Consider the following 56,365-nt stretch of genomic DNA (forward strand, 5'->3'; position numbering starts at 1 on the left):
CAGCGCGGGCATCCCACCCGGGAGGCCGCCGCCGGGGAAGCCGGCGCCCGGGGGCAGGCCCGGGGCGCCCGTCGGGCGACGGGCGGGGGCCTTGCCCTTGCCGCCCTTCTTCCCCTTCTTGCCCTTCGCGGACTGGGCCTGCATCTGGCGGCCGCGGGCCTTCTTCGACATGGGGCCCATGCCCGGCAGGCCCATGCTGCCGGCCATCTGGCCCATCATCTTCTGGGCCTGCCCGAAGCGCTCCAGCAGTTGGTTGACCTCGGTGACGGTCACACCCGAGCCGTTGGCGATGCGCACCCGGCGCGACGCGTTGATGATCTTGGAGTTGACCCGCTCCTCGGGCGTCATCGAGCGGATGATCGCCGCGGTGCGGTCGAGGTCGCGGTCGTCGACCTGCTTGAGCTGCTCCTTCATCGCGCCCGCGCCCGGCAGCATGCCCAGCAGGTTGGCGATCGGGCCCATCTTGCGGATGGCCATCATCTGCTCGAGGAAGTCCTCGAGCGTGAAGCCCTCGCGGCTGACGAGCTTGCCGGCCATCTTCTCGGCCTGGTCGGCGTCGAAGGCCTGCTCGGCCTGCTCGATGAGGGTGAGCACGTCGCCCATGCCGAGGATGCGCGAGGCCATCCGCTCGGGGTGGAAGACGTCGAAGTCGGTGAGCTTCTCGCCGGTGGAGGCGAACATGATCGGCTGCCCGGTCACGTACCGGACCGAGAGCGCGGCGCCACCGCGGGCGTCGCCGTCGAGCTTGGTGAGGACGACGCCGGAGAAGCCGACACCGTCGCGGAAGGCCTCGGCGGTGGTGACGGCGTCCTGGCCGATCATCGCGTCGACGACGAAGAGCGTCTCGTCGGGCTGCACGACGTCGCGGATGCCGGCGGCCTGCGCCATCAGCTCGGCGTCGATGCCCAGCCGGCCGGCGGTGTCGACGACGACGACGTCGTGCATCGTGCGGCGGGCGTGCTCGATGGAGTCGGCCGCCACCCGGATGGGGTCGCCGACGCCGTTGCCCGGCTCGGGCGCGTAGACGTCGACGCCGGCCTGCTGGGCGACGATCGAGAGCTGGTTGACCGCGTTGGGTCGCTGCAGGTCGCAGGCCACCAGCAGCGGCGCGTGGCCCTGGCTCTTCAGCCAGCGGCCGAGCTTGCCGGCCAGCGTCGTCTTACCGGCGCCCTGGAGGCCGGCGAGCATGATCACCGTGGGCGACTGCTTGGCGTAGCGGATCCGGCGGGTCTCGCCGCCGAGGATCTCGACGAGCTCCTCGTTGACGATCTTGATGACCTGCTGGGCCGGGTTCAGCGCCTGCGACACCGTGGCGCCGCGGGCCCGCTCCTTGAGCGCGTTGATGAAGGCGCGCACCACCGGCAGCGCGACGTCGGCCTCGAGCAGCGCGATGCGGATCTCGCGGGCGGTGGCGTCGATGTCGGCGTCGGTCAGCCGGCCCTTGCCCCGCAGGCCGGTGAAGACCTTGTCGAGGCGGTCGGAGAGTGTCTCGAACACGAGCAGTCCTCAGCAGTCACGGGCGCGGACGGGCCGCGCCACCTGACCCCAGGGTATCCAGCCGGGCTGCCGCGCCCGGCCGTGCGCGCCGCCTAGGCCGCGCGCCGCACCACCGCCGGGACGACGACGTCGAACCCGCCGAGCAGGAACGCGCCGCCGCAGTCGGTGCACACCCACTCCGGGCACTCCCCGTCGTCCTCGGTGTGCCCGTCGGCGCAGGGCGGCTGCTCGAACAGCCGGTCCTCGCCGCAGGTCGGACAGGGCCAGGTCTGCACGGGCCAGGTCTGCACGGGCCACGTCTGCACGGGCCACGTCTGCACGAGCCACGTCTGCACGGTCACGGGTGCTCCCCCTCGGCGTCGTCGGTCGCGGGACGGTCCGTCCCGCGTCAGCCCGACGTTCGCACGGGGCACCGACGGTTCCCGGACACGTCAGTCGGGCGTGTCGGACCGCCCGCTGTGCGCCGGGTCCGGTACCGCCCCGCGCGTGGCGGCGCCGAGGGCCGCCTCGACCCGGGCCCGCTGCTCGGCGTCGATCGGGCAGCCGGCGGGATTGCACACGTAGAAGTAGTCGGCGGCGTCGGCCCCGAGGGTCTCGATGCGGGCGGAGGTGACGTCGAGCCCCTCGGCGGCGAGCGCGGCGGTGAGCCGGTACAGCAGCCCCGCCCGGTCCCCCGCGCGCACCTCCACGATGCTGGTCGCCTCCCCGCTGACCTCCGAGTCGTGCCAGGAGATCCGCGGCGGCGCCGAGCGGGCGGCGTCCTGCCGGTAGTCGGCCTCGCGCTGCCGCAGCCGCTCGGCCAGCGGCAGCGTCCCCTCCAAGGCCGCGCGGACGGCGTCGGCCAGGATCGTCGGCTGCGGCGCGCGGCCGAAGCGGGGACGGACGGCGAACACCGCGGTCGCCCGGTGCCCGGCCACGTTCACCTTCGCGGCACGGACGTCGAGCTGGTTGAGCGCCAGGACCCCGGCCAGCCGGCTGAACAGGCCGGGCGCGTCGGGGGCGCCGATGGTCACCTGCTGGCCGTCGGCGACGTCCTCCACCCCGACGGTCACCGTCCCGTCCTCGGCCGCCTGGGTCACCGACGGCTCCGTCGGGTGCAGGACGGGGTCGGGCTCGGCCACCGGCGTCCCGCCGAGGTGCGCCTGCACGCGCGCCACCAGGTGCGCGACCAGGTGGGCCTTCCACGGCGACCACGCCGAGACGCTCGTGGCCGCGCCGTCGGCCTGCGCCAGCGCGTGCAGCAGCTGCAGCACCTGCACGTCGCGGCCGATGGTGTCGGCGACCCGCTCGATGGTCGCGGGGTCGTCGATGTCGCGGCGCGTGGCGGTGTCGGGCAGCAGCAGGTGGTGGCGCACCAGGGCGCCGAGGACGGCGACGTCGGGCGGCGCGAAGCCCATGCGCTCGGCCATGCCGGCCGCGATGGGCGCTCCGACCACGCTGTGGTCGCCCGGCCAGCCCTTGCCGACGTCGTGCAGCAGCGCGGCGACCAGCAGCAGGTCGGGGCGGTCGACGTCGCGGGTGAGCTCGGCGGCGGCCGCGGCTGCCTCGGCCAGGTGCCGGTCGACGGTGAACCGGTGCCACGGGTGGCGCTGCGGCAGCGACCGCACGCGGTCCCACTCGGGCAGCAGCCGCGACAGCAGCCCCTCCTGGTCGAGCTGCTCGAGGACCGGCACCGCCGAGCGCCCGCCGGCCAGCAGCCGCAGGAACGACCAGCGGACCTCGGCCGGCCAGGGCTCGGGCACCGGCGGGGAGTGCACGGCGAGCACCTTGAGCGTGTAGGGCGAGAGCAGCAGGTCGGCACGGGCGGCCGCCGCGGCGCCGCGCAGCACCAGGCCGGGGTCGGCGGCCGGGCGCGCGTCGCGGGCGAGCACGACCTCGTCGCCCTGGCGCACCACGCCCTCGGCCAGCGGCTCGCGCCGCATGCGGCGGTAGCGGGCGCGCGGGCGGCGGACCAGCGCGGCCTCCACCCGCCGCCAGGTGTCGTCGGCGACGAAGGCCAGCCGCCGCCCGGCGAGGCTCACCTCGCGCAGCAGCAGGTCCTCGTCGGCGGCGCCGTCCGTCACGAGGCCCAGGGCCGCGGCGACGGGGCGCTGCTCCTGCCGGACGAGGACGTCGGTGGGCCGGCCCGAGCGGCGCCGGAGCTCGTCGCGGACGTCGAGCAGGAACGCGTAGGCCGCCTCGACCTCGGCGGAGGGCTCGTCGACCAGCTGGGCGGCGGCGACCGCGCGCAGCACCTGCCCCTCGCGCAGGCCGCCGTAGGCCTCCTTGAGGTCGGGCTCGAGGAGGAACGCCAGCTCACCGACCTGCCGGGCCCGGCCGCGGCGCAGGTCGCGCAGCTCGGGCAGCAGCCTCGACGCCGACTGCCGCCAGCTGGTGAGGGTGGCGGTGCGCAGCGAGGCCGCCAGGCCCGCGTCGCCGGCGACCAGCCGGGCGTCGAGCAGGCCGAGGCCCGCCTTGACGTCGGTCGAGGCCACCGACACCGCCTCGGACACCGAGCGCACCGAGTGGTCCAGCCGCACCCCGGCGTCCCAGATCGGGTACCAGACGGCGTCGGCGAGGGCGGCCACCTCCGGCCGGCCGTCGTGGACCAGCACGAGGTCGAGGTCGCCGTGCGGCGGGGGCTCGCGCCGTCCCAGGCTGCCCACGGCGACCAGCGCGACGCCGTCGGTGCCCGTCCGCGGCGCCGTCCCGCCGCGGGACCGCCGCGGCGGCGGCGTCCCGGTCACGGCGTCGGCCAGCAGGCTGCCCAGCCAGGCGTCGAGCAGCCGCACCCGCTCGGCGCGGGGCAGGTCGGGCAGCGACCCGAGGTCCGGCACGGTGGTCCCCCTGCTGGTTCCGTCGTGGTGTCGTCGGGAACGGTGTCGTCGGGACGGTGTCGTCGGGAACGGCGTCGTCGGGAACGGCGTCGGCCGGGGCGGTGGGGCCTCCCACCACCCCGGCCGACGGTGCTGTCCGGTCAGGACCGGCCTAGAGCGCGTCCTCGCCGCGCTCGCCGGTCCGGACCCGCACGATCTCGTCGATCGTGGTGACCCAGACCTTCCCGTCGCCGATCTGCCCCGTGGAGGCCGACTCGATGACGGCGTCCACCACGCGGGCGGCGTCGATCTCGCCGACGACGACCTCGATGCGGACCTTGGGCACGAAGTCCACCTGGTACTCCGCGCCGCGGTAGACCTCGGTGTGACCGCGCTGGCGGCCGAAGCCCTGGACCTCGCTGACGGTCAGTCCGGTGATCCCGATCAGCTCGAGGGCGTTCTTCACGTCGTCGAGCTTGAACGGCTTGATGATGGCGGTGACGAGCTTCACACCCGGCTCCTGTCGGTGAGGTTGGTGCCCCGGGCCTCGGCGCGGGTCTGACCGGAGGCGGTGAGGGTCGAGCCGCCGCCACCACCACCCAGGGAGGCGAGGTCGTACCCGGTCTCGGCGTGGACGACGCCGTCGATCCCGGCGACCTCGTCCTCCTCGGTGATGCGGAAGCGCATCACCTTGGCGATGACGCCGCCGATGACCAGGGTCAGGACGAAGGAGTAGACCAGGACGGCCACGGCGCCCAGCGCCTGCCGCCACAGCTGGTCGACGCCGCCGCCGTAGAACAGCCCGTCGACGCCGGCGGTGGTGGCCGCGGAGGCGAACAGGCCGACCGCCACGGTGCCCCAGAGCCCGCCGACGAGGTGGACGCCGACGACGTCGAGCGAGTCGTCGTAACCCAGCTTGTACTTGAGGCCGACGGCCAGGGCGCAGAGCACACCGGCGACCAGGCCGACGGCGATCGCGCCGAGCGGCGTCACCGAGGAGCAGGCCGGGGTGATGGCCACGAGGCCGGCGACGACACCGGACGCGGCGCCCAGCGAGGTGGCGTGCCCGTCGCGCAGCTTCTCGATGAGCAGCCAGCCGAGGGTGGCCGCGCCGGTGGCCGCGAGGGTGGTCACGAAGACCTCCGCCGCCTGGCCGTTCGCGGACAGCGCCGAGCCGGAGTTGAAGCCGATCCAGCCGAACCACAGGATGCCCGCGCCGATCATCACCAGCGGCAGGTTGTGCGGCCGCATCGGGTCGCGGCCGAAGCCGCGGCGCTTGCCGAGCACCAGCGCGAGGGCCAGGCCCGCGGCACCGGCGTTGATGTGCACCGCGGTGCCGCCGGCGAAGTCGATGGCCAGCAGGTCGTTGGCGATCCAGCCGCCGGTCTCGGACTCCGCCCCGTCGAAGGCGAACACCCAGTGGGCGACCGGGAAGTAGACCAGCGTCGCCCAGACGCCGGCGAAGACCATCCACGGGCCGAAGCGGGCGCGGTCGGCGATGGCGCCCGAGATCAGCGCCACGGTGAGGATCGCGAAGACGCCCTGGAAGGCGACGAAGGCCAGCGAGGGGATGGTGAAGACCAGGTTCTCCGGCGCGAACGCCCCCTCCAGACCGGCGGTGCCGATCAGGGAGGACAGGCCGAAGAACTCGAACGGGTTGCCCAGCAGGCCGCCGCCGACGTCGTCGCCGAAGGCCATGGAGTAGCCGTAGAGCACCCAGAGCACGCTGATCAGCGCGAGTGCCCCGAAGCTCATCATCATCATGTTGAGGACGCTCTTGGCGCGGACCATGCCGCCGTAGAAGAGCGCCAGACCAGGGGTCATGAACAGCACCAGCGCGGCGCTGACCAAGACCCAGGCGGTGTCGCCGGTGTCCACGGCAACCTCCTGGCGGTGTGGTGTGGCGGGGCCACGGGGCGGACCCGGACGCGTGGGCGAGCCCGGGGTGTGTCTCGGTGGGGCTGGCGCTCCCCGCGGGGAGCGACGCGGCGTTCACGGTGCCGGGCGGGTGTTTCCGGGGACGGCATCGACCTGTTTCCGCACGGTGAACTCCGCGCCGCGTGTCCGGGGGGCGTGTGACGGCCGTGTTGCCGACGGCCGGAGCGGTGTCCGCCGTCACGTCCTGCGCCCCGTGCCGGTGCGAGGCCCGTGCAGTTGCAAACTGTGTGCAATAAGGTCGCCGCGGGCGGCACCCGGTCGCCCGCGCCCCCGTGGAGGCCCCGCGTGCACGTGCCCGACGGATTCCTGGACGCCCCGACGTCCGTGGCCACCGGCGTGGTCGCCGCCGGGACGGTGGCCCTCGCCCTGCAGAGGGCCCGCCGCGAGCTCGACGAGCGCACCGCTCCCCTGGCCGGCCTCACCGCCGCCTTCGTCTTCGCGGTGCAGATGGTCAACTTCCCGGTCGGCGCCGGGACCAGCGGTCACCTCGTCGGCGGCGCACTGACCGCGGTCCTGGTGGGGCCGTGGACGGCGGTGCTGTGCATGACCGTCGTCCTCGTCGTCCAGGCGGTGCTCTTCGCCGACGGCGGGCTCACCGCGCTCGGCACGAACGTGACGCTGCTGGGCCTGGTGGCCGTCGGCGTCGGCTACGGGGTGTTCCGGCTGCTGCTCGCCCTGCTGCCGCGCACCCGCGGAGGACTGCTGGCCGCGGCCGGGGCCGGGGCGTTCGTCTCGGTGCCGGTGGCCGCCCTGGTGTTCGTCGGGCTGTTCGCCGTCGGCGGGGTCGCCGACGTGCCCCTGAGCGCGGTGGCCGCGGCGATGGGCGGCATCCACGTGCTGATCGGGATCGGGGAGGCGGTCATCACCGTCGCCGTGCTGGCCGCGGTGGTGTCGGTGCGGCCCGATTTGGTCCACGGCGCCGCGCACCTGCGTCGCCCGTCCGACCTCGCCACCCGCCCGGGGCTGCGCGCCGAGGAGTCCCTGCGATGAGCCGCCGTCGCGCTCCGTGGCTGGCCGGCCTGCTCCTCACGCTCGTGATCGCCGGGTTTGTCAGCCACCACGCCAGCTCCGCACCCGACGGGCTGGAGTGGGCCGCGGGTGAGAGCGGCTTCGCCGACACCGCCCGCGACAGCGCCACCGCGGACTCCCCGCTCGCCGACTACGCCGTCTCCGGCGTCGACGACGGCCGGCTCTCCGGCGGGCTCGCCGGCGTCGCGGGTGTCGCGGTGACCCTCGTGCTCGCCGGCGGCCTCACCCTGGTGCTGCGCCGCCGGACCGGCCGCCCGGCCGCCGACGCCGCCGCGGCCGGGCCCGCCCGGGACTGACGTGGGCGCCGGACACGGCGGCCCGCTGGGGGCGGCCTACGTCGCGGGCGGCAGCGTGGTGCACCGCCTCGAGCCGCACCTGAAGCTGGTCGCCGTCCTGGCGTTCGCGCTCGTCGTCGTCGCCACCCCGGTGCACGCCGGATGGGCGCCGGCCGCCTACGCGGGGTACGCCGCCCTGGTCCTCGGCGCGGCCGCCGTCGCCCGGGTGCCGGCCGGGCGGCTGGCCCGCGGGCTGGTCGTCGAGGTGCCGTTCCTGGCATTCGCGCTGCTGCTCCCGGTCGTCTCGCGCGGGCCGCGGGTGGAGGTGCTGGGCCTGTCGCTGTCGGAGAGCGGGCTCGCGGCGGGGGGCGGGCTCCTGGCCAAGGCGACGCTGTCGGTGCTGGCCGCCACGGTGCTCGCGGCCACCACCGAGCCGCGGGAGCTGGTGCGCGGGCTGCAGCGGCTGCGGCTGCCGGCCCTGCTCGTGCAGATCCTGTCGTTCATGGTCCGCTACGCCGACGTGGTCGGCGGGGAGCTGCGGCGGATGAGGGTGGCGCGGGAGTCGCGCGGCTTCCGCGGCCGCGGGCCCGGGGCGCTGCGCGTCGTGGCCACCGGCGCCGGTGCCCTGTTCGTGCGCTCCTACGAGCGCGGCGAGCGGGTGCACCTGGCGATGCTGTCGCGGGGGTACACCGGCGCGCTGCCGGCCGGCCCGGCCGCCGCCGTGCCCGCGCAGGCGTGGCTGGTCACGCTGAGCCTCCCCCTGACCGCCGCCGCGGTGCTCGCGGCGGGGATGCTGCTGGGGTGAGCACCGCCCCGGCAGCCCTGCTCGTCGAGGACCTGGCCTTCGCCTACCCCGACGGGCACCAGGCGCTGTTCGGCGTGGACCTGCGGCTCGACCCCGGTGAGCGGGTGGCGCTGCTGGGGCCCAACGGCGCGGGCAAGACGACGCTCGTGCTGCACCTCAACGGCATCCTCTCCGGAGGGCGCGGTCGGGTGGACGTCGGCGGGCTGCCGGTGCGGAAGCGGAACCTCCCGGAGGTGCGCCGGCGGGTCGGGATCGTGTTCCAGGACCCCGACGACCAGCTGTTCATGCCCACCGTCGGCGAGGACGTCGCCTTCGGGCCGCGCAACCTCGGCCTGCCCGAGCCGGAGGTGGCCGCCCGGGTGGCCGCGGCGCTGGAGCAGGTCGGCATGGCCGGGTCCGCCGACCGGCCGCCGCACCACCTGTCCTTCGGCCAGCGCCGCCGGGTCGCCGTCGCCACCGTGCTGTCGATGCACCCGGAGGTGCTGGTGCTCGACGAGCCGTCGTCGAACCTCGACCCGGCCGGCCGACGTGAGCTGGCCGAGGTCCTCACGGGCCTGCCGGTGACCATGCTGATGGTCACCCACGACCTGCCCTACGCCCTGCAGCTGTGCCCCCGTTCGGTGGTGCTCGACGGCGGCGTGGTGGTCGCCGACGGGCCGACCCGCGACCTGCTCGCCGACGCCGACCTGCTCGCCGCCCACCGGCTCGAGCTCCCCTTCGGCTTCGACCCCACCCGCGTCTGAGGGAGACCCAGGCGCGCTAGTCGGCCCCGCCGACCAGTCCCTCGGCGAAGGCCTCCGGCTCGAACGGCGCGAGGTCGTCGGCGCCCTCCCCCAGGCCGATCAGCTTCACCGGGATGCCGAGCTCGCGCTGGACCGAGACGACGATCCCGCCCTTGGCCGTGCCGTCGAGCTTGGTGAGCACCACGCCGGTGACGTCGACGGCGGAGGTGAACACCCGCGCCTGCACGATGCCGTTCTGGCCGGTGGTCGCGTCGAGGACGAGCAGCACCTCGGTGACCGGGCTCTGCTTCTCCACGACCCGCTTGATCTTGCCGAGCTCGTCCATGAGGCCGGACTTGGTGTGCAGCCGGCCCGCGGTGTCGACGACGACGGTGTCGACCTCGGCCTCGACCCCGGTGCGCACCGCCTCGAAGGCCACGGACGCGGGGTCGGCGCCCTCGCGGCCGCGGACGGTGAGCACGCCCACCCGCTCGCCCCAGGTCTCGAGCTGGTCGGCGGCCGCGGCGCGGAACGTGTCGGCGGCCCCGAGGACGACGCTCCTGCCGTCTCCGACGAGGACGCGGGCGATCTTGCCGACCGTCGTCGTCTTGCCCGCGCCGTTGACGCCGACGACGAGGACGACGCCGGGCCTGCCCTCGCGCCGGTCGGTGCCCAGGCGGCGGTCGAGGTCGGGGCCGAGGACGGCGGTGAGCTCGCGGACGAGCAGCGCGCGCAGGTCGGCCGGCGAGCCGGTGGCGAGCACCATCGACTGGGTGCGCAGGCGCTCGACGATCTGGGTGGTCGCCGCGACGCCGACGTCGGCGGCCAGGAGCGTCTCCTCGACCTCCTCCCAGTCGTCCTCGGTCAGCCGCTCGCGGGCGAGCACGGTGAGCAGGCCGCGGCCCAGCGAGGACTGCGAGCGGGCCAGCCGGGAACGCAGCCGCACCAGCCGGCCGGCCGACGGCGGCGGCGTCTCGAACGCCAGCCCCGGCTCGGGCTCGGCCGGCGGCAGGTCGACGGCGGGCGGCGCCTCCGGCGAGACGGGCTCGACCGGCGCCAGGCCCAGGCCGGACGCGGTGGCGCCCGCGGGCCGGTCCTCCTCCGGCGGGGCTGCCGGGGGGCGCGGCCGGGTGAGCGTCGTGCCCGAGACCGCGTCGTCGTCCAGGCGTGTGGTGCGGCGGCCTCGGCCGACCAGCAGGCTCACCCCGAGGACCAGGGCCACGAGGAGGATCGCGATCGCGATCAGCACGAACTCCATGCGCCCATCCTCCCAGTCCGCGCACGGGGGGCTCTGGGCGGAACCCGGGTCGGTGGGCCAGGCTGGCGGCATGCCGCTGCCCCAGGGGGACACCCCGACCCTCCTGATCGGCCCGCTCCTGCGACACGTCGACCCAGTGTCGGCGACCGTGTGGGTGGAGACCGACCGCCCGTGCGCCGTCGACGTCCTCGGGCGGACCGCGCGCACCTTCCGCGCGGGCGGGCACCACTACGCCCTCGTCGTCGTCGAGGGGCTGGAACCGGGCAGCGAGACCCCTTACGAGGTGCGCCTCGACGGCGCGCGCGTGTGGCCCGAGGAGAGCTCGCCGTTCCCGCCGAGCCGGATCCGCACGCCCGGGCGGCCGGGGCCCTTCCGGCTGGCCTTCGGTTCCTGCCGCTACGCCGCGCCGAGCACCGTCGACCTCGACGAGGGCATCCCGCCCGACGCGCTGGACGCCTACGCCGAGCGGGTGGCGGCCATGCCCGAGGACCAGTGGCCCGACGCGCTGGTGATGCTCGGAGACCAGGTCTACGCCGACGAGCTGACCACGGCGACGCGCAGGTGGCTGGGCCTGCGCCGGGGCGAGCCGGTGCCCGAGGACGCGCAGACGCGTGACTTCGAGGAGTACACCCGCCTCTACGCGGAGTCCTGGAACGACCCGCAGGTCCGGTGGTTGCTGTCGACGATCCCGTCGTCGATGGTCTTCGACGACCACGAGATGATCGACGACTGGAACACCTCGGCCGCCTGGCGCCGCGAGGTGACCGCGACCGACTGGTGGCACGACCGGATCGCCGGCGGGCTGGCCAGCTACTGGGTCTACCAGCACCTGGGCAACCTCTCCCCCGCCGAGCTGGCGGAGAACACGACGTGGCAGGCGGTGCGCGCGCTGCCCGACGGCGCCGACGCCGAGCCGCTGCTCCGGGAGATGGCACTCGCCGCCGACCGCGATCCGCACACGGTGCGCTGGAGCTACGTGCGGCACTGGGGTGACGCGCGGCTGCTGATGGTCGACAGCCGGGCCGGGCGGGTGCTCGAGGAGCAGGACCGGCGGATGGTCGACGACGTCGAGTTCGCCTGGGTCGAGGACCAGATGCGCCAGGCGGTCGAGGACGGCGTCAGCCACCTGCTCGTCGGCACGTCGCTGCCCTGGCTGCTCCCCCACGCCATCGACTCGATCGAGCGGTGGGACGAGGCGCTGGCCGTCCGGCACGAGGGCCGGCTGCTCGGGCGGGCCGCGGAGAAGCTGCGCCAGGCCGCCGACCTCGAGCACTGGGCGGCCTTCGGCGCCTCCTTCGACCGGCTGGCCACCGCGCTGCTGGCCGTGGCCCGCGGGGAGCACGGCCGGGCGCCGGCGACGGCGGTGGTGCTCTCCGGCGACGTCCACCACGCCTACGCGGCCGAGGTGGTCTCCCCCGGCGGGCTGTCCGGGCGGGTGCACCAGCTCACCGTCTCGCCGCTGCACAACCAGGCGCCGCACCCGATCCGGGTCGGCTTCCGCATCGGGTGGAGCCGCTGGGCGCGGCGGTTCACCGGCGCGATCGCGCGGGCGGCGCGCGTGCGCCCGGCCTCGGTCGAGTGGGCGAAGGCGGCCGGGCCGTACTTCGGCAACCAGGTGGGCGAGCTGGTCCTCGACGGGCGGGAGGCCCGGTTCGTGCTGCACGTCAGCGACCACCGGCCCGAGGGCGGGGAGCCCCTGCAGCAGGTGCTCGACCTGCCGCTCACCGATCCGGTCCCGGCGGAGGTGGCCGGCATCCCGGGATGACAGGCTGACCGGGTGACCGATCCCCACGGCGTCAAGCCGGCCCCCGGTCCCGACCAGCCGCCGATCCCGGTGCGGCTGGTCACCTTCAACACCCACCACGGCGTGGGCGACGACCGCCGGCACGACCTCCCCCGCCTGGCGAAGGTGCTCGCCGCCGCCGAGGCCGACGTCATCTGCCTGCAGGAGGTCGACCGGCACTTCGGCGACCGCAGCGAGGACGTCGACCAGGCCCTGCTGCTCTCGCGCGCGCTGGACATGCAGCTGGCCTGGGGCCCGGCCATCGACCAACCGCGCCCCGGTGACCAGCCGCGCCGTCAGTACGGCAACGCGCTGCTGTCCCGGCTGCCGATACTCATCAGCGACGTCCACCCGCTGCCCGGCAGCGGGGAGCCGCGCAGCGCGCTGCGCACGCTGGTCGAGCTCGACGGCGGTGCGCTGTGGGTGACCACCACCCACCTCACGACCCGGTCGGCGGCCGAGCGCGCCGAGCAGGTCGCCCTCCTGCGCGGGCTGTACGACGACCCGATGGCGACCGGCGTGGTGGTCGGCGACCTGAACGCCGCCCCCGACGCACCGGAGCTCGCCGCGCTGCGCGAGGGGTTCTCCGACGCCTGGGAGATGGCGCCCGACCGTGACGACCAGGCGCGCTGGCGGTTCTGGCAGCGCCAGGAGGGCCTCACGCACCCGGCGCACGCCCCGCACGTGCGCATCGACCAGGTATGGGTGACCCGGGGCATCCGGGTGGCCGGCGCGCGCGTGCTCGACGGCGCCGGCGCCTCCGACCACCTCCCGCTCGCCGTCGACCTGCTGGTCCCCTCCGGCGTCTAGGCATGGGAAGCGATCCGCACGTCCTGGGCTCGAGGACGTGCGGATCGCTTCCTATGCCGTGTCGGCGTCTGCTGTGTCGGCGTCGCGGAGGCGCTGGCTGATGACGCCGGTGATGCCGTCGCCGCGCATGCTCACGCCGTAGAGGGCGTCGGCGATCTCCATCGTCCGCTTCTGGTGGGTGATGACGATCAGCTGCGACGTCGCCCGGAGCTGCTCCACGAGGGTGAGCAGCCGGCCGAGGTTGACGTCGTCGAGGGCGGCCTCGACCTCGTCGAGCACGTAGAACGGCGAGGGCCGCGCCCGGAAGATCGCCACCAGCAGCGCGACGGCGGTCAGCGAGCGCTCGCCGCCGGACAGCAGCGAGAGCCGCTTGACCTTCTTGCCCGGCGGGCGGGCCTCGATCTCCACGCCGGTGGTGAGCATGTCCTCGGGGTCGGTGAGCACCAGCCGCCCCTGACCGCCGGGGAACAGCGTGGCGAAGACGCCCTCGAACTCGCGCGCGACGTCGGCGAACGCGGCGGCGAAGACGTCGTGGATGCGCCCGTCGACCTCGCGGACGACGGTCAGCAGGTCCCGGCGGGTGGCCTTGAGGTCCTCGAGCTGCGTGGCGAGGAAGGCGTGCCGCTCCTCCAGCGCCGCGAACTCCTCCAGCGCCAGCGGGTTGACCTTGCCGAGCGTGGTGAGGTCGCGCTCGGCGCGGGCCGCACGGCGCTCCTGGGCGGCGCGGTCGTAGGGCAGCGGGGCGGGCTCGGGCTCCCCCGCGGCCTCGGCGGCGGCCAGCCGCGCCGGCGTCGGCGGCACCGGCGCGGCCGGCCCGTACTCCGCGACCAGCGTGGGCAGGTCGACGCCGAACTCCTCGGCCGCCCGCTCCTCCAGCGCCTCGATGCGCAGCCGCTGCTCGGCGCGGGCGACCTCGTCGCGGTGCACCTCGTCGGTGAGCCGCTCGAGCTCGGCGGTCGCGGCGCGGACCCGGGTGCGGACGTCGAGCAGCTCGGCCTCGCGGGCGGTGCGCCGGCGGGCCAGCTCGTCGCGCTCGGCGGCGGCCCGGTCCAGCGATCCCGCCAGCGCGGTCAGCGCCTCGTCGGCGCCGGCGCGCACCCGGGCGGCGACCTCCGCGCCCCGGCGGCGGGCCAGCCGGGCGGCGGCCGCACGCTCGCGGGCGGCGCGCTCCTGACGGGCCTGCCGGCGCAGCGCCTCGGCCCGCCCGGACAGCGCGCGGGCCCGCTCCTCCGCCGTCCGCACCGCCAGCCGGGCCTCGGTCTCGGCCTGCCGGGCCGCGGCCACCTCCAGCCGCAGCCGGTCGCGCTGCTCGGAGGAGGGCTCCTGCTCGACCGGCGCGGCCTCGGCCTCGGCGAGCCGGGCGTCGAGCTCGGCCAAGGCCGCCTGCGACTCCTCCAGCGCGCGCTCGGCCCGGCGCCGTGCGGCGGCCGTGCGCTCCGCCTCGGCCGCGGCCGAGCGGGCCGCGGCACCGAGCTCGGCGAGCTCGGTGGCCAGCTTCGAGCGGCTGCGGTCGGCGGCCTGGCGGGCGGCCAGCGCCGTCTCGACGTCGGCCGAGCGCCCGCGCGCGGTCTCGCGGGCGGCCGCGAGCCGGTCGGCGAGGTCGGCGGCGCGGCTGCTGGCCCCGGCGAGCTCGCGCCCGGCCTCCTCGACGCGGGCACGGACCTCCAGGCCGGAGGGGGCGTCGGTGGCGCCGCCGGTGGCCTGGTCGGCACCCACGAGGTCGCCGTCGGCGGTCACCGCGCGGACGGAGGGGTGGGCGGTGACCAGCGCGGCGGCCGCCCCCAGGGTCGGGACGACGGCCACGCGGTCCAGCGCCCGCGCCAGCGCCGGCCACAGCTCCTCCGGGGCCTCGACGAGGTCGAGGGCCCAGCGCAGGCCCTCCGGCAGCACCGGCCGGCCCTCGCGCGGCAGCGGCTCCGACCCCCCGGCGACCAGCAGCGCGGCGCGGCCACCGCCGACGTCGCGGAGGTGCGCGAGCGCGTCGACGGCGCCGGTGACCCCGGCGACGGCGACCGCCTCGGCCAGCCCGCCCAGGGCCGCCGCCAGCGCCACCTCGGCGCCCGGTGCCACGGTGATCCGCTCGGCGACCGGCCCGAGGACGCCGGCCAGCCCGCCGGACGCACCCGCGGACACCACCGCCGCGGCGCCGTCGACGGGGGCCAGGCCCTGCGCGAGGGTGTCGCGGCGGGCGGCCCACGAGGCACGGTCGCGCTCGGCGGTCCGCTCGGCGTCGGCGAGCTCGGTGACCGTGCGCGCGGCCGCGGCGTGCGCGGCGACGGCGTCGGCGTGCGCGGTGACCAGCGCGACGTCCTCGTCGTCGGCGTCGGCGACGGTGGCCCGCCGGCCGGCCAGCCGGTCCTCGGCCGCCTCGGCCCGCGCGGCGGCCTCCGCGGCGGCCTGCGCCAGCCGCTCGGCCTCGGCCTGCCCGGCGGCGGCCCGGGAGCGCCCGGCCGCGACCTTCCCCGACAGCCGGGCCAGCCCCTCGCGGCGGTCGGCCAGGGCGCGGGTGGCGGCCACCCAGGCGCGCTCCTCGGCGGCCAGCGCCTCCTCGAGCCCGGCGCGGGCGGCGACGGCGGTGGCCAGCCGGCCGCGCTCGGCCTCCAGCCCGGCGGCGAGCTCGGCCTCGGTCGCGGCGATCCGGTCGGCCTCGGCCTCGAGCTGCTCGGGGTCGCGGCCGCCGGGAGCGGCGGGCGCGACGGCGACGAGGTGGCGCTGGCGCTCGGCAGCCAGCTGGGCGATGCCGCGGAACCGCTCGGTCAGCGCCGACAGGCGGTACCAGGTGTCCTGCGCGGCACCCAGCCGTGGCGCGTCGGCGGCCAGGGCCGTCTCCAGCGCGTTCTCCCGCCGCGAGACCCCGGCCAGCTCCGCCTCGACGACGGCGCGCCGCTCGCGGGCGGCGGTCTCGTCGGCGACGTCCTTGGCCAGCGCGTCGCGCAACGCGACCAGGTCGTCGGCGAGCAGCCGGAGGCGGGCGTCGCGCAGCTCGGCCTGCACGCCCGCGGCGCGGCGGGCGACCTCCGCCTGGCGGCCCAGCGGCTTGAGCTGTCGGCGCAGCTCCGCGGTGAGGTCGGCCAGCCGGTCAAGGTTGGCCTGCATCGCGTCGAGCTTGCGGAGCGCCTTCTCCTTGCGCTTGCGGTGCTTGAGGACGCCGGCGGCCTCCTCGACGAAGGCGCGGCGGTCCTCGGGCCGGCCGGACAGGACGGCGTCGAGCTGGCCCTGGCCGACGATGACGTGCATCTCGCGGCCGATGCCGGCGTCGCTGAGCAGCTCCTGCACGTCGAGCAGGCGCACCTTGTCGCCGTTGATCTCGTACTCGCTCTCGCCGGAGCGGTACATCCGGCGGGTGACCGAGACCTCGGTGTAGTCGATCGGCAGCGCGCCGTCGGCGTTGTCGACGGTGAGCGTCACCTCGGCCCGGCCGAGAGCCGGGCGGCCGGCGGTGCCGGCGAAGATGACGTCCTCCATCTTGCCGCCGCGCAGCGACTTGGCGCCCTGCTCGCCGAGGACCCAGGCGATGGCGTCGACGACGTTGGACTTGCCCGAGCCGTTGGGGCCGACGACGGCGGTGATGCCCGGCTCCAGACGGAGCGTCGTCGGGGACGCGAAGGACTTGAAGCCCTTGAGCGTCAGGCTCGACAGGTGCACGGGAGCGGCAGCCTAGTCCGCCGGCTCAGGTGGCCGGGGACGGGTGGTGCGGGAGGGCTCTCAGGCCAGCGCGGGCTCGGCCTTGTCGCGGGTCAGGCTCAGCAGCTCGTGGGCGATGACGGCGTCGCGCTGGGCCCGCAGCTCGGTCAGCTCCTGCTCCAGGCGGCGCACCTTGGCGCGCAGGGCCGCGTTCTCGTCCATCACGCGGAGCTCCGCGGGCGATACGACGGAACCGAAGAGGGCCTTGGCCATGGCGAGAAGGGCCTTTCAGACAGCGAGAGGGGGTGCCCGCCGCCCCGGGAGTCGGTCGGCGCGGGCTCGGTGCTCCCAGGGTGACACCCCTGGACACGCTGGTCAACGGCAGGAGCAGGGCGTCGCCGTGTCAGGGGGATGTCGTCTTCGTCACGCGGTGGTGAAGCCCTGCGACCCCTGCACCGGGCGGTCCTCCTGCACCACGCCGGTCACCCGGCCGGGAGCGCCCGGGCCGTCCAGCGCCGCGACGACGGCGCGGACGTCGTCGGCCGGTCCCTCGAGCTCGACCTCGACGCGGCCGTCGGGCAGGTTGCGCGCGGACCCCGACAGCCCGGCGTCGGTGGCCAGGCCGCGGACGAACCACCGGTAGCCGACGCCCTGTACGTGCCCGGAGACCAGCACGTGCACCCGGACCCCGCTCACGACCTGCGGCTCCTCGGGCGGGGCTGGCACTGCGGGCAGCTGTAGCTCGACCGGTTCATGAACGACTCCCGGACGATCGGCGTCCCGCAGCGCGGGCAGGGCCGGTCGACCTGGCCGTAGACGGCGAGGAAGCGGGAGAAGTAGCCGCTCTGGCCGTTGACGTCGACGTAGAGCGAGTCGAACGAGGTCCCGCCCTGGGCCAGCGCCTCGCCGAGCACGCTGCGCACGCCGTCGAGCAGGTCGGCGACCTGGGCGCGGGTGAGCCGGTCGGTGGGCCGGGTGCCGTGCAGGCGGGCCCGCCACAGCGACTCGTCGGCGTAGATGTTGCCCACGCCGCCGATCAGCGTCTGGTCCAGCAGCGCCCGCTTGACCTCCGTCTTCCGCCGGCGCAGCGCCGCGCTGAAGGCCGCCTCGTCGAAGGAGGGGTCCAGCGGGTCGATGGCGATGTGCGCCAGGCGCTGCGGGATGCGCTCGCCGTCGGCGTCCTCCACGGCGAGCCCGCCGAACGTCCGCTGGTCGACGAAGCGCAGCTCGCGGCCGCCGTCGGTGAAGGTGAACCGGGCGCGCAGGTGGGTCTCGTCGGGCTGGGCGGGCTTCTCCACCAGGAGCTGCCCGCTCATGCCGAGGTGGGCGACCATCGCCCGGCCGGCGGGCGTCCCGTCGGCCTCGACCGTGGGCAGCCACAGGTACTTGCCGCGCCGGTGCGCGGCGCTGAACGTGCGGCCGGTCAGCGCGGCGACGAAGTGCTCGGCGCCCTCCAGGTGCCGGCGGACCGCGCGCGGGTGGTGCACCTCGACGGCGGCCACGGTGCGCCCGGCGACCCAGCGCTCCAGGCCCCGCCGCACCACCTCGACCTCGGGCAGCTCGGGCACGGCTCAGTCCCGGGCGGGTGGTCCGCCGACAGGCGGTCCGTCGGCACTGACGGCGCGCCACGCGGCCTCGGCGGCCTCCTGCTCGGCGGCCTTCTTCGTGCGCCCGGTGCCGCGGCCGCGCACGACGCCGGCCAGCGAGACGGCCGCGGTGAACGTCTTGGCGTGCGGCGGGCCCTCGTCGGTGACGTCGTAGACGGGAGCACCCAGGCCGTGGGCGGCGCCGAGCTCCTGGAGGCTGGTCTTCCAGTCCAGGCCGGCGCCGCGGGTGGCGGACTCCACCAGGAGCGGGTCGAACAGGCGGTGCACGATCGCGCCGGCCGCCTCCAGGCCCAGACCCAGGTGGCACGCGCCGATCAGCGCCTCGAGGGCGTCGGCGAGGATCGAGTCCTTCTCCCGGCCGCCGGTGGTCTCCTCGCCCCGGCCGAGCAGCAGGTGCGGGCCGAGCCCCCCGTCACCCAGCCGCCGGGCGACCCCGGCCAGCGAGGTCATGTTGACCACCGAGGCGCGCAGCTTGGCCAGCCGGCCCTCGGGGAGGCCGGGCTGGCTGCGGTAGAGCTCGTCGGTGACGACCAGGCCGAGCACCGCGTCGCCCAGGAACTCCAGGCGCTCGTTGGTGGGCAGCCCGCCGTTCTCGTAGGCGTAGGAGCGGTGGGTCAATGCCAACGACAGCAGGCCGCCGGGCAGCTCGACGCCGAGGGCGTCGAGCAGCCAGGCGGCTGCACGGTCGTCGTGGGCGCTGCCCACCTCGGGGAGCCGGCTCAGGGCCGGGTCAGACCGAGAGGACCTGGCGGCCGGCGTGCTGGCCACAGTTCGGGCAGGCCTGGTGCGGCGGCTTGAGCTGGCCGCAGGCGCGGTTCGGGCACGGCGAGAGCGTGGGGGCGCTCGCCTTCCACTGCGACCGGCGTGCGCGGGTGTTGGCGCGGGACATCTTCCGCTTCGGGACGGCCACGGTCAGTTCTCCTCAGGGTCGCCCGGACGGTCGGTGACCGCTCCGGTGGTGAAACGGCCGGCGAGGCCGGCCCAGCGGGGGTCGACCAGCTCGTGGGAGTGGTCGTCCGGCAGGTCGTCGAGGCGCTGGCCGCAGCCGGAGCACAGGCCGGCGCAGTCCTCGGTGCAGGTGGGCGAGAGGGGCAGGGCGAGGACGACGGTGTCGCGGACCATCGGCTCGAGGTCGATGCGCTCGCCCTCGACGAGACGGACCTCGTCCTCCTCGCTGGTGGCCTCGGTGGTGCTGCCCGGATAGGCGTAGAGCTCCTGGACGTCGAGCTCGAGGGTGTCCTCGACCGGGTCCAGGCAGCGGGCGCACTGCCCCTCGACGGGGGCCGCGATCTCGCCGGAGACGAGCACGCCCTCCATGACCGACTCCAGGCGCAGCCGCAGGTGGACCGGCGCGCCCTCGGGCACCCCGACGAGCTCGAGCCGCCACCCACCGGGCGCGGGCAGGGTGCGGTCGAGCTCCTGCATCGAGCCGGCACGGCGGCCGAGCTCGCGCAGCTCGACGGTCCAGGGGTTGGCACCGGGGCGCCGGGCGTCGGTGGACGCGGCGCCTGGGCGATCAGCAGGTGCGGCAGGCATGTCGGTACTCGCGGTCGTCAGTGGGAGGGGATCCGGCCGGGGTCGAACACCGGCGGTCGGACCAGCAACCGAGACTACCCGATCCCCCAGCAGGACCGGCCGGCCGCAGGGGACCTCCCGCGGCTCACGGCTCGCGGAGGGTCTCGCGGGCCTTCTCGACCGAGCGCAGCATCCGCTCGAGGGTGGTGCCGAAGTCGGCCAGCCGGGTGTCGACGTACTCGTCGACCTCCGCCCGCATCCGGTTGACCTCGGCGACGGTCTGCGCGCCCAGCTCGTCGGAGCGGCTGACCGCGCCGCGGTAGACCTCGGTCTCGGTGACCAGGCGCTCGTGCTCGAGCTGCGCGGCGGCGATGATCTCGGCCTGCTGCGCCTGGGCGTCGGCCAGCACCGCCGCGTGGTGGGCCTGCGCCTCGGCGAGCAGCGCCTCGGCCTCCGCCTCGGCCTGGGCCAGCACGGCCTCGGCCTCGGCCTGGGCGCGGGCGAGGAGCTCGTCGCGCTGTCGCCGGGCGGTGCCGAGGACCTCCTCGCGCTGGCGGCGGGCGGAGGCGACCAGCCGGTCGGCCTCCTCGCGGGTGCGGCCGGTGAGCTGCTCGGCCTCGGCCTGCGCCTGCTCGAGGATCTCGGTGCGCTGCTCGACGATCGCACCGGCGGCGTGCACCTCGGCGGGCAGGTTCTCCCGCAGGTCGTCGAGCAGGTCGAGCAGGTGGTCGCGCGGCACCATGCACGAGCCCGACATCGGCACGCTGCGCGCGTTCTCGATGACCCGGCTGAGCTCGTCGACGGTCTCGTAGAGCCGGTAGACGACCTCCGTCACGACTCGGCCCGCTTGGCCAGGAGCCGGTCGAGGACGCCCTTCGGCACCAGCCGGGAGACGTCGCCGCCGAAGGTCGCGATCTGCTTGACCAGGCTGGAGGACAGGTGCCCGACCTGCGGCGCGGTGGGCACGAAGAGGGTCTCGACGCCGGCCAGCTCGCGGTTCATCTGCGCCATCTGCAACTCGTACTCGAAGTCGCCGACGGCGCGCAGGCCCTTGACCACCACCGGGATGTCGTGGCTGCGGCAGTAGTCGACCAGCAGGCCGCTGAAGCTGTCGACGACGACGTTCGGCAGGTCGGCGACCGCCTCGCCCAGCAGCTCCATCCGCTCGTCGACGGCGAACAGCCCCGCCTTGCCGGGGTTGACCAGCACGGCGACCACGAGCTCGTCGTAGAGCGCGGCGGCCCGGGCGATCACGTCGACGTGGCCGTTGGTCACCGGGTCGAACGACCCGGGACACACCGCTCGCCTCACGGGACGCGACCGTACCGGAGCAGGGCCTCTCCGTAGCGGCGGTCGCGGATCCCGGTCAGGGGTGTCGGCCACTCGAAGGGCTCCTCGCGGGAGGACCGCTCGACGACGACGACCGCGTCCGGCGCGAGCCACCCGCCCGTGACCAGCGCGGCGAGCAGGCCGCGCACATCCTCGGCGGGGACGGCGTAGGGCGGGTCGGCGAGCACGAGGTCGAAGCGGGCCGGCGGCGCGCCGCCGACGACGGTGGGCACCGACCCCGGGACCACGCGCGCGCCCGGGAGGCCGACGGCGGCGACGTTGGCGCGCAGCACCGGCAGCACCCGGGGGCCGTTCTCGACGAGCACGACCTCCGCGGCGCCGCGGGACAGCGCCTCGAGGCCGAGCGCCCCGGAGCCGGCGTAGAGGTCCAGCACGCGGGCGCCGTCGAGGTCGAGCAGGCTGCCGAGGCTGTTGAACAGGCCCTCGCGGGCGCGGTCGCCGGTGGGCCGCACCCCGCTGGGCGGCACCGTCAGCCGCCGTCCCCGGGCGAGGCCGGAGATCAGGCGTGTCATGCCTTCTCGAGGTAGGTCGCGCGCTCGTCGGTGGCCAGTGCGGCGACCTCGGCGGCCAGGCCCGGGTGGTCGGCCAGCCCGCCACGCGTGGCGAGCAGCTCGGTCGCCTCGGCGCGGGCGGTGGCGATGAGCTCCTCGTCCTCGAGCAGGGACAGCAGCCGCAGCGTCGAGCGCTTGCCGGACTGAGCGGCGCCGAGGACGTCGCCCTCGCGGCGGGTCTCGAGGTCGAGGCGGGCCAGCTCGAAGCCGTCGGAGGTGCCGGCGACGGCGGCCAGCCGCTGCCCGGTCGCCGTCGTCTCGCGGGCCTCGGTGACCAGCAGGAACAGGCCCCGGTGCCTGCCGCGGGCGACCCGGCCGCGCAGCTGGTGCAGCTGGCTGACACCGAAGCGGTCGGCGTCCATGACGACCATGACGGTGGCGTTGGGCACGTCGACGCCGACCTCGACGACCGTCGTCGCGACGAGCACCTGCGTCTCGCCGGACGCGAAGGCCCGCATGCGCGCCTCCTTGTCCTCGGGCGTGAGCCGGCCGTGCAGGACGTCGATGCGCAGCCCCGCCAGCGGGCCCTCGCGCAGCGCCTCGGCGACGTCGAGGACCGCCAGCGGTGGGCGCCGCTCGTCCTCGCCCGCGCCCTTCTCCGGTGCTCCGTCGGCGTCCTCGGGGGCGTCGGTGTCGGCGGTGCCGGTGTCGTCGTCGCCGATCCGCGGGCAGACGACGTAGGCCTGCCGGCCGGCGGCGACCTCCTCCCGCAGCCGTTCCCAGGCGCGGCCGAGCCAGGCGGGCCTGTCGCTGACCGGCACCACCGAGCTGGCCACGCCGCCGCGGCCGCTGGGCAGCTGGCGCAGCACGGAGGTCTCCAGGTCGCCGTAGACGGTCATCGCGACCGTGCGCGGGATGGGCGTGGCGGTCATGACCAGCACGTGCGGCGGGCGGTTGCCCTTGGCGCGCAGGGCGTCGCGCTGCTCGACGCCGAAGCGGTGCTGCTCGTCGACGACGACCAGGCCGAGGTCGGCGAAGTCGACGCCCTCCTGCAGCAGCGCGTGGGTGCCGACGACGATGCCGGCGCTGCCGTCGGCCACCGCGGCACGCGCGGCCCGGCGGGCGGCGGCCTTGAGCGAGCCGGTGAGCAGCACGACCTTCGTGCCGGCGGGGTCGCCGTCGAGCTCCCCGGCGCGGGCGAGCGGGCCGAGCATCGCGGAGATGCTCCGGGCGTGCTGCGCGGCGAGCACCTCGGTGGGCGCGAGCAGCGCGGCCTGGCCACCCGCGTCGACGACCTGCGCCATGGCCCGCAGCGCGACGACGGTCTTGCCCGAGCCGACCTCGCCCTGCAGCAGCCGGTGCATGGGGTGGTCCCGGGAGAGCTCGGCGGCGAGCTCCTCCCCCACCGCCTGCTGGCCCTCGGTCAGCGAGAAGGGCAGCGCGGCGTCGACGGCGTCGAGCAGGCCCCCGCTGCTGCGCGGGCGGGCGGTGCCGGGCTCCAGGGCGGCGGCGCGGCGGCGGGCGGCGAGCACCAGCTGCAGGATCAGCGCCTCGTCCCACTTGAGCCGCTCCCCGGCGCGCTCGACGTCGTCGGCGGTGGTGGGCCGGTGGACGTCGAGGAGGGCCGCGGGCAGGCTGAGCAGGCCGTGGCGGGTCCGCAGGTCCTGGGGCAGCGGGTCCTCGACGAAGCCGAAGCCGCCGGAGGCGTCGAGCAGCAGGCGGATCGACTTCTGGATCACCCAGCTCGAGACGTCCTTGCTCGCCGGGTAGATCGGGATGAGCGCGCGGGCCCAGTCCTCGTCGTCGTCACCGGTGATGAGGTGGAAGTCCGGGTGGGCGAACTGCTTGCTGTTCCGGTACTGGCCGACGGTGCCGGCGAACAGCCCCCAGGCGCCCTGCTGGAGCTGGCCGTGCCTGCGGTTGAAGAAGACCAGCTGCATCTCCCCGGCACCGTCGCCGACGGTGACCTCGGTGAGCGTCCCCGGCCGGCTGCGCATCTTGCGGCTGACCACCCGGCGGACCTGCGCGAGCACGGTGACCCGGTCGCCGACCTGCAGGTCGTCGAGCCGGGTCATCTCGCCGCGCGTGGCGTAGCGGCGCGGGTAGTGGCGCAGCAGGTCGCGGACGGTGCGCAGTTCGAGGGACTCGGCCATCGCCTTGGCCGTCTTGGCGCCGAGCACGCGCGCCAGGTCGGTGTCGAGGGTCACCGCCACGCCTACTCCACCCCCACCTGCAGCGGGATCACCGCACCGGCGTCGTACCGGACCACCTCGACGGTCGGGTGGGCGGCCGCCAGGTGCACGCAGACCGCGTCGCCCAGCGCGGCATCGGGACCGACGACGAGCGTGGCCATCTCACCGCCTGCCGACAGCAGCCGGTCGAGCAGCTCGCAGGCCACCGCCGCGAGGGCCCGCCCCACCACCACGACGTCGCCCTCCGCCGCGCCCAGGGCGTCGCCCGCGCGGCACGGGCCGGCGCTGGTGAGCGCGTCCTGCCCGGCGACGGTGACCTCGGCCCAGCGGGTCGCGGCGGCGGCCTCGGCCATGGCGATGACGTCGTCGCCGAACCGGCGGGCGGGGTCGGCGACGGCGATGGCGGCCAGGCCCTGCACGGGTGAGCGGGTGGGGACCACGGCGACGTCGCGGCCGGCCTCGCGGGCACGGTCGGCGGCGCGGGCGGCCACGGGCGTCAGCGCGGGGTCGTTGGGCAGCACGACGACGTCGCCGGCGCCCGAGGCCACCATCTCGGCCAGGATCTCGTCCTCGTCGACGCCGCCGGGACCGCAGGGGACCACGCGCACGCCCTCGCCGGAGAACAGCTGCGCCAGGCCCTCGCCCGGGACGACCGCGACGACGGCGCGCCGCCCGCGCACCGGGGCGGCCGGGCGGACCGGCGCCAGCGGGGTCACCGCGATGGAGTGCGGCCGGCCGGCCTCGATGCCGGCCTCGATGGCGCCGCCGACGTCGTTGGTGTGCACGTGGACGTTCCACTGGCGGCCGGCCGGGGTGTCGACGCCGACCACCACGAGGCTGTCGCCGAGGGCTGCCAGCCGGGTGTGCAGGACCGCGACGGACGCCTCGTCCGCGTCGGCGAGCAGGTACTGCACCTCGCTGCCCGGCCCGGGCGGTGGCTGGTGCGGCACGGCCGCGGGGTCGGCCGGGCGGGTCCGGCGCGGCACGAGCGGCGGGCGGGCCGGCTCGACGCCGGTGACGGTCGCCACGAGGGCGTCGAGGACCACGCAGAAGCCGGCGCCGCCGGCATCGACCACGCCGGCGGCGCGCAGCGCGTCGAGCTGGCCGGGCGTGGCCTCCAGGGCGGTGCGGGCACCGTCGGCCGCGGCGGTGACGACGTCGGCCAGCGCGGTGCGCCCCTGGTCGACGGCGGCGACGGCGGCCTCGGCACCGGCGCGGGCGACGGTGAGCAGCGTCCCCTCCTCCGGGTCGGCGACCGCGGAGTAGGCGGTGTCGGCGGCCTTCTGCAGCGCCGCGGCCAGGCCGGGACCGTCCGCGGGCTCGTCCCCGGCCAGCTGGTCGGACAGACCGCGCAGGAGCTGGGCGAGGATCGTGCCGCTGTTGCCGCGGGCCCCGAGGACGGCGCCCCGGGTCAGGGCGGTCCAGGCCGGCTCCCCCTCCGACGCGTCGAGGGCGGCGACGGCGGCCTGCGCGGTGAGCAGCAGGTTGGTGCCGGTGTCGCCGTCGGGCACGGGGAAGACGTTGAGGTCGTCGAGGCGGCCACGGGCTCCGGACAGCGCCGTGACCGCGGCGCGGCACCACTGGCCGACCGCGGCGTCGTCCAGCGCCTGCAGCACGGCCGGAGGGTACCCGCGGGAACCGACGGGCCCGGTCGGGTGGAAGGGACGGGCCCGGTGGTGGTGGGAGGGACGGGTCCCGCCGCCGAGGCGACCTCGGCGACGGTCGCCCGGGCGAGCGGTTAGACTGGTCGACGGTCTTCCGGTGGCCGCCCGTGCGCCGCCGCCTGCAAACGATTCTTCTGGGAGTGATCCACCGTGGCTGCCGTGTGCGATGTCTGTGGCAAGGGGCCCGGTTTCGGTATGTCGGTGTCGCACTCGCACCGCCGCACGCCGCGCCGTTGGAACCCGAACATCCAGTCGGTGAAGGCGCTGGTCGCCCCCGGCAACCGCCGCCGCATCAACGCCTGCACCTCCTGCATCCGTGCGGGCAAGGTCGTCCGCGCATAGTCGGCGCGGGCGGCACCCCCGCCCCTGAGCACGCCCCGGCTCCGGCCGGGCGGACCCCGGAGGTCGACGACCTCCGGGGTCCTTCGCGTACGCGGGCAGCTGCCGCGCGGCCCGCACCTGCCCCCTCGAGCCGATCCCAGCAGGCCGGGCTCAGGCCGCGCCGATCCCCCGTGCCCGCGCCGCGGCGACGACGAGGTCCACCACCGTCTCCAGCGGCAGCGCCGTCCCGTCGACGACGAGGTGGTAGTGCCGGGCCGCGGCCGGGTCGCACCGGTAGAAGTGCCGGACGTAGGCCTGGCGGGTGGTGTCGTTGGCCTGCAGCTCGCGCCGCAGCTCGTCCTCGGGGCGGCCGTAGCGCTGCACCGCCGCGCGCAGCCGTGCCTCCGGCGGGCCGTCGAGGCGAACGTGCAGGGCGTCGGGCCGGTCGCGCAGCACCATGGCGCCGCCGCGGCCGAGCACGACCCCGCCGGCGCCGTCGGCGATCTCGCGCAGGACCCGCTCGGTGTGCTCCCGGTAGGCCCGCTCGTCGGGCTGGCCGGCCGTCGGCACGACGCCGCCGACCGGGTCGGGCATGGCGCCCAGCGAGGCGACGAGCCGCCACAGGCCGCGGACCACCCGCTCGTCGTTGGCCTCGGCGTCGTCCTGGGAGACACCGAGCCGGCCGGCCACCTGCGCGGGGATCGCGCGGTCGTGGAAGACCAGGCCCAGCCGCTCGGCGACGGCCGGCCCGACCTCCGGGCCGCCCGCGCCGTACGACGCGGAGATCGTCACGACGCCCACGGCCGCTCCTCCTCCTCGTCGATGCGCCGGCCGAGGAAGACCGCCCCCGCCTCGCCGGCGTACAGGCCGTACCCCGGGACCGGCGTGTAGCCGAGGGCCTCGTACAGCGCCAGCGCCTCGGGCTGACGGTCGCCGGAGTTGAGCACGACCGCGCGGTACCCCGACCGGCGCGCGGAGTCCTCCAGGGCGGCGACCAGCACCTGCGCCAGGCCACGGCGGCGGAAGGCGGGCACCACGTAGACCCGCTTGACCTCCGCCACGGCGGGGGCGTCGGGCTGGGCGGGGGACGTCTCGGTGTGCTGCCGCCAGGCGCCGCACCCGGCGGGCTCGCCGTCGACCTCGGCGACCAGGAACAGGCCGGCCGGCGGGGAGAACTCCCCCGGCTCCACGGCCGCGCCGTCCGGGCCGCCGTAGCGGTCGACGTACTCCTGCTGGACCCGGGCGACGAGGTCGCGGGCGACCGGGTCGTCGTAGGGCACCGAGCGCAGGGTGGCGACCGACCCGTCGCGCAACCGCGCCTCAGCCGAAGTGGACATGCCCGGTCCTCCCCGCCCCGACCGCGACCGCGACGTCGGCCGCCGGCTCCCCGCTCACGAACACCCCCGGCTCCCCCTCCTCGACCCGCCCGACGGCCAGCCACCCGTCCGGCAGTGCCACGGACGGCGGGAAGGTCGCCAGCAGGGCGTGGTCCTCCCCGCCGGTGAGCACCCAGGCGAGCGGATCGGCGCCCAGGGCCGCCGCCACCTGCTGCAGCGGACCCGGCGGTTCCAGGGTCGCACGCACCAGCGCGGCGCGGTCGACGTCCAGGACGACGCCGCTGTCGGAGGCCAGGTGCCCGGCGTCGGCGAGCAGCCCGTCGCTGACGTCGCACATGGCGGTGGCCCCCGCGTCGGCCGCGGCCGGCCCGGCGGCGTACGGCGGGGTCGGACGGCGGTGCGCGGTGACGACGGCCAGCGGGCTGCTGAAGCCGCGGCGCAGCACGGCCAGCCCGCACGCCGACCAGCCCAGCCGGCCCGTGACGGCGAGGACGTCCCCCGGCCGCGCCCCCGAGCGCAGGACCGGCGCCCGCCCGCCGAGGTCGCCGAGCGCGGTCACCGACAGGACGACGGACCCGCTGTCGGGAGCCGAGGCCACCGTGTCGCCGCCGACCACCGCGGCGCCCAGCGGCGCACACTCGGCGGCCATCCCGGCGGCCACGCCCTCGAGCCAGGTGGTGGCCGTGTCGGCGGGGCAGGCCAGCCCGACCAGCAGCGCGGTGGCCACCCCGCCCATCGCGGCGACGTCGGCCAGGTTGGCGGCGGCGGCCTTGTGACCGACGTCCTCGGCCGAGGACCAGTCGCGGCGGAAGTGCCGCCCCTCGACGAGGACGTCGGTGGTGGCCACCACCCGGCCGTCGGGCACGCGCAGCACCGCGGCGTCGTCACCGGGGCCGACCTGGGCCACCGCCGCCGAGCCCGAGCGGGCGAGCACCCGCGCGATGACGCCGAACTCCCCCACCACCCGCACGCTGTCGGCGAGGTCGTCGCGGGGACCCAGCGGCCGGGGCCGTGTCACGGGGCGCACCTGGCCGCTGGGGTAGGTTGCGATCCAGTCCGGCTGCCGGCGGCGCGCAGCCGCCGGCTCCGTCGCCCGAGGAAGGTCGTCCCGTGGTCCACGCCTACATCCTGATCCAGACCGAGGTCGGCAAGGCCGCCCAGGTGGCGACGACGATCAGTGAGATCGCCGGCGTGACCAAGGCGGAGGACGTCACCGGCCCCTACGACGTCATCGTCACCGCCGAGGCGCAATCGGTCGACGAGCTCGGCCGCCTGGTGGTCGCCCGCGTGCAGTCGGTCGACGGCATCACGCGCACGCTGACCTGCCCCGTCGTCAACATCTGAGCCGCTGAGCGAGGACACCCCCGCCGCCGAGGCCCCTCCCGCCGAGGGGGCAGCGGCCGCTCCGGCCCCCGCGCGGCGTCCCGATCCCCTCCGCCGGCTCGCGCTGGTCGCGACGGCGGTCGTCGTGCCGGTGCTGGTCGTCCTGGTCGTCCTGGTCAACGTCCTCGGTGGCAGCGACGACGGCGGCCAGGCCGCGGACGTCGACGGGAGTCCGGCGCCGCAGCGCGCGGAGGACCTGCCGGTGCTGCCGGTCGAGGTCCCCCCGCCGACGCCCGAGGCCGACGCGACCTGCCCGGCGCTCATGGCCGCCCTCCCCCTCGACCTGACCGGGGAGCCGGCGCGGCTGGTCGACTCCGACACCCCCTACGCCGCCGCCTGGGGCGACCCGGCGGTCGTGCTGGTGTGCGGCGTGCCGCAACCGGCCGGCCTGGTCGCCGGCGAGGGCCTGCTGCAGATCGACCAGGTCACCTGGTCCGTCGAGCAGACCGACGAGGCCACCACCTGGACGGCGGTCGACCGCGCCGCCTACGTGCAGGTGACGCTGCCGCCGGACGTCGACAGCGCGCCGGTCACCGTGCTGAGCGGGGTCATCGGCGACACCCTGCCGACGCGCTAAGGCCCGCTCAGGCCGCCGGCAGCCGGTCGAGCTGGGCCTGCACGGCGTCGTGCAGCTCGTCGCCGGCGGCCTGCTCGGTGCCCGCGACGGCGGTGACCGCGACGCTGAACACCCCGTGCGCGCACCAGGCGAAGGCCGCCGGGCCGGACAGCCCGGTCGCGGGGTCGGCCGCGGCCACGGTGAGCAGGCTGCAGCCGTCGGGCAGCGAGGACGGGCCGTGGCGCAGCACGCCGTCGTAGAGCTCGGCGTCGTTGCCGGCCAGGTCCCGGGCGTAGGTGGCCGCGCCGGTGGCGTGGTCGAACTGGTCGAGGAAGACGCTGGTCAGCGGGCCCGTCGTCGACCCCCAGAAGCGCTCCCACCCGTGCCGGTAGCCGTACTCCCGCAGCACCGCGCGCTCGCGGGCGGGGTCGTCGGAGTACGTGGCGACGTCGTCGACGGTCTTCGCGCCGGCGGACGGCTCGAGGTCGGCGTCGGGGATCCGGGGCAGGCCGGAGGGCACCTCCTCGAGCAGCAGCTCCCCGAGGTCCTCCACCGTCTCCGGGGTGACCGGAGCCGCCTCGACCTCCACCGGGGTGGCGCTGGTCGGCGTGCAGCCGGTGGCGGGCACGAGCGACGCCAGCCCGGCCAGCACGGCCGCGAGGCGGCCCGGCGTCACCGGGAGGTCCGCTGGTCCCCCGGCCGGCCCGCGCGCGCCAGCGCCGAGGCGACCAGCCGGTCCACCAGCTCGGGGTAGGACACCCCGCTGGCCGCCCACATCCGCGGGAACATCGAGATCGGCGTGAACCCCGGCATCGTGTTGACCTCGTTGACGACCAGGCGCTCGCGGCCGTCGGGGCCGGTGCCGAGGAAGAAGTCCACCCGCGCCAGCCCCTCGCAGTCCATCGCGAGGTAGGCACGCCGGGAGGCCTCCTGCACCCTGCGCGTCTGCTCGGGCGTGAGGTCAGCCGGGACGTCGAACTCGACGGCGTCGTCGAGGTACTTGGCGTCGAAGTCGTACCAGTCGGTACCGGGCTTGAGCCGGATCTCGGCGGGCAGGCTCGCCTCGGGCGGCCCGCCGTCGCGGCCGGCCAGCACGCCGCACTCGATCTCCCGGCCCGGCACGGAGGCCTCGACGACGACCTTCGGGTCGACGGCGGCCGCGGTGGCCACCGCCTCGGGGAACTGCGCCCAGTCGGTGACCTTGGTGATGCCGATGCTCGACCCGGCCCGCGAGGGCTTGACGAACACCGGCAGCCCCAGCCGCTCGCGGTCGGCGGCCGACAGCGCACCGGGGTCGGCCGTCAGCGCCCCCTCGGCGTCGCGGAGCACCACGTGGTCGCCCTGCGGCAGCCCCGCGGCGGCCAGGAGCTTCTTGGTGAACTCCTTGTCCATCGACGCGGCGCTGGCGAAGACCCCGGACCCCACGTAGGGCAGCCCGCTCATCTCCAGCAGCCCCTGGATGGTCCCGTCCTCGCCGTAGGCGCCGTGCAGGACCGGGAAGACGACGTCGACCTCGGTGAGCGCCGGGCCGATCGCCGCGGCCGGGTCGAGGACGGCCAGCCCGCGCCCGGCGGGGTCGCCGACCAGCGACACCGCCGTCCCGCCGGTGACCTCGGGCAGCCGGCCGGAGTCGATGGCCGTCTGCTGACCCGCGTCGGCGAGCACCCAGCGGCCGTCGCGGGCGATGCCGACCGGGACGACCTCGTAGCGCTCCGGATCGAGCGCCGCCATCACGCTCCCGGCGGAGACGCAGGAGATGGCGTGCTCCGCGCTGCGCCCCCCGAACACGACCGCGACGCGCACCCTGCCGATCCCGCTCATCGCGGCCGACCCTAGTCGACGGCATCGCGCCTCCCGCGTCTCCCGCAGGGCTGACACCCGCGCGGTGTGGGAACCTCGTCCGCGATGCGGGAGAACGCGGCCCCTCCGGTGGACCCCCGGCCTCCGGCGACGACGGCGCACCAGGGGCACGACGAGCACGGGGGCGCCCCGGCGCGCCGGTACCCGCTCCCGCTGCGGCTGGCCGGTGCGGCGGTGCACGCCTACACCGCGCTGGGATCGGTCCTGGCGCTGCTGGTGGTGCTCGCCGCGTTCGAGGGTGAGGCCATCACCGCGCTGTGGCTCGGGCTGGCGGCGCTGTGGATCGACGGCACCGACGGGATGCTGGCCCGGCGTGCGCGGGTCAAGGAGACGATCCCCTGGTTCGACGGCGCCCTGCTGGACAACATCGTCGACTACCTGACCTACGTCTTCGCGCCCGTCGTCCTGCTGTGGACCACCGGCGCGCTGCCGCACGACTGGGTCGGGTGGCTGCTCGCCGCGCTGCCGCTGCTGGCCTCGAGCTACCAGTTCTGCCGGGTCGACGCGAAGACCGACGACCACACGTTCCTCGGCTTCCCGAGCTACTGGAACGTCGTCGCCTTCTACGCGGTGGTGCTGGACCTGTCGCAGGTCGTCGTCGCCGTCGTGCTGGTCGTGTGCTCGGTGCTCGTCTTCGTGCCGGTGCGCTACCTGTACCCGTCGCGCACCGAGGCGCTGTGGCCGGTGAGCATGGGCCTGACCGTGGTCTGGCTGGTCACCTACGCCGTCCTGCTCGTGCAGTACCCCGACCCGCACCCGGTCGTGGTGGTGCTGTCGTTCGCCTACGTCGTGTACTACCTGGCCTTCAGTGGCTGGCTCACCGCCCGCGCCGCCCACCGCCGCCGCCGGGCCGCCCGCACCGCCTAGGTCTGCAGCGGCCGGGCTCAGAAGGGCGCGCGGAGGACCAGTTCGACGTTGCGGTCGGCGGGCGTGCCGGCCAGGGCCGACCCCAGCCCGGCCCACGGCACGTTGGCCGCGAGCTCACGGTGCAGGGCGGCCAGCGCGGCGGGCTCGCGGGCGGCCGGGTCGCCGGCGGACGGCGGCCGGGCGGGGCTGTCGTGGTCGATCATCGTGCAGACCGTCGACAGCGTGCCGTCGCCGTTGTCCAGCAGCTCCACCAGCCGGGCCTGCCCGGGCCAGTCGACGACGGCGCAGGTGGTCACCTCCCACAGGCCGCGGCCGGGCTCGTCCGGGTGCGCCCAGGGCCGCACCTCGCTGACGTGGGTGTGCCCGTTGAGCCACAGGACGACGTTCGGGTAGCGGTGCAGCAGCGCGAGCAGCTCGGGGGCGCCCAGCGCGTCGTCCCCGGCCACGGGGCGGCGGCCGAGGGCGTCGGACCGGGTCAGCGTGCTGGCTCCGTGGTGGGACAGCAGCACCACGAGCCGGTCGGCGTTGCCGGTCGCGACCCGGCCGCCGTCGGGACCGGGCGCCGACGAGGACACCTCGCGCAGCCGGTCCTCCAGCCACCGTGCCTGCTCGGCGTCGACCGAGCCCGCCGTCCCGCCGGTCACCCGCGTGGTGTCCAGGCAGACCACCCGGACGCCGGGCACGCCGTCCCAGGCGTAGTAGGCGGTGCCCTCGCGCAGGTTGTCCTGGGTGAACCCGTGACCGGTGGGCGCCCCGCCGTCGGCGAGGTGCGCGGCCACGAAGGACCGCCGGTCGATGAAGCGGCGGTCGGCCACCGAGGTCACCGGCCGCGAGGTGGCGGTGGTGAAGACCTCGGAGGAATGGGTGAACAGCCGCAGGGCGTCGTCCAGCGGCAGGGTGGGGTCGACGTCGACCGGCTTGCGCCCGGAGCCGAGCACGGCGGTCAGTGCGGGCGTGGGGACGCCGACGCCCTGGATGAGCGCCTCGTGGTTGCCGTGGCAGCCCAGCCAGGGCAGCCGCAGCCCCTCGGCGGCGAAGGCCGCGAACGCCGCCTCGAGCAGCCCGGGCCGGGCGGGGAAGCCGAAGCGCTCGTGGTGGACGCCGCCGTCGTCGTCGGGACGCCAGAACAGGTCGTGCGGCCAGCCGGAGGCCTGCACGCCGTCGTAGGCGGTCAGCCCGGCACCGGGTGAGACCACTCCCCCGCGCAGCACCGCGAGGTACAGCTCCAGCTCGTTCCACTGCGCGTTGTCGATGGCGTCGCCGGTGGTCACGACCACCTGCAGCGGCTGCCCGGTCCGCGGCCCGCCGGCCAGGCCGTTGAGGGTCCGCACCAGGGCGTCGACGGCGTGCGCGGTCAGCGCCTCCTGCGGCCGGTGCATGGGCACCAGCGCGCGCATCCGCGGATCGGCCTCGAAGCGGTGGAAGAACTCGAAGCGGGCCGGCGAGCAGACGTCGGCCAGCTGCAGGTCGGTGACGTGCGCCAGGCAGGCGACCACCTGGACGCCCCGCCGCGGCGGCTCCCAGGCCGGCCCGACCAGCTCGCGGCGCACCCGGTGCGGCTCCCCGCCCGCCCAGTCCAGCGCCCGGTAGTCGCCGTCCCGGCCGGCCTGCAGCACCGGGCCGGCCGTCAGCACGCGGTCGAGGGTCGTGCGGCTCACGCGGTTCAGGCGGCGTCGAGCGCGGCGGTGAGGTCGGCGACGACGTCGCCGGTGTCCTCGATGCCGCACGAGAAGCGCAGGAACCCGGCCGGCACGGCGTCCCCGCCCCACTGCGCCCGCCGGTCCACGGTGCTGTGCACGCCGCCGAAGCTCGTGGCCGCCGTCCACAGCCGGCTCGCGGCCAGGAACCGCGACACCGCCGTCTCGTCGGCGAGCTCGGCGGAGACGATGCCGAGCGGCCGAAGCATCTGCCGGGCCGCCAGGGCGTGCGAGGGGTCCGAGGGCAGCCACGGCCAGCGCACGCCGGTGACCGCGGGGTGGTCGGCGAGCACCGCCGCCACGGCCGCGGCCGTCTCGCCCTGGCGGGTCAGCCGCAGGTCCAGCGTGCTCATCGAGCGGTGCCCGAGCCACGCGTCGAAGGCGCCGGGCGTGCTGCCGGTGTGGTCGCGCCAGCCCTTCACCCGGTCGAACACCTCGTCGGAGGAGGTGCTCACGTGGCCGAGCAGCAGGTCGCTGTGCCCGGTCAGCGCCTTGGTGTCGGCGCCCACGGTGAGGTCGGCGCCGAGCGCCAGGGGCCGCTGGCCCAGCGGGGTGGCGGTGGTGTTGTCCACGGCCAGCAGCGCACCGGCGGCGCGCGCGGCGCGGGCCACCGCGGCGACGTCGCAGACGTCGAGCAGCGGGTTGCTCGGCGTCTCGAGGAAGACCATCCGGGCGCCCTCGAGGTCCCCGCGGGCGGCGACGCCGGCGATCTCGACGGTCGGCACGTACTCGACCCGCACGCCGAGCCGCTCGAGCTCGTCGCGGGCCAGCAGCCGGGTCGTGTAGTAGCCGTCGGCCGGCAGCACCAGGCGGTCGCCGGCCGAGACCAGCGCCATCACCGCCGCGGTGATCGCGGCCATGCCGGTGGCGAAGGACAGGCACCGGCCGCCGTCGAGCTCGCCGACCGCCGTCTCGAAGGCACGGGAGGTGGGGTGCTCGGTGCGGGCGTAGGCGTCGGCGCCGCCGGCGCGCGGCGGCTGGTCGCCGAGGTGGAAGGGCGCGGCGAACACCGGCGAGGGGCGCAGCGGGGTGCCCGGCACCGGCGGGGCGTCACCCGCGTGGACCGACCGGGTGCCGTCCCCCCACCCCGGGGGCAGGGAGCCGTCGCTCACTCCGGCTTCGCTTCCCGGCTCATGATCTCCTTCACCATCTGCGCGGCCGGGACGTCCTCGTGGCAGACCCGCACGACCGCCTCGGTCACCGGCACGTCCACGCCGTGGGCGCGCGCCAGGTCCAGCACCGAGCGGCAGCTCTTGACCCCCTCGGCGGTCTGCCGGGTGGTGGCCTGCACCTCCTCCAGCGACAGGCCGCGGCCCAGCTTCTCCCCGAAGGTCCGGTTCCGGGACAGCGGCGAGCTGCAGGTGGCCACGAGGTCGCCGAGACCGGCCAGGCCGGCGAACGTCGCGGGCTCGGCGCCCAGCGCCACGCCCAGGCGGGTGGTCTCGGCCAGGCCGCGGGTGATCAGCGAGGCGCGGGTGTTGTCGCCGAAGCCCATGCCCTCGGCGATGCCGCAGGCCAGCGCGATGACGTTCTTCACCGCGCCGCCGAGCTCACAGCCCACCAGGTCCTGGTTGGTGTACGGCCGGAAGTAGGGCGTGAGGCAGGCGGCCTGCAGCGCCGCGGCGCGATCGGCGTCCGGACAGGCGATGACGGTGGCCGCCGGCTGCTCCTCGGCGATCTCGCGGGCCAGGTTCGGCCCCGACAGCGCGGCCACCCGGTCGGGTCCGGCGCCGGTGACCTCGCGGATGACCTCGCTCATCCGCATGGTCGTGCCGAGCTCGACGCCCTTCATCAGCGACAGCAGGGTCGCGTCCGCGGGCAGCAGCGGCGTCCACTCGAGCAGGTTGGCGCGCAGCGACTGCGAGGGGACGGCGAGGACGACGACGTCGGCGCCGTCCAGGGCCTCCGCGGCGTCGGTCGTGGCCGTCAGCGCGCCGGGCAGGGCGACCCCGGGCAGGTACTCGGCGTTCTCCCCCGACTCGGCGATCGCCTCGGCCAACTCGGGCCGGCGGGCGTGCAGGGACACCGTGCAGCCGGCGTCGGCGAGGACCTTGGCGAACGTGGTGCCCCACGAGCCGGCCCCGAGGACGGCGGCGCGGGTGCCCCGGCCGGAGAGGTCGGGACCGCTCACGCGGCGTCCCCCGGCAGCGTCCGCCGCGGACGGGAGGCGAAGCCCGCCGGGGCCGGCTCGCCCCGCACCTCGGACAGCAGGTCGCGCACGCGGCTCATGATCACGTCGGTGGTCTCCCGCAGCAGGTCAGGGGTCAGCGCCCGGCCGGCACGCACCTCGGCCCGCACCGCCGAGAGGTCGACCGGCTCGCCGAGGGCGTACTCGGTGGGCGTCCGGAACCGCAGGTGCAGCTTCTTGGTGTGGTAGTCGTGCACCCGCTGCGGGCCCCACTGGGCCACCGGCAGGACGACGGCGTCGGTGGTCAGCGCCAGCCGCGCGACGCCGGTGCGGGCCTGCATGGGCCACCAGTCGGGGTCGCGGGTCACCGAGCCCTCGGGGTAGATCACGACGACGTTGCCCGCCTCCAGGTCGGCTGCCGCGGCGTCGAGGGAGCCGCGCGCGTCGGCCGAGCCGCGGGCGACCGGGATCTGCCCGGCGTGCCGGAGGATCTTCCCGGCCAGGCCCCTGAACACCGCCTCCTTGGCGAGGAAGTGCGGGACCCGCCCGTTGTCGTACACCAGACGCGCGCAGGCCAGCGGGTCGAGCACCGAGACGTGGTTGGCCACGAGCAGCACCGGGCCGGTGCGCGGCAGCCGGTCGCCGTCGCGGTAGCGCAGCCGGAACAGCAGCGAGGCCGTCGGGTAGATGACCACGACCGCCAGCTTCAGCGACCACGGCAGCTGCCCGCGCACGTGCAGCGCGCGCCGCGCGATCGCCGCGGTCCCGGAGGACTGCTCCTCGGTCACCGGCACCCCTCCGCTCGGTCGTGACGACCGGCACATGATCGACCCTCCCCCGGGTCGGCGTGCGCACCGGGGGTCGCCGTCGTCCGCGGCCGGGCGCTGCCGTGTGCTCACATGGACGCCGTGCGGTGGTCCCTGGTCGTCCCGGCGAAGCGCCTCGGCGCGGCCAAGACCCGCCTCGCCCCGCTCACCGGCGGCGGCCCCGGGCTGCACGCGGACCTCGTGCTCGCGCTGCTGGCCGACACCGTCGCCGCGGCCCGCGACTGCGCCGCGGTGGCCGACGTCCTCGTCGTGACCGACGACGCGCGCGCAGCCGCCATCGTACGAGCGCTCGGGGCGCGCACCGTCCCCGACGAGCCCGACCGCGGCCTGAACCCGGCGCTGGCCCACGGTGCCCGGGCCAGCGGCGGGGACGCCGTCGCCGCGCTGTCCTCGGACCTGCCGGCGCTGCGGCCGGCGGAGCTGGCCGCCGCCCTGGCCGCAGCCGGGATCGCGCCGCGCTGCTTCGTCGCCGACGCCGCGGGCACGGGGACCACGCTGCTGACCGCGGCGGGGGTGCCGCTGGACCCGCGCTTCGGGCGGGACTCGGCCGCCGCGCACGCCGGCGCGGGCGCGGTGCCGCTCGACGGCGGCTGGCCGGGACTGCGCCGCGACGTCGACACGCCCGCCGACCTCGCGGCGGCCGTGCGCCTCGGCGTCGGGACCGCGACGGCGGCGCTGCTGCCGCGGGTGCCCCGCCCGGCCGCCTGAGCCACCGAGCGGGGTCCTCGCCGTTCACCTCGGTGGGGCACGATGAGGCCGTGGCAGCCGAGACGACGACCCCCGAGTCCCCCGCCGTCCCCCTGGACGAGCCCCCGGCACTGCCCGCCGACCGCTTCCTCAACCGGGAGCTGTCGTGGCTGGACTTCAACGCGCGCGTGCTGGAGCTGGCCGAGGACGCGTCGCTGCCGCTGCTGGAGCGCGCCAAGTTCCTGGCGATCTTCGCCGGCAACCTCGACGAGTTCTACATGGTGCGCATCGCCGGGCTGAAGCGCCGGCAGAGCACCGGGCTGACCGTGCGCTCCCCCGACGGGCTCACCATCCGCGAACAGCTGGCCAGGGTCACCGAGCGCACGCAGGAGCTGGTGCACCGGCACGCGGTCTGCTTCCAGCAGGACCTCACGCCGCGGCTGGAGGCCGAGGGCATCCGGTTCGTGCACTGGGAGGACCTCGCCGAGACCCAGGCCCGCCGGTTGCGCGAGTACTTCCGCGACCAGGTCTTCCCGGTGCTCACGCCCCTGGCGGTGGACCCGGCGCACCCGTTCCCCTACATCAGCGGCCTGTCGCTCAACCTCGCCGTCGTGGTCCGTGACCCCGACACCGGGGGGCCGCGCTTCGCCCGGCTCAAGGTGCCCAACAACGTGCCGCGCTTCGTGCCCGTGGGGCCGGTCGACTCGCAGGCGACGTTCCTGCCGCTCGAGGACCTCATCGCCGCGCACCTGCCGCAGCTGTTCCCGGGCCTCGACGTCCTCGACCACCACCTGTTCCGGGTGACCCGCAACGCCGACCTCGAGGTCGAGGAGGACCGGGACGAGGACCTGCTGCAGGCCCTCGAGCGGGAGCTCGCGCGACGGCGCTTCGGCCCGGCGGTGCGGCTCGAGGTCACCGAGACCATGGACCCGCAGATCCTCGACGTGCTCGTCTCCGAGCTCGAGATGAGCCCGCAGGACGTCGTCACGGTGCCCGGGCTGCTCGACCTCTCCTCACTGTGGGCGCTGTACGACCTCGACCGCCCGGAGCTCAAGGACGAGCCGTTCGTGCCGGCCACCCACCCGCGACTGAGCGAGGGCGAGACGCCCAAGAGCGTCTTCGCGACGCTGCGCGAGGGCGACGTGCTCGTCCACCACCCGTACCACTCGTTCGCCACGAGCGTGCAGCGCTTCATCGAGCAGGCCGCCGCCGACCCGCACGTGCTGGCGATCAAGCAGACGCTCTACCGGACCTCGGGTGACTCCCCGATCGTCAACGCCCTGATCAGCGCCGCCGAGGCGGGCAAGCAGGTCGTCGTCCTCGTCGAGATCAAGGCGCGCTTCGACGAGCAGGCCAACATCACCTGGGCCCGGTCGCTGGAGCGTGCCGGCTGCCACGTCGTCTACGGCCTGGTCGGGCTCAAGACGCACTGCAAGACGGCGCTGGTGGTGCGGCGGGAGAACGGCGTGCTCCGCCGCTACGTGCACATCGGCACCGGCAACTACAACCCGAAGACGGCGCGGCTGTACGAGGACCTCGGCATCCTCACCGCCGACCCGCGGGTGGGCGCCGACCTCACCGACCTGTTCAACGTGCTCACCGGCTACTCGCGGCAGACGGCCTACCGGCAGCTGATGGTGGCGCCGCACGGCATCCGCGGCGGGCTCGTGGAGAAGATCCGCCGGGAGGCGCGGCACGCGGCCGAGGGGCGGCCGGCGGGCATCCGGTTCAAGGTGAACTCGCTGGTCGACGAGCGGATCATCGACGCCCTCTACGAGGCCTCCCGGGCCGGCGTGCCGGTGGAGCTGCTCATCCGCGGCATCTGCGCACTGCGGCCCGGCGTCCCGGGTCTGTCCGAGACGATCCGGGTGCGCTCGATCGTCGGCCGCTTCCTCGAGCACTCGCGGGTGATGGCCTTCAGCAACGACGGCGAGCCGGAGTTCTGGCTGGGCAGCGCCGACCTCATGCACCGCAACCTCGACCGCCGGGTCGAGGTGCTGCTGCGGGTGTGCGACGAGAACGCGCGGCGTCAGCTGCAGACCGTGTTCGACGACGCCATGGCCCCCGGCGTGAGCTGCTGGGAGCTCGGCCCCGAGGGGCGCTGGACCCGCACCGGGACCCGGGACCACCAGGCGCGGCTCGTGCAGCTGGCCACCGAGCATGCCGACTGAGCGGGCGCCGGTCGTCGCGGCCGCCGGCGGGGTGGTGTGGCGGCCGGCCGCCGACGGCGGGATCGAGACCGTGGTCGTGCACCGCCCGCGCTACGACGACTGGTCGCTGCCCAAGGGCAAACTCGACGCCGGCGAGAACGCCCTGACCGCCGCGGTGCGGGAGGTCCTCGAGGAGACCGGCCTGCAGGTCGTGGCCGGCCGGCGCAGCCTGCGCACCCGTTACGAGGTCGCCGCCGGGCCCAAGCAGGTGGACTACTGGCTCATGCGGGCGGTGGGCACCGAGGAGCCGTTCGAGCCCAACGACGAGGTCGACGAGCTGCGCTGGCTGCCCGTCGCCGAGGCCGCGGCGCTGGTCACCCATGAGCACGACCGGCGGGTGGTCGTCGACCTCGTCCGCGACGACGTCCCGCGGACGCCCTCGCTGCTGCTGGTGCGCCACGCCAAGGCCGGCAGTCGCAGCGACTGGGACGGCCCCGACGACGAGCGGCCGCTGGACAGCAAGGGCCGGCGGCAGGCGCGGCAGCTGGCCGACGTCCTGCCGGTGTTCGGCCCGTGCGAGCTCCTGAGCGCCGAGCGGGTGCGCTGCCGGCAGACCCTCGAGCCGCTGGCCGAGCGGACCGGCCTGCCGGTGCGCTCGCTGCCGGAGCTCGGCGAGGAGGAGTTCGCCGCCGACCCGCAGGCCGGCCTGGCGGTGGTCGAGCGGCTGCTGGGGCGGGCCCGGGACGGCGCGGAGCAGCCCGGCGTCACGGTGGTCTGCAGCCAGGGCGGGGCGATCCCGTCGGTGCTGATGAGCCTCGGCGTCCGCTGGGAGGGCGTCGCCGGGCGGCTGTACCCGCCGGCGGCGAAGGGCAGCGTGTGGGCGCTGGGCGGCCGCCCCGGCGCGCTGGCCGCCGACTACTACCGCGACCTGGGCCCCGACCCCGACGCGCCCTGACGGGCGCGCCGGCGGCGGCTCAGGCGGGCAGCGCCGGGAGGGCCCTCGGCAGCCAGGACGGGCGCTGCGCCTCGAAGGCCTCCACGTCGGCCAGGTGCCGCTCGGTGAGGCCGACGTCGTCGAGGCCCTCGAGCAGCCGCCAGCGGGTGTACTCGTCGACCTCGAACGGCACCGTCGTGTCGCCGTAGGTGACCGTGCGGGACTGCAGGTCCACCGTCACCGGCGTCGCGGGGTCGGCCTCGACCGCCTGCCACAGCGCCTCGACGTCGGCCTGCGGGAGGACGACGGTGAGCAGCCCCGACTTGGTCGAGTTGTTCTTGAAGATGTCGGCGAACCGCGAGCTGATGACCACGCGGAACCCGCCGTCGAGCAGCGCCCAGCAGGCGTGCTCGCGCGAGGAGCCGGTGCCGAAGTCCGGGCCGGCGACGAGGACCGTGGCGTCGGCGTACTGCGGCTGGTTGAGCACGAAGTCCGGCTCGTTGGTGCGCCAGGCGACGAACAGGCCGTCCTCGAACCCGGTGCGGGTGATCCGCTTGAGGTACTCGGCCGGGATGATCTGGTCGGTGTCGACGGCGCTGCGGCGCAGCGGGGCGGCGGTGCCGGTGTGCGTGGTGAAGGCGTCCATCGGGCTCAGACTCCAGCGGTCTCGGCGAGGTCGGCGGGGGCGGTCAGACGCCCGGTGAGGGCGGTCGCGGCGGCCACGGACGGCGACACCAGGTGCGTGCGCCCGCCCTTGCCCTGCCGGCCCTGGAAGTTGCGGTTGCTGGTCGACGCCGAGCGCTCCCCCGGCTTCAGCTGGTCGGGGTTCATGCCCAGGCACATCGAGCACCCCGCACCCCGCCACTCGGCCCCGGCCTCGGTGAACACCCGGTCCAGGCCCTCGGCCTCGGCCTGCAGCTTGACGCCGATCGACCCGGGGACGACGAGCATCCGGGTGTCGGGGTCGATCCGCTTGCCGCGCAGCAACTCGGCGGCGGTGCGCAGGTCCTCGATGCGCCCGTTGGTGCACGAGCCGAGGAAGACGGTGTCCACCTCGATCTCGCGCAGCGGGGTGCCCGGCGTCAGGCCCATGTAGGCCAGCGCCTGCTCGGCGGCGCGGCGCTCGTTGTCGTCGGCGAGCTCGGCCGGGTCGGGCACCCGCTCGGTCAGCGGCAGCCCCTGGCCGGGGTTGGTGCCCCAGGTGACGAACGGCGCCAGCTCGGCGGCGTCGAGGACGACCTCGCTGTCGAAGACCGCGCCCTCGTCGGTGCGCAGCGTCCGCCAGTACTCGACGGCGGCGTCCCAGTCGGTGCCCTGCGGGGCGTGCGGCCGGCCCTGCAGGTAGGCGAACGTCGTCTCGTCAGGGGCGATCACGCCGGCGCGGGCACCGGCCTCGATCGACATATTGCAGATCGTCATCCGGGCCTCCATCGACAGCGCCTCGATGGCGCTGCCGCGGTACTCGATGACGTGGCCCGCGGCGCCGTTGGTCCCGATCCTCGCGATGACGGCGAGGATGACGTCCTTGGACGAGACGCCCTCGGGCAGCTCCCCCTCGACGGTGACCGCCATCTGCTTGGGCCGGTACTGCGGCAGCGTCTGGGTGGCCAGCACGTGCTCGACCTCGCTGGTCCCGATGCCGAACGCCAGCGCGCCGAAGGCGCCGTGGGTGGAGGTGTGGCTGTCGCCGCAGACGATGGTCGTGCCCGGCTGGGTGAGCCCGAGCTGCGGGCCGATCACGTGCACGATGCCCTGGTCGCGGTCGCCCATCGGCGCGAGCCGGATGCCGAACTCCGCGGCGTTGTGCCGCAGCGCCTCGACCTGCGCGCGGCTGACCGGGTCGGCGATCGGCTTGAGGACGTCGAGCGTCGGGACGTTGTGGTCCTCGGTGGCCATCGTCAGCTCGGGGCGGCGGACACGGCGGCCGGCGGCGCGGAGCCCGTCGAAGGCCTGCGGGCTGGTGACCTCGTGCACGAGGTGGAGGTCGATGTAGAGCAGGTCCGGCTCGCCCGCGGCACTGCGCACGACGTGGGCGTCGTAGACCTTCTCCGCCAGGGTCTTCGGCACTGGGTCCCTCCCGGTTCGGGTCATCCCACGGTGGCTTCTCCCCATGACATCTCATGGTGTGGGATGGGAGTATCGCTGTGTGGGACAGCCTAACCCCGTTGCCGTGCTGGACAAAGCCGTGGCCATCCTGCGCGCCGTCGCGCAGGAGCCGGCGTCGCTCGCCGACCTCGTCACGCGCACCGACCTGCCGCGCGCGACGGCCCACCGGCTGGCGGTCGCCCTCGAGGGCCACCGGCTGCTGCGGCGCACGCCGGCGGGGACGTGGGCGCCCGGGCCGGCGCTGACCGAGCTCGGCCACGGCAGCGCCGACCTCGCCCGGGTCGCCGGGCGGCACCTGGCCACCCTGCGCGACGCCAGCGGCGAGAGCGCGCAGTTCTACGTGCGCGAAGGCGGCTCCCGCGTGTGCGTCGCGGCGGCGGAGCGGGCGCACGGCCTGCGCGACACCGTGCCCGTCGGCGCGCGGCTGCCCATGACGGCGGGCTCGGCGGCGCACGCGCTGCTGGCCTTCGCCCCGCCGGAGGACGTGACGCCGCTGCTGCCGCAGGCCAGCTTCACCGCCCGCACGCTGCTCGACGTCCGCCGGCGCGGCTGGGCGCACAGCGTCGCCGAGCGCGAGCCCGGCGTCGCCTCGCTCTCCGCGCCGGTGCGCGACCCGGCCGGCGCGGTGCTCGGCGCGGTGTCGATCTCCGGCCCCGTCGAGCGGCTGGGCCGCCGGCCGAGCCCCGAGGTGGTCGGGGCGGTCCTGGAGACGGCGGCCGCCATCGCCCGCGCCACCGGCTGACCGCCCCTCACCGGCGCGCCCGGACCGCCCCGAGGGCGGCGGCCGGCGCCTGCGGGAGCGCCCGCGCGGCCGCCTCGGCGAGCGTGTGGGTGCCGCACCTCTCGCGGATGTGCTCGGCGTGCTTGCGGACCGTGCCCCGGGAGATCCACAGCGCGGCCGCGATGTCCTCGGTGGACAGGCCGGCACCCGCCAGTGCCAGCACCTCCCACTCGCCGGGTCATCCGGGGCACCCCGGCCCGGCGGCGCTCGCCGAGCAGGAACACCTCCTGCACGTGCGGGCGGGCCAGCTCCAGCAGCCGCCGGTCCCGTTCGTCGAACGGCGGCGGGTCGTACCGCTGGAACAGCAGGCGCCGCGCCTCCCCGGGCGGGGCGGGCAGGGAGACCAGCAGCTCGGCGGTGGACTCGGTCAGCACCTCGGCGTGCATCGGGTCGGCCCGGCGGGCCCGCTCGGTCGGGTACAGGTCCTCGGTGTGGATCACGCTGGTGAGGTCGCCGGTGCGCTGGGGCCAGCTGCAGATCGACGACCACCACAGCTGCCAGAAGCGGTCCTCGGGTTCCGTCGGCTCCGGCCGCACGATCCCCCGGGTGCCGTCGGCCATGACGCCCTGCAGCAGCAGACCCTGCCGCCGGCGGTGGTCGTGCACCTGGTAGCTGACGTCGACGTCGCACGGGACCAGCCGCAGCAGGCCCTCGAGCAGCACCCACGGCAGCACCGGGCCGGGCTCCGCTGCGCGGGCGGCCGCCAGCAGGTCGGACAGGGCGTCCGCGTCGCCCTCGCGCAGGTGGCCGGTGCCCATGGGCTGCTCCCGCCGTCGGCCGGTGGCCGTCGACGGTAGGCCGCTCCGGAGCCTCGCGGGGTTCCACGGGCCCCGGCGGCCGGTGGGGTTCACCGGGCCCGCCCCGGAGCGGACACTGCCCGCATGACGACGACGGAGCCGACCTCCCGCGGGCGCGCCCGGATCGCCGGGCCCGGGGAGGGCATCGGCCTCGACGAGCTCGCGCTGGCCACCCGCAACCACGGCCTGCCGCTGGAGGCGCTGCGCTACGACGTCACGCCACCGGGCCTGCACTACGTGCTCACGCACTACGACATCCCCGCCGCCGACCCGGCCGGCTGGCGACTGGAGGTCACCGGCGCGGTGGGGCGGCCGCTGCGGCTGGACCTCGACGCCCTGCGCCGCCGCCCCGCGGTCACCGCGCGGGTGCTGCTGGAGTGCGCGGGCAACGGCCGGGCCCGGCTGGAGCCGCGCCCGGTCAGCCAGCCGTGGCTGCTCGAGGCGGTGGGCAACGCCGAGTGGACCGGGACACCGCTGGCGCCGCTGCTCGAGGAGGCCGGCCTGTCCCCCGACGCGGTCGACGTCGTCTTCACCGGCGCCGACCACGGGATCGAGCGCGGGGTCGAGCAGGACTACGCCCGCGGCCTGCCGCTGGCCGAGGCGATGCGGCCCGACGTGCTCGTGGTGTGGGCGGTCAACGGCGCGCCCCTGCCGCCGCAGCACGGGGCGCCCCTGCGGCTGCTGGTCCCCGGCTGGTACGGCATGGCGCACGTGAAGTGGCTGACCCGCATCGAGGTGCTCGACCGTCCCTTCGACGGGTTCCAGAACGCCACGGCCTACCGGCTCAAGACCGAGGCGCACGAGGCCGGTGTCCCGGTCACCCGCATCGCGCCGCGGGCACTGCTGACCCCGCCCGGGTTCCCGGACTTCATGACCCGCGAGCGTTTCCTGCACCCCGGTCTCGTGACCCTCACCGGGCGCGCGTGGTCGGGCCGCGCCCCGCTCACCGGCGTCGAGGTGAGCACCGACGGCGGGACCACCTGGACCGCGGCCGACCTCGCGCCGGCCGATCCCGCGCACCCGTACGCCTGGCGCGCGTGGACCTGTGCCTGGGACGCCCGGCCAGGGAGCTCCGAGCTCGTCGTCCGCGCCGCCGACGCCGAGGGCCCGCAGCCGGTCGAGCAGCCGTGGAACCGGCAGGGCATGGCGAACAACCTCGTGCAGCGGGTGCCGGTCACCGTCCTGGCGTCCTGAACCCTCCTGCCGCCGCGGACCCCGCGGGATACGCCCCGCGGCGTGTTCCGCCCTCCCCGCTGCACGGACGACCGTCGTGGGCCCCGGCACCGTCCCGCCGGGCCCCGCACCCAGGGGCGGCCTGCCGCCGCACCCGGAGAGGTCCTCCGATGACCACCGTTCCCCGTTCCCCGGCCGCCGCCTGGGCAGCCACCCACCGCATGCTGCTCGCGATCGTCGCCGTCACGGTCGCCCTGGCCGTGGCCGCGGCCGTCACGCTCACCGTCCTGCCCGGCGACAGCGGGACGACGACCTCACCGGCCACCGACTAGGACTGGGACCGCAGTGGCTGCGGCGGCGTGATGACCGTGACCTTCCTCCGCCCGACCTGCTGACCCCCCGGCCCCGGGACGGCGGCCGCGCCCTCAGCCCTTGTGCAGGGACGGGCCGGCCGTCGTGCCGCTGCCGTCGTCCTCGGGGTCCTGCCGGTCCGGCGGGGCCTCGACGACGATCGGACGCAGCCGGGACCACAGGGCGAAGGCCGCGGCGAAGACGATCATCGCGAGCCCGGCCCACAGGTTGGCGTTGACGTCGCCGGTCTTGGCCTGCTCGTCCGGCGAGTTCGCGAACAGGCCCATGAGGACCAGCACGACGCCGTAGAAGCCGATCAGCGCGGCGATGACGTTGCGGACGTCGAAGGCGCCGGCCGCCTTCTTGGCCGGCGTGGAGCTGTTGCTGCTGCTGCTCATGACCGTGCTCCTGACGTCAGCGGAAGATCACGTTGAGGACGATGACCATGACCAGCGCGATCCCGGCCAGCTTGGTCGGCGACTGGTACCAGGGCAGCCGGTGCGCGTCGGGGTCGGTGCGCTGCTCCTTCGGCGTCTCGGAGTAGACGAGGCCGGCGAGCTGGGCGACCGGCTTGGGCGCGGTCACCTGGCTGACGGCGACGCTGACGATGATGTCGACGACGAACGCGGCGCTGGCGGCGACGAAGCTCGCACCCTGGCCGCCGAGGGGCAGCACGCCCAGCGACGCCGTCCCGAACGCGTCCTCGCTGAGGAAGGCCACGGCGACCGCGGCCAGCGTCCCGGACACCAGGCCCATCCAGCCCGCGGTCGGCGTCATCCGCTTCCAGAACATGCCCAGGATGAAGGTGGCGAACAGCGGGGCGTTGAAGAAGCCGAACAGCGTCTGCAGGTAGTCCATCAGGTTCGTGTAGCCCGAGGCGATGATCGCCGTCCCGATGGCGGCCACGGTCGCGCCGACCGTCGCCCACCGGCCGACGGCGAGGTAGTAGGCGTCGGGCCGGTCCTTCTTCACGTACTGCTGCCACAGGTCGTAGCTGAAGACCGTGTTGAAGGCGGAGATGTTGGCCGCCATGCCGGCCATGAACGCGGCCAGCAAACCGGCGAGGGCCACCCCGAGCAGGCCGTTGGGGAGGACGTCGCGGATCAGCAGCAGGATCGAGTTGTTGTAGTCGAAGTCCGGGTCCGACGCCGCCCTGGCCTCGACCACCTCCGGCACCAGCACCGTGGCGATCAGGCCCGGGATGACAACGATGAACGGCACGAACATCTTCGGGAAGGACCCGATGATCGGCGTCGCGCGCGCGGCCGACATCGACTTGGTCGCCATGGCCCGCTGGACCTCGACGAAGTTCGTCGTCCAGTAGCCGAAGGACAGCACGAAGCCCAGCCCGAAGATGATGCCGATCACCGACAGGACGGGGCTGCCGATGCCGGAGAGGTCGGTGGCCGGCCACGAGGTCAGCTCCTCCCCCCGGCCGGAGTCGGTGACCCGGTCGATCAGCCCACCGACGCCGCCGACCCGGTTCAGGCCGATGAGCGTCAGCGGCAGCAGCGCGGCCACGATGACGAAGAACTGCAGGACCTCGTTGTAGATGGCCGCCGACAGCCCGCCGAGGGTGATGTAGCTGAGCACCACGGCCGCCGCGACGATCAGCGACAGCCACAGCGGCCAGCCCAGCAGCGCCTCGACGATGGTGGCCAGCAGGAACAGGTTGATGCCGGCGATGAGGATCTGCGCGACGGCGAAGCTGATCGCGTTGACCAGGTGGGCCCCGGTGCCGAACCGGCGGCGCATGAACTCCGGGACGCTGCGGACCTTCGACCCGTAGTAGAAGGGCATCATCACCACGCCCAGGAACAGCATGGCCGGGACCGCGCCGATCCAGAAGTAGTGCATGGTGCTCATGCCGTACTGCGCGCCGTTGGCCGACATGCCGACGATCTCGACGGCCCCGAGGTTGGCCGAGATGAACGCCAGGCCGGTGACCCACGCGGGCAGCGAGCGCCCCGACAGGAAGAAGTCCAGGCTGTCGGACACCCGCCTGCGCGCGGCGGCGCCGATCAGCAGCACGACGAGGAAGTAGGCGGCCACCAGGAGGTAGTCGACGAACGTCGCGTCCAGTCTCAGATCGCCCACTCAGGCCTCCACTCGGGTCGGGTCACGACAGGCGCCTGGCCCCCGCGGCGGGGACCACGACGTAGGAACGGGGGGCGCCGGCGCGCTCGGTGACGGCGGCGGTCACGTCGTCCACGGCCGCGGCGTCGACGAGGGCGACCGCGCTGCCGCCGAAGCCGCCGCCGACCATGCGGGCGCCGTGCGCGCCGGCGGCCAGCGCCACCTCGACGACGGTGTCGAGCTCGGGCACCGACACCTCGAAGTCGTCGCGCAGCGAGGCGTGCCCGGCGGTGAGCACCGGACCGACCTCCCGCGGGTCACCGCCGGCGCGCAGCAGGCCGACGACCTCCTCGACGCGGGCGTCCTCGCTGACCACGTGGCGGGCCCGGCGCAGGAGCAGCGCCCCGCGGCCGGTGCCGTCGTCGAGCGGCGCGAGCGCGTCGACGCCGGCCACCTCGCACAGCAGGCCGACGCCCAGCCGGCGGGCGGCCTCCTCGCACTCGCGGCGCCGCTCGCCGTAGCCGCTGGCGGCGTGGTCGTGGGTGGTGCCCGAGTCGACCACCAGCAGCGCCAGGCCGGCCGCCTCGAGGTCGAGGGGCACCTGCTCGCTGCTGCGGTCGCGGGTGTCCAGGTGCAGTGCGTGGCCGGCGGTGCAGAGCATCGACGCGGACTGGTCGAGGATGCCGGTCGGGGCGCCGACGAAGTCGTTCTCGGCCCGCCGGGCGACGTCGACGAGGTCGCCGGGGCCGAGGTCGAGGTCGAACAGGTCGCGCAGCGCCAGCGCGACGGCGCACTCGAGCGCCGCCGAGGAGGAGAGCCCGGCACCGGCCGGGACGTCGCCGTCGACGAGCAGGCTCAGCCCGCCGGGGACGTGCTCGCGCAGCTGGTCGACGACGCCCGCCGGGTAGCCGGCCCAGCCGCCGGGGGTCCCCGGCGCGAGGTCGGCGACGGCGACGTCGGCGTCGCCGTCCGGGTGCTGGGCCGAGACGAGGACGAGGCGGCCGTCGTCGCGGCGGGCGGCCGCGGCGCGGGTGGTGTGCGGCAGCGCGACCGGCAGCACGTGGCCGCCGTTGTAGTCGGTGTGCTCGCCGATCACGTTGACCCGGCCGGGAGCGGCCCACACGCCCTCCGGAGCGCTGCCGAACCGGGCCGTGAAGGCGTCGGCGGCGCGGGCCGCCGCTTCCCCGTCGCTGGGCACCTTCGTGTCAGGAGCGCCGCTCACGGGACCACGACGTTCCGCAGCTGCTCGGCGACGTCCTCCGGGTTCGTGTCCGTGATGAACGCCCCCATCCCCGACTCCGAGCCGGCCAGGTACTTGAGCTTGCCCGGTGCGCGGCGCAGGGAGAAGAGCTGCAGGTGCAGCCACCAGTCCTCGCGGCCGGTGCGGACCGGCGCCTGGTTCCACGCCGCGATGTAGGGCATGGGGGTGTCCATGCGGTGCGCGAAGCGGCCCAGGACGTCGAGGTAGACCTCGGCCAGCGCGTCCCGCTCGGCGTCGTCGAGGGCCGGCAGGTCGGGCGCCCGGCGGGTGGGGAACATCTGTACCTCGTAGGGCCAGCGCGCCGCGGCCGGGACGAAGGCGATCCAGTGCTCGTTCGACGTCACCACCCGCGGGCCGGTGCGCTCGGACTCCACGAGCTCGGCGAACAGGTCCCCGCCGGTGGCCTCGCGGTGCCGGCGCACCGACGCGAGCACCCGCTCCACCCGCGGCGTGACGAACGGGTAGGCGTAGATCTGCCCGTGCGGGTGCGACAACGTCACCCCGATCTCCTCGCCGGAGTTCTCGAAGCAGAAGACCTGCTCGACGCCGTCGAGGGCGCCCAGCTCGGCGGTGCGGTCGGCCCAGACGTCGACGACCAGGCGGGCGCGCTCACGGCCCAGCCCGGCGAACTGCTGGTCGTGGTCGCTGGTGAACAGCACCACCTCGCACCGGCCGAAGCCAGGGCGCAGCTCGGCGAGCGGGGCGCCGGGGGCGGCGGGCGCGACGTCGCGGTCGACGGCGGTGGCCAGTGACGGGAAGCGGTTCTCGAAGACCACGACCTGGTAGTCGGCCTCGGGCACCTCCGTGGGCCGGCCGGGCCGCGAGGGGTCCAGCGGGCACTGGTCGGCCGGGGGCAGGAAGGTGCGGGTCTGCCGGTGGGCGGCGATCACCACCCACTCGCCGAGCAGGGCGTCCCAGCGCAGCTGGGAGTGTGTCCCCACCGGTGGGAGGTCGCGGCAGTCCTCGGCCGTGCGGGCAGGGGTGCCGTCGGCGTCGAAGTAGAGGATCTCGCGACCGTCCGCCAGCCGGCGACTCGTCCGGATCACCTGTTCGCCTCCGTTCCCGGCCCGGGGAGGGGCCCTCGGAACGCTATGCCTGCCCGCGATCATGGGCCACTCGGGACCCGGGGATGCAGCAGGGCCCCCGGCCGGGTGGCCGGGGGCCCTGCTGGCGTGCCGCTGTAGCCCCGAAGGGATTCGAACCCTCGCTACCGCCGTGAGAGGGCGGCGTCCTGGACCGCTAGACGACGGGGCCGGGCGCTTCCATGGTGCCACGGCCGCCACCGGTGTCCGTACCAGGGTCCGCCGGGACGGCGAGAGCCCCCGGTCGGTGACCGGGGGCTCTCGCTGCGCTGTAGCCCCGAAGGGATTCGAACCCTCGCTACCGCCGTGAGAGGGCGGCGTCCTGGGCCGCTAGACGACGGGGCCGTGCGGTGGTGCAGGTGCTGCGGTGGTGCTGAGGAGGTGGTGCTTCCTCGCTGGGGTACCAGGACTCGAACCTAGACTAACGGAGCCAGAATCCGTCGGGCTGCCAATTACCCCATACCCCAAGGATTGGCCAGCACCTCGCGGCGCCGGGGAGAACGATACCCGACGCCCGGAGACGACGTGTCACCACCCCCGGGTCCGCGGGTCGCCCGCCGGGACCCGCAGGTCCCGGGCCTCCGTCAGCACCTCCGGCCGCAGCCGCCGGCGCGACGCCGCCACGACCGTGACGTAGGCGCCCATCGCCAGCAGCGTGAGCAGCAGGTACAGCACCCCGACGCCGGCCGGCACCTCCTCGGTGGCGACCTCGCCGCCGAGGAACCCGGCCAGGAAGAACACCAGCACGTTGTTCACCGCGTGCAGGACGATTGCCGCCTCCAGTCCGCCGGTGAGCCACACCACGGCGGAGGCGGCCAGGCCGAAGACGAACCGGTCGAGGAACGTGACGACGTCGCCGGGTGCGTGGGCCAGCGAGAACAGGGCGGCGGTGACCACCGCGGCCACCACGGCACCGGACTGCGGGCTGCGGATCCAGCCGGCGATCGTCTGGCTGAGGTAGCCGCGGAACACGTACTCCTCGGCGGCCGACTGCAGCGGCGTGGTCAGCACCACGACCAGCAGCAACCAGCCCACGTCGTCGACCGGACCGGTGACCCCGGCGTCGCCGAGCAGGAAGCCCAGGGCCACCGACACGACGATGCCGACGCCGAGCGTGGCCAGCGCCCGCAGGGTGTACGGCGCGAACAGCCGCCAGCGCAGCCGGGCCAGCACCGACGACGACCAGCCCGGCCGCATGCCGTGCGCGGCCACCCAGACCAGCCAGACGATCGGGATCGCCACGATCAGCGACAGGTTGGTCAGCAGCAGCACGCCCGGGTCGACCAGGTCGAGCAGTTGCAGGTCCGGGGAGACACCCGTCAGCACCACCAGCAGGACGACGACGAAGGCCGCGACGCCGTAGGCGACGGTGAACAGCAGCAGGCCCAGCAGCGGTCGCCACCAGGCCCAGTCCCGTGCCCGCATGGCGCGCAGGAAGGGCACCGGCTCGTCGTGCGGGGGCGTGCCGGGCGGCGGTGCCATCTTGATGCCCGGCGGGAAGGGACCGGGGCCGGCCGGGCCGTGCGGACCGGGCGGCAGCGGCACCGGGCCCAGCGGCCACGGCACCGGGCCGGGCCCTCCTCCCCCGGCCGGCGCCCACGGACCTCCCCCGGGCCCGTACGGCGTGCCCGGCACGAGCGGCGGGGCCCCGTAGGGGCCGGTGGGCGGCGGGCCCGTGTAGGGCTCCCCGTCCCAGCCGGCGGGGCCGGCCGGGGCGGCACCGCCCCAGGGCGGGACGGTCACCCCGCCGTGCCCCTCGACGTGTCCCGAGACGTGTCCCGAGCCGTGTCCCGGGCCGCCGCGAGCCGCGCCAGGGTGCGCTCGCGCCCGAGGAGCTCGATCGACTCGTACAGCGGCGGCGACACCGTCCGGCCGCTCACCGCCACCCGCACCGGCCCGAACGCCTGCCGCGGCTTGCGGCCCAGCCCGTCGACCAGCGCGCTCTTGAGTGCCTGCTCGATGCCGGCGGCACTCCAGTCGGCCAGGTCGCGCAGCGCGCCCGCGGCGGCGTCGAGCACCTCGCCGTCCTCGGGCCGCAGGTTCTTCGCGGCCGCGGCGGGGTCGATCGCGACCTCCTCGGTGAAGAGGAAGCCCAGCAGGCCGACGGCATCGGAGAGGACCACCGTGCGCTCCTGCGCCAGCGGCGCGATCGTGCGCAGCACCCGGTCCTGCTCGGGCGAGGGCGGGTCCGCCACCAGCCCGGCGCCGGCGAGGAACGGCACCACGCGGGCGACGAACTCCTCGACGGGCAGCTCGCGCACGTGGGTGGCGTTGATCGCCTCGGCCTTCTTCACGTCGAAGCGGGCGGGGTTGGCGCTGACCCGGGTGACGTCGAAGGCCTCGACCATCTCGGCCATCGAGAACACGTCGCGGTCCTCGGCGATCGACCAGCCCAGCAGCGCCAGGTAGTTGGCGAAGCCCTCGGGGAGGAAGCCGCGCTCGCGGTACACGTCGACGTTGGACTGCGGATCGCGCTTGGACAGCTTCTTGCTGCCCTCGCCGGTGACGTAGGGCAGGTGGCCGAAGCGCGGCGTCCCGCTCGCGACGCCGACGTCGGTCAGCGCCGCGTAGAGCGCGAGCTGGCGGGGCGTCGACGGCAGCAGGTCCTCGCCGCGCAGGACGTCGGTGATGCCCATCAGCGCGTCGTCGACGGGGTTGACGAAGGGGTACAGCGGCGCGCCGTTGCCGCGCACCAGGACGAAGTCGGGCACGGAGCCGGCGGCGAAGCGGACCTCGCCGCGGACCAGGTCGGTCCAGACCAGGTCCTCGTCGGGCATCCGCAGCCGCAGCACCGGGTCGCGGCCCTCGGCGCGGAAGGCGGCCTTCTGCGCGTCGGTGAGGAAACGATCGGCGTTGTCGTAGCCGAGCTTGGGGTCCTGCCCGGCGGCCAGGCGCCGCGCCTCGACCTCCTCGTTGGTCGAGAACGACTCGTAGGCGTGGCCGGCCTCGACCAGCTTCGCGGCGACGTCGCGGTAGACCTCGGCGCGCTCGGACTGCCGGTAGGGCCCGTGCGGGCCGCCGACCTCGGGACCCTCGTCCCAGTCCAGGCCCAGCCAGCGCAGGCAGTCGAGCAGGTGGCGGTAGGACTCCTCGGAGTCGCGGGCGGCGTCGGTGTCCTCGATGCGGAAGACGAACGCGCCGCCGGTGTGCCGCGCGTGCGCCCAGTTGAACAGCGCGGTGCGCAGCAGGCCGACGTGGACCATGCCCGTCGGCGAGGGGCAGAAGCGGGTGCGCACGGGGGACGCCGGGGTGGTCATCGGGCGCCGCCCGCGGTGGAGGCGGTGTCGGCGCCGCTCACCGAGTTGGTCAGCGAGCCGAGGCCCTCGATGGCGCACTCGACCCGCTGGCCGGGCCGGATCGGCCCGACGCCGGCGGGGGTGCCGGTGAGGACGACGTCGCCGGGCAGCAGCGTCATGACCTGGGAGATGTAGCTGACCAGCGTGGGGACGTCGAAGAGCAGCTGGCTGGTGCGCCCGGCCTGCCTCGGCTCGCCGTCGACGGTGCAGGTGATCTCCAGGTCGGCCGGGTCCTTGCCCACGCCGCGCAGGTCGGTCTCGATCCAGGGGCCCAGGGGGCAGAACGAGTCGAAGCCCTTGGCACGGGTCCACTGCCCGTCGGCCTTCTGCATGTCCCGCTCGGTGACGTCGTTGCCGATCGTGTAGCCGAAGACGCTGCCCGGGACCTGCTCGGGCGTCAGGTTGCGCGCACCGCGGGCGCCGATGACGACGGCGAGCTCGACCTCGTGGTGGACGTTGGTGCTGCCGGCCGGGATGCGGATGGCGTCGCCGGGGCCGATGACCGACGTCGACGGCTTGAGGAACAGCAGCGGGCGCTCGGGCGCGTCACCGGTGTTCATCTCCTTGACGTGGTCGGAGTAGTTCTTGCCGACGCAGACCACCTTGCTCGGCAGGATCGGCGAGAGCAGCCGCACGTCGGCCTGCGCGAAGCGCTGGCCGGTGAAGGAGATGGTCCCGAACGGGTGGCCCTCGATCTGGGCGACCTGGCCGTCGCCGTCGAGGACTCCGAAGGACATGCCCGAGGGCGAGGCGAAGCGGACGATGCGCACGCCTGCGAGGCTACTGACCCGGCGCGCGGCCCCCGTCCGGGCGCCGCGTGCGACCATCGCCGCCGGCGCGGGAGCGCCCCCGGGGAGGGAGCGGCCCCGGTCGTGGCGGGCACCCGGGGGGAGGACAGCGTCCGGGTCACCCTGGACGAGGGCGTCTCGCTGACCGTGTCGATCGGCTGCGTGGACCACACCCGCGAGCAGGACGCCGCGCAGGGCCGGCCGACAGCGGCCACGATGGCCGGGTGGCCGCCCGCTTCAGTGAGCTCGTGATCGACAGCCGCGACCCCGAGTCGCTGGCCGCCTGGTGGGCGGAGGTGCTCGGCTACCGGGTCCTCGGGCGCGACGACGACGGGGCGGTCGAGATCGGCCCGGAGGCCGGCTTCGGCGGCGCCGCCCCGACGCTGGTGTTCGCGCCGGTCGCCGATCCCGACCCGGGGAAGTCACGGCTGCACATCGACGTCAACGCCACCGACCGCGACCAGGACGCCGAGCTGCAGCGGCTGCTCGACCTCGGCGCCACCCGGGCCGACGTCGGTCAGACCGGGGAGGAGAGCTGGCACGTGCTCGCCGACCCCGAGGGCAACCCGTTCTGCCTGCTGCGCCGCCGCCTCGACCCGCTGTGACACCGTCGTCCTCCGGACGACACCGCACCCAGGAGCCGTCCCCGGCCGGGCGGAGCTCGTACGGCCGCTCCTGCGCGGAGACCTCCGGGCCCCACTCGGATCGACCAGAGGAGTAGTCGTGATCCTGATCGTCATCAAGTTCCCCGTCCGTCCCGACGCGATCGACGAGTTCCGGGCCAAGGCCGACGAGTACGCCGCGGCGGTGAACGCCGAGGAGGGCAGCCTGTTCTTCGAGTGGTCCCGCAGCGTCCTGGACCCGACCACCTTCGTCTGCATCGAGGGCTTCCGGGACTCCGACGCCGGCGCCTCGCACGTGGCCACCCCGCACGCCAGGGCCGCCTTCGACTGGATGTCGGACCTGGTCGCCGAGCAGCCGCAGATCATCTACGTCGACACCCCCGACGTCAGCGGCTTCGGCCCGATGGGCGAGGTGCAGCCGCGGCGCTGAGCCGCGGGCGTTGACCGGCTGACCGGCACGGCGGGACAGTGGGCCGGTGACCCGCGTCCTGGCGGTGATGACCTGCCTCGCGCTGCTCACCGTGGCCGCCGAGGCCACCGACGACCCGCACCCGCTGCTCGCGATCGCCCTCGGGACCACGTACGCGGCACACGCCCTGGTCTCGCTGTGGTGGCTGCCCCGGCAGCCGGTCCCGCGCCGGTACTGGCTCACCGCCGCCCACGTGTGCCTCCAGCTGCCCCTCGGCGTGCTGCTGTTCGGCGCGGCGCACGCCGGCGTCGGTGCGACCCTGCTGCTGCTGGTGCTGGTCAGCCAGTGCGTGCTGCTGCTCCCGCTGCCCGCGGCCGCCGGGGTGACGGCGGTCGTGCCGCTGGTGCACCTGGGCATGGGGTGGGCCGACTTCGCCCGCAACGCGCTGGGGCTGCTCGGCGCCGCGGTGTTCACCGCCCTCGTCACCGCCCTGCTGCAGCAGGCCCAGCGGGCGCGGGCCGAGCTCGCCGAGGCCAACGAGCTGCTGCGCGGGTACGCCGCGCAGGCCGTGGAGCTGGCGACCACGCGCGAGCGCAACCGGCTGGCGCGCGACATCCACGACGGCCTGGGCCACCACCTCACCGTCGTGCAGATGCAGGTGCAGGCCGCCCGCGCGGTGCTGCCCACCGATCCCGCGCGCGCCGACGCCGTCCTCGCCAAGGCACAGCACCAGGCGAGCGAGGCGCTGGCCGAGGTGCGCCGGTCGGTGGCCACCCTGCGCGACCCGGTCGCCCGACCGCCGCTGCGGGAGGCCCTGGAGACGCTGACCGGCGAGGCGGCGGCCACGGGGCTCGACGCGACGCTCGAGGTGACCGGCCCCGAGCGCCCGCTGCCGCAGGAGGCCGAGGAGTCGCTGTTCCGGTCGGCGCAGGAGGGGCTGACCAACGTCCGCAAGCACGCCGGCGCCACGTGCGCGCGGGTGACGCTGGCCTACGGCCGGGACGGCACCGTGCGGCTGGCCGTCCGGGACGACGGCCGCGGCCTCTCCCCCGGCGGCGACGGCGGCCCGCGGTCCTTCGGCCTGCTCGGCCTGCGCGAGCGAGCGGCGCGCGTGGGCGGGCGCGTGACCGTGGGACCGGCGCCGGGGTCGGGCACCGAACTGCTCGTCGAGGTGCCCGGGTGAGCGCCGTGCGGGTGCTCGTCGTCGACGACCAGGCGCTGTTCCGCGAGGCGCTGGTGACCCTGCTGGGCGCGCGGCCCGAGGTCGAGGTGGTCGGCGAGGCCGGCGACGGGCACCAGGCGCTCGACCGGTCGGCCGCGCTGCGTCCCGACGTCGTGCTCATGGACCTGCACATGCCGGTCCTCGACGGGATCGGCGCCACCCGGCGGCTGCACGTGGAGCAGCCCGGGGTCCGCGTGCTGGCCCTGACCACCTTCGACGACGACGAGGACGTCTTCGCCGCGCTGCGCGCCGGGGCGGTGGGCTACCTGCTCAAGGACGTCTCCTCCGACCGCCTGGT

General features: G+C 75.6%; 58 protein-coding genes and 3 tRNA genes (2 of these 61 cut by a window edge). 21 read left to right on the forward strand and 40 right to left on the reverse strand.

Annotated elements, in window-relative coordinates:
- The 5 genes from ffh to BM414_RS13695 form a co-directional block, all read right to left on the reverse strand.
- A protein-coding gene (ffh, locus tag BM414_RS13675; RefSeq protein WP_093579991.1) for a signal recognition particle protein crosses the window boundary here: on the reverse strand, positions 1-1,497 show its 5' portion. The gene continues 75 nt to the left of window position 1, outside the view; only the first 1,497 of its 1,572 coding nucleotides appear in the window; it begins with the start codon at positions 1,495-1,497; its stop codon lies beyond the left edge, outside the window.
- A 92-nt stretch (positions 1,498-1,589) separates the two neighbouring features.
- Entirely contained in the window at positions 1,590-1,838 is a 249-nt protein-coding gene (locus BM414_RS13680; RefSeq protein ID WP_245784710.1) for a hypothetical protein, read from the reverse strand.
- 90 nt (positions 1,839-1,928) lie between these two features.
- Entirely contained in the window at positions 1,929-4,313 is a 2,385-nt protein-coding gene (locus tag BM414_RS13685) for a [protein-PII] uridylyltransferase (protein ID WP_093579992.1), read from the reverse strand.
- Positions 4,314-4,464: 151 nt separating this feature from the next.
- Entirely contained in the window at positions 4,465-4,803 is a 339-nt protein-coding gene (locus BM414_RS13690; RefSeq protein WP_093579993.1) for a P-II family nitrogen regulator, read from the reverse strand.
- Entirely contained in the window at positions 4,800-6,170 is a 1,371-nt protein-coding gene (locus BM414_RS13695; protein WP_093579994.1) for an ammonium transporter, read from the reverse strand. The genes BM414_RS13690 and BM414_RS13695 overlap by 4 nt, the downstream gene beginning before the upstream one ends.
- A 345-nt stretch (positions 6,171-6,515) precedes the next feature.
- On the opposite strand from BM414_RS13695, the gene BM414_RS13700 reads away from it, so the two are divergent.
- Genes BM414_RS13700 through BM414_RS13710 form a run of 4 tightly spaced genes read left to right on the forward strand, consistent with a single transcriptional unit; the run spans position 6,516 to position 9,082 of the window.
- Positions 6,516-7,220, forward strand: a complete 705-nt coding sequence (locus BM414_RS13700) for an energy-coupling factor ABC transporter permease (RefSeq protein WP_217644715.1) — start codon at positions 6,516-6,518, stop codon at positions 7,218-7,220.
- A complete protein-coding gene (locus tag BM414_RS30240; RefSeq protein WP_217644716.1) occupies positions 7,217-7,555 on the forward strand; it encodes a PDGLE domain-containing protein in 339 nt (112 codons plus the stop codon). The genes BM414_RS13700 and BM414_RS30240 overlap by 4 nt, the downstream gene beginning before the upstream one ends.
- Before the next feature lies 1 nt (position 7,556).
- Entirely contained in the window at positions 7,557-8,339 is a 783-nt protein-coding gene (gene cbiQ / locus BM414_RS13705; RefSeq protein WP_093579995.1) for a cobalt ECF transporter T component CbiQ, read from the forward strand.
- Complete coding sequence (locus tag BM414_RS13710; protein WP_093579996.1) at positions 8,336-9,082, forward strand: energy-coupling factor ABC transporter ATP-binding protein; 747 nt, start codon at positions 8,336-8,338, stop codon at positions 9,080-9,082. The genes cbiQ and BM414_RS13710 overlap by 4 nt, the downstream gene beginning before the upstream one ends.
- A 16-nt stretch (positions 9,083-9,098) precedes the next feature.
- Here the strand turns inward: BM414_RS13710 and ftsY are convergent, their stop codons facing one another.
- Positions 9,099-10,319, reverse strand: coding sequence for a signal recognition particle-docking protein FtsY (gene ftsY, locus BM414_RS13715; RefSeq protein WP_093579997.1), 1,221 nt, complete (start codon positions 10,317-10,319; stop codon positions 9,099-9,101).
- 70 nt (positions 10,320-10,389) lie between these two features.
- Here ftsY and BM414_RS13720 point away from each other — a divergent pair, with 70 nt between their 5' ends.
- Together BM414_RS13720 and BM414_RS13725 are read left to right on the forward strand one after the other, a co-directional pair.
- Positions 10,390-12,084, forward strand: a complete 1,695-nt coding sequence (locus BM414_RS13720; protein ID WP_093579998.1) for an alkaline phosphatase D family protein — start codon at positions 10,390-10,392, stop codon at positions 12,082-12,084.
- A gap of 12 nt (positions 12,085-12,096) precedes the next feature.
- On the forward strand, positions 12,097-12,912 hold the full coding sequence (locus BM414_RS13725) for an endonuclease/exonuclease/phosphatase family protein (protein ID WP_093579999.1): 816 nt from the start codon (positions 12,097-12,099) through the stop codon (positions 12,910-12,912).
- Positions 12,913-12,963: 51 nt separating this feature from the next.
- On the opposite strand, the gene smc is transcribed toward BM414_RS13725, so the two are convergent.
- From smc to BM414_RS13785, 12 genes are all read right to left on the reverse strand, one after another.
- Positions 12,964-16,557, reverse strand: coding sequence for a chromosome segregation protein SMC (gene smc / locus BM414_RS13730; RefSeq protein WP_093580000.1), 3,594 nt, complete (start codon positions 16,555-16,557; stop codon positions 12,964-12,966).
- A gap of 60 nt (positions 16,558-16,617) precedes the next feature.
- The gene (locus BM414_RS13735; protein ID WP_093580001.1) at positions 16,618-16,809 is read right to left on the reverse strand and encodes a hypothetical protein; all 192 of its coding nucleotides are present in this window, start codon (positions 16,807-16,809) and stop codon (positions 16,618-16,620) included.
- 150 nt (positions 16,810-16,959) lie between these two features.
- Positions 16,960-17,232: an acylphosphatase gene (locus BM414_RS13740; protein WP_093580002.1), complete on the reverse strand. Its 273-nt coding sequence runs from the start codon at positions 17,230-17,232 to the stop codon at positions 16,960-16,962.
- Entirely contained in the window at positions 17,229-18,104 is an 876-nt protein-coding gene (gene mutM / locus BM414_RS13745) for a bifunctional DNA-formamidopyrimidine glycosylase/DNA-(apurinic or apyrimidinic site) lyase (protein WP_093580003.1), read from the reverse strand. The genes BM414_RS13740 and mutM overlap by 4 nt, the downstream gene beginning before the upstream one ends.
- 3 nt (positions 18,105-18,107) lie before the next feature.
- Entirely contained in the window at positions 18,108-18,848 is a 741-nt protein-coding gene (gene rnc, locus BM414_RS13750) for a ribonuclease III (protein ID WP_093580004.1), read from the reverse strand.
- A gap of 25 nt (positions 18,849-18,873) precedes the next feature.
- Complete coding sequence (gene rpmF / locus BM414_RS13755) at positions 18,874-19,053, reverse strand: 50S ribosomal protein L32 (protein ID WP_073421798.1); 180 nt, start codon at positions 19,051-19,053, stop codon at positions 18,874-18,876.
- Between the two features lie 2 nt (positions 19,054-19,055).
- Positions 19,056-19,679, reverse strand: coding sequence for a YceD family protein (locus BM414_RS13760; protein ID WP_093580005.1), 624 nt, complete (start codon positions 19,677-19,679; stop codon positions 19,056-19,058).
- A gap of 124 nt (positions 19,680-19,803) precedes the next feature.
- The gene (locus tag BM414_RS13765) at positions 19,804-20,493 is read right to left on the reverse strand and encodes a hypothetical protein (protein WP_093580006.1); all 690 of its coding nucleotides are present in this window, start codon (positions 20,491-20,493) and stop codon (positions 19,804-19,806) included.
- On the reverse strand, positions 20,490-20,969 hold the full coding sequence (gene coaD, locus BM414_RS13770; protein ID WP_093580007.1) for a pantetheine-phosphate adenylyltransferase: 480 nt from the start codon (positions 20,967-20,969) through the stop codon (positions 20,490-20,492). Before coaD ends, BM414_RS13765 begins: the two co-directional genes overlap by 4 nt.
- Positions 20,966-21,520 (reverse strand): 16S rRNA (guanine(966)-N(2))-methyltransferase RsmD, encoded by a 555-nt coding sequence (gene rsmD / locus BM414_RS13775; protein ID WP_093580008.1) that lies wholly within the window; start codon positions 21,518-21,520, stop codon positions 20,966-20,968. The genes coaD and rsmD overlap by 4 nt, the downstream gene beginning before the upstream one ends.
- Positions 21,517-23,712 (reverse strand): ATP-dependent DNA helicase RecG, encoded by a 2,196-nt coding sequence (gene recG, locus BM414_RS13780; protein WP_093580009.1) that lies wholly within the window; start codon positions 23,710-23,712, stop codon positions 21,517-21,519. Before recG ends, rsmD begins: the two co-directional genes overlap by 4 nt.
- 2 nt (positions 23,713-23,714) lie before the next feature.
- Positions 23,715-25,307, reverse strand: coding sequence for a DAK2 domain-containing protein (locus tag BM414_RS13785; RefSeq protein WP_093580010.1), 1,593 nt, complete (start codon positions 25,305-25,307; stop codon positions 23,715-23,717).
- A 207-nt stretch (positions 25,308-25,514) separates the two neighbouring features.
- On the opposite strand from BM414_RS13785, the gene rpmB reads away from it, so the two are divergent.
- Complete coding sequence (rpmB, locus tag BM414_RS13790) at positions 25,515-25,697, forward strand: 50S ribosomal protein L28 (protein ID WP_425432354.1); 183 nt, start codon at positions 25,515-25,517, stop codon at positions 25,695-25,697.
- Positions 25,698-25,847: 150 nt separating this feature from the next.
- Here rpmB and BM414_RS13795 read toward each other — a convergent pair whose 3' ends face one another.
- The 3 genes from BM414_RS13795 to BM414_RS13805 are packed head-to-tail and all read right to left on the reverse strand — an operon-like array spanning position 25,848 to position 28,031.
- Positions 25,848-26,477: a cytidylate kinase-like family protein gene (locus BM414_RS13795; protein WP_093580011.1), complete on the reverse strand. Its 630-nt coding sequence runs from the start codon at positions 26,475-26,477 to the stop codon at positions 25,848-25,850.
- Complete coding sequence (locus BM414_RS13800; protein ID WP_093580012.1) at positions 26,465-27,013, reverse strand: GNAT family N-acetyltransferase; 549 nt, start codon at positions 27,011-27,013, stop codon at positions 26,465-26,467. Before BM414_RS13800 ends, BM414_RS13795 begins: the two co-directional genes overlap by 13 nt.
- Positions 26,997-28,031: a thiamine-phosphate kinase gene (locus BM414_RS13805; RefSeq protein ID WP_245784711.1), complete on the reverse strand. Its 1,035-nt coding sequence runs from the start codon at positions 28,029-28,031 to the stop codon at positions 26,997-26,999. The genes BM414_RS13800 and BM414_RS13805 overlap by 17 nt, the downstream gene beginning before the upstream one ends.
- A gap of 92 nt (positions 28,032-28,123) precedes the next feature.
- Here BM414_RS13805 and BM414_RS13810 point away from each other — a divergent pair, with 92 nt between their 5' ends.
- Both BM414_RS13810 and BM414_RS13815 read left to right on the forward strand, forming a co-directional pair.
- Positions 28,124-28,357: an Lrp/AsnC ligand binding domain-containing protein gene (locus tag BM414_RS13810; RefSeq protein ID WP_093580013.1), complete on the forward strand. Its 234-nt coding sequence runs from the start codon at positions 28,124-28,126 to the stop codon at positions 28,355-28,357.
- A 124-nt stretch (positions 28,358-28,481) separates the two neighbouring features.
- Positions 28,482-28,973 carry a DUF3515 domain-containing protein gene (locus BM414_RS13815; protein WP_245784712.1) on the forward strand — a complete coding sequence of 164 codons (492 nt, stop codon included), beginning with the start codon at positions 28,482-28,484 and terminating at the stop codon, positions 28,971-28,973.
- A 7-nt stretch (positions 28,974-28,980) separates the two neighbouring features.
- Here BM414_RS13815 and BM414_RS13820 read toward each other — a convergent pair whose 3' ends face one another.
- Positions 28,981-29,628, reverse strand: coding sequence for a hypothetical protein (locus BM414_RS13820; RefSeq protein WP_093580015.1), 648 nt, complete (start codon positions 29,626-29,628; stop codon positions 28,981-28,983).
- Positions 29,625-30,773: a D-alanine--D-alanine ligase family protein gene (locus BM414_RS13825; RefSeq protein WP_093580016.1), complete on the reverse strand. Its 1,149-nt coding sequence runs from the start codon at positions 30,771-30,773 to the stop codon at positions 29,625-29,627. The genes BM414_RS13820 and BM414_RS13825 overlap by 4 nt, the downstream gene beginning before the upstream one ends.
- A gap of 84 nt (positions 30,774-30,857) precedes the next feature.
- On the opposite strand from BM414_RS13825, the gene BM414_RS13830 reads away from it, so the two are divergent.
- Complete coding sequence (locus BM414_RS13830; RefSeq protein WP_245784713.1) at positions 30,858-31,679, forward strand: CDP-alcohol phosphatidyltransferase family protein; 822 nt, start codon at positions 30,858-30,860, stop codon at positions 31,677-31,679.
- Between the two features lie 17 nt (positions 31,680-31,696).
- Here BM414_RS13830 and BM414_RS13835 read toward each other — a convergent pair whose 3' ends face one another.
- The 4 genes from BM414_RS13835 to BM414_RS13850 are packed head-to-tail and all read right to left on the reverse strand — an operon-like array spanning position 31,697 to position 36,292.
- A complete protein-coding gene (locus BM414_RS13835) occupies positions 31,697-33,337 on the reverse strand; it encodes a TIGR03767 family metallophosphoesterase (RefSeq protein WP_175551586.1) in 1,641 nt (546 codons plus the stop codon).
- 5 nt (positions 33,338-33,342) lie between these two features.
- Positions 33,343-34,488 carry a cystathionine gamma-lyase gene (locus BM414_RS13840; RefSeq protein ID WP_093580018.1) on the reverse strand — a complete coding sequence of 382 codons (1,146 nt, stop codon included), beginning with the start codon at positions 34,486-34,488 and terminating at the stop codon, positions 33,343-33,345.
- Complete coding sequence (locus tag BM414_RS13845; RefSeq protein WP_093580019.1) at positions 34,485-35,507, reverse strand: NAD(P)H-dependent glycerol-3-phosphate dehydrogenase; 1,023 nt, start codon at positions 35,505-35,507, stop codon at positions 34,485-34,487. The genes BM414_RS13840 and BM414_RS13845 overlap by 4 nt, the downstream gene beginning before the upstream one ends.
- Complete coding sequence (locus tag BM414_RS13850; protein WP_245784714.1) at positions 35,504-36,292, reverse strand: lysophospholipid acyltransferase family protein; 789 nt, start codon at positions 36,290-36,292, stop codon at positions 35,504-35,506. The genes BM414_RS13845 and BM414_RS13850 overlap by 4 nt, the downstream gene beginning before the upstream one ends.
- Positions 36,293-36,403: 111 nt before the next feature.
- On the opposite strand from BM414_RS13850, the gene cofC reads away from it, so the two are divergent.
- Genes cofC through BM414_RS13865 form a run of 3 tightly spaced genes read left to right on the forward strand, consistent with a single transcriptional unit; the run spans position 36,404 to position 40,123 of the window.
- The gene (gene cofC, locus BM414_RS13855) at positions 36,404-37,039 is read left to right on the forward strand and encodes a 2-phospho-L-lactate guanylyltransferase (protein ID WP_139245842.1); all 636 of its coding nucleotides are present in this window, start codon (positions 36,404-36,406) and stop codon (positions 37,037-37,039) included.
- A 50-nt stretch (positions 37,040-37,089) separates the two neighbouring features.
- Positions 37,090-39,189, forward strand: a complete 2,100-nt coding sequence (locus BM414_RS13860; protein WP_245784715.1) for an RNA degradosome polyphosphate kinase — start codon at positions 37,090-37,092, stop codon at positions 39,187-39,189.
- Positions 39,179-40,123, forward strand: coding sequence for an NUDIX hydrolase (locus BM414_RS13865; protein WP_093580021.1), 945 nt, complete (start codon positions 39,179-39,181; stop codon positions 40,121-40,123). Before BM414_RS13860 ends, BM414_RS13865 begins: the two co-directional genes overlap by 11 nt.
- Positions 40,124-40,142: 19 nt before the next feature.
- Here the strand turns inward: BM414_RS13865 and leuD are convergent, their stop codons facing one another.
- Together leuD and leuC are read right to left on the reverse strand one after the other, a co-directional pair.
- Complete coding sequence (gene leuD / locus BM414_RS13870) at positions 40,143-40,748, reverse strand: 3-isopropylmalate dehydratase small subunit (protein WP_093580022.1); 606 nt, start codon at positions 40,746-40,748, stop codon at positions 40,143-40,145.
- 5 nt (positions 40,749-40,753) lie between these two features.
- Complete coding sequence (gene leuC / locus BM414_RS13875) at positions 40,754-42,169, reverse strand: 3-isopropylmalate dehydratase large subunit (protein ID WP_093580023.1); 1,416 nt, start codon at positions 42,167-42,169, stop codon at positions 40,754-40,756.
- Between the two features lie 43 nt (positions 42,170-42,212).
- On the opposite strand from leuC, the gene BM414_RS13880 reads away from it, so the two are divergent.
- Entirely contained in the window at positions 42,213-42,950 is a 738-nt protein-coding gene (locus tag BM414_RS13880) for an IclR family transcriptional regulator domain-containing protein (RefSeq protein WP_093580024.1), read from the forward strand.
- 7 nt (positions 42,951-42,957) lie between these two features.
- On the opposite strand, the gene BM414_RS13885 is transcribed toward BM414_RS13880, so the two are convergent.
- Positions 42,958-43,152 (reverse strand): LuxR C-terminal-related transcriptional regulator, encoded by a 195-nt coding sequence (locus tag BM414_RS13885; RefSeq protein WP_093580025.1) that lies wholly within the window; start codon positions 43,150-43,152, stop codon positions 42,958-42,960.
- A gap of 718 nt (positions 43,153-43,870) precedes the next feature.
- Between BM414_RS13885 and BM414_RS13900 the strand changes: the two genes are divergently transcribed.
- Together BM414_RS13900 and BM414_RS29415 are read left to right on the forward strand one after the other, a co-directional pair.
- Positions 43,871-44,980 carry a sulfite oxidase gene (locus tag BM414_RS13900; protein ID WP_093580028.1) on the forward strand — a complete coding sequence of 370 codons (1,110 nt, stop codon included), beginning with the start codon at positions 43,871-43,873 and terminating at the stop codon, positions 44,978-44,980.
- A 149-nt stretch (positions 44,981-45,129) separates the two neighbouring features.
- The gene (locus BM414_RS29415) at positions 45,130-45,291 is read left to right on the forward strand and encodes a hypothetical protein (RefSeq protein WP_175551587.1); all 162 of its coding nucleotides are present in this window, start codon (positions 45,130-45,132) and stop codon (positions 45,289-45,291) included.
- A gap of 93 nt (positions 45,292-45,384) precedes the next feature.
- On the opposite strand, the gene BM414_RS13905 is transcribed toward BM414_RS29415, so the two are convergent.
- From BM414_RS13905 to BM414_RS13950, 10 genes are all read right to left on the reverse strand, one after another.
- Complete coding sequence (locus tag BM414_RS13905) at positions 45,385-45,708, reverse strand: hypothetical protein (RefSeq protein ID WP_217644718.1); 324 nt, start codon at positions 45,706-45,708, stop codon at positions 45,385-45,387.
- A gap of 16 nt (positions 45,709-45,724) precedes the next feature.
- Positions 45,725-47,407, reverse strand: a complete 1,683-nt coding sequence (locus BM414_RS13910) for a sodium:solute symporter family protein (protein WP_093580029.1) — start codon at positions 47,405-47,407, stop codon at positions 45,725-45,727.
- A 22-nt stretch (positions 47,408-47,429) separates the two neighbouring features.
- The gene (gene galK / locus BM414_RS13915) at positions 47,430-48,608 is read right to left on the reverse strand and encodes a galactokinase (RefSeq protein WP_217644719.1); all 1,179 of its coding nucleotides are present in this window, start codon (positions 48,606-48,608) and stop codon (positions 47,430-47,432) included.
- Complete coding sequence (gene galT, locus BM414_RS13920; RefSeq protein ID WP_093580030.1) at positions 48,605-49,693, reverse strand: galactose-1-phosphate uridylyltransferase; 1,089 nt, start codon at positions 49,691-49,693, stop codon at positions 48,605-48,607. Before galT ends, galK begins: the two co-directional genes overlap by 4 nt.
- Positions 49,694-49,828: 135 nt before the next feature.
- Positions 49,829-49,901 (reverse strand) — tRNA-Glu (locus BM414_RS13925).
- A 100-nt stretch (positions 49,902-50,001) separates the two neighbouring features.
- Positions 50,002-50,074, reverse strand: a tRNA-Glu gene (locus BM414_RS13930).
- Between the two features lie 50 nt (positions 50,075-50,124).
- Positions 50,125-50,196, reverse strand: a tRNA-Gln gene (locus tag BM414_RS13935).
- A 61-nt stretch (positions 50,197-50,257) separates the two neighbouring features.
- Positions 50,258-51,472, reverse strand: coding sequence for a CPBP family intramembrane glutamic endopeptidase (locus BM414_RS13940; protein WP_139245844.1), 1,215 nt, complete (start codon positions 51,470-51,472; stop codon positions 50,258-50,260).
- A complete protein-coding gene (gene gltX / locus BM414_RS13945) occupies positions 51,469-52,986 on the reverse strand; it encodes a glutamate--tRNA ligase (RefSeq protein WP_093580032.1) in 1,518 nt (505 codons plus the stop codon). Before gltX ends, BM414_RS13940 begins: the two co-directional genes overlap by 4 nt.
- Positions 52,983-53,795 carry a fumarylacetoacetate hydrolase family protein gene (locus tag BM414_RS13950; protein WP_093580033.1) on the reverse strand — a complete coding sequence of 271 codons (813 nt, stop codon included), beginning with the start codon at positions 53,793-53,795 and terminating at the stop codon, positions 52,983-52,985. Before BM414_RS13950 ends, gltX begins: the two co-directional genes overlap by 4 nt.
- Before the next feature lie 102 nt (positions 53,796-53,897).
- Between BM414_RS13950 and BM414_RS29420 the strand changes: the two genes are divergently transcribed.
- The 5 genes from BM414_RS29420 to BM414_RS13970 form a co-directional block, all read left to right on the forward strand.
- On the forward strand, positions 53,898-54,065 hold the full coding sequence (locus BM414_RS29420) for a hypothetical protein (RefSeq protein ID WP_175551589.1): 168 nt from the start codon (positions 53,898-53,900) through the stop codon (positions 54,063-54,065).
- On the forward strand, positions 54,038-54,418 hold the full coding sequence (locus BM414_RS13955) for a VOC family protein (RefSeq protein WP_093580034.1): 381 nt from the start codon (positions 54,038-54,040) through the stop codon (positions 54,416-54,418). Before BM414_RS29420 ends, BM414_RS13955 begins: the two co-directional genes overlap by 28 nt.
- A gap of 118 nt (positions 54,419-54,536) precedes the next feature.
- Positions 54,537-54,866 carry a putative quinol monooxygenase gene (locus BM414_RS13960; protein ID WP_093580035.1) on the forward strand — a complete coding sequence of 110 codons (330 nt, stop codon included), beginning with the start codon at positions 54,537-54,539 and terminating at the stop codon, positions 54,864-54,866.
- Between the two features lie 46 nt (positions 54,867-54,912).
- Positions 54,913-56,028, forward strand: coding sequence for a sensor histidine kinase (locus tag BM414_RS13965; RefSeq protein ID WP_093580036.1), 1,116 nt, complete (start codon positions 54,913-54,915; stop codon positions 56,026-56,028).
- A protein-coding gene (locus tag BM414_RS13970) for a response regulator (RefSeq protein ID WP_093580037.1) crosses the window boundary here: on the forward strand, positions 56,025-56,365 show its 5' portion. The gene runs 328 nt beyond the window's last position; 341 of the gene's 669 nt are visible here — the first part of the coding sequence; it begins with the start codon at positions 56,025-56,027; the stop codon falls past the right edge of the window. The genes BM414_RS13965 and BM414_RS13970 overlap by 4 nt, the downstream gene beginning before the upstream one ends.

Origin of the sequence: Geodermatophilus amargosae (assembly GCF_900116515.1) — a bacterium.
Classification (GTDB): domain Bacteria; phylum Actinomycetota; class Actinomycetes; order Mycobacteriales; family Geodermatophilaceae; genus Geodermatophilus; species Geodermatophilus amargosae.

Coding starts and splice junctions, on each gene's coding strand:
- BM414_RS30240 (WP_217644716.1), top strand. CDS start 7,217: ATGAGCCGCCGTCGCGCTCCGTGGCTGGCCGGCCTGCTCCTCACGCTC.
- ftsY (WP_093579997.1), bottom strand. CDS start 10,319: ATGGAGTTCGTGCTGATCGCGATCGCGATCCTCCTCGTGGCCCTGGTC.
- BM414_RS13720 (WP_093579998.1), top strand. CDS start 10,390: ATGCCGCTGCCCCAGGGGGACACCCCGACCCTCCTGATCGGCCCGCTC.
- BM414_RS13735 (WP_093580001.1), bottom strand. CDS start 16,809: ATGGCCAAGGCCCTCTTCGGTTCCGTCGTATCGCCCGCGGAGCTCCGC.
- BM414_RS13760 (WP_093580005.1), bottom strand. CDS start 19,679: ATGCCTGCCGCACCTGCTGATCGCCCAGGCGCCGCGTCCACCGACGCC.
- rsmD (WP_093580008.1), bottom strand. CDS start 21,520: ATGACACGCCTGATCTCCGGCCTCGCCCGGGGACGGCGGCTGACGGTG.
- BM414_RS13800 (WP_093580012.1), bottom strand. CDS start 27,013: ATGTCCACTTCGGCTGAGGCGCGGTTGCGCGACGGGTCGGTCGCCACC.
- BM414_RS13825 (WP_093580016.1), bottom strand. CDS start 30,773: ATGAGCGGGATCGGCAGGGTGCGCGTCGCGGTCGTGTTCGGGGGGCGC.
- BM414_RS13830 (WP_245784713.1), top strand. CDS start 30,858: ATGCGGGAGAACGCGGCCCCTCCGGTGGACCCCCGGCCTCCGGCGACG.
- cofC (WP_139245842.1), top strand. CDS start 36,404: ATGGACGCCGTGCGGTGGTCCCTGGTCGTCCCGGCGAAGCGCCTCGGC.
- BM414_RS13865 (WP_093580021.1), top strand. CDS start 39,179: ATGCCGACTGAGCGGGCGCCGGTCGTCGCGGCCGCCGGCGGGGTGGTG.
- leuD (WP_093580022.1), bottom strand. CDS start 40,748: ATGGACGCCTTCACCACGCACACCGGCACCGCCGCCCCGCTGCGCCGC.
- BM414_RS13880 (WP_093580024.1), top strand. CDS start 42,213: ATGACATCTCATGGTGTGGGATGGGAGTATCGCTGTGTGGGACAGCCT.
- BM414_RS13900 (WP_093580028.1), top strand. CDS start 43,871: ATGACGACGACGGAGCCGACCTCCCGCGGGCGCGCCCGGATCGCCGGG.
- BM414_RS29415 (WP_175551587.1), top strand. CDS start 45,130: ATGACCACCGTTCCCCGTTCCCCGGCCGCCGCCTGGGCAGCCACCCAC.
- BM414_RS13905 (WP_217644718.1), bottom strand. CDS start 45,708: ATGAGCAGCAGCAGCAACAGCTCCACGCCGGCCAAGAAGGCGGCCGGC.
- gltX (WP_093580032.1), bottom strand. CDS start 52,986: ATGACCACCCCGGCGTCCCCCGTGCGCACCCGCTTCTGCCCCTCGCCG.